At 38.3% G+C, this 42120-nt stretch carries 39 protein-coding genes, 1 tRNA gene and 1 pseudogene; 24 read left to right on the forward strand and 17 right to left on the reverse strand.

Annotated elements, in window-relative coordinates:
• Positions 1 to 32: 32 nt before the first annotated feature.
• The 7 genes from ADIARSV_RS09055 to ADIARSV_RS09075 form a co-directional block, all read right to left on the reverse strand.
• The gene (locus ADIARSV_RS09055; RefSeq protein ID WP_016195181.1) at positions 33 to 1712 is read right to left on the reverse strand and encodes a sodium/sugar symporter; all 1680 of its coding nucleotides are present in this window, start codon (positions 1710 to 1712) and stop codon (positions 33 to 35) included.
• Between the two features lie 214 nt (positions 1713 to 1926).
• A complete protein-coding gene (locus ADIARSV_RS09060; RefSeq protein ID WP_200864737.1) occupies positions 1927 to 4098 on the reverse strand; it encodes a glycoside hydrolase family 3 C-terminal domain-containing protein in 2172 nt (723 codons plus the stop codon).
• 141 nt (positions 4099 to 4239) lie between these two features.
• Positions 4240 to 5115: a glycoside hydrolase family 43 protein gene (locus ADIARSV_RS09065; protein ID WP_016195183.1), complete on the reverse strand. Its 876-nt coding sequence runs from the start codon at positions 5113 to 5115 to the stop codon at positions 4240 to 4242.
• A gap of 89 nt (positions 5116 to 5204) precedes the next feature.
• Positions 5205 to 5309 carry a hypothetical protein gene (locus ADIARSV_RS23175; protein WP_394331147.1) on the reverse strand — a complete coding sequence of 35 codons (105 nt, stop codon included), beginning with the start codon at positions 5307 to 5309 and terminating at the stop codon, positions 5205 to 5207.
• A 43-nt stretch (positions 5310 to 5352) separates the two neighbouring features.
• The gene (locus tag ADIARSV_RS21860; protein WP_160166652.1) at positions 5353 to 5505 is read right to left on the reverse strand and encodes a hypothetical protein; all 153 of its coding nucleotides are present in this window, start codon (positions 5503 to 5505) and stop codon (positions 5353 to 5355) included.
• Positions 5506 to 5519: 14 nt separating this feature from the next.
• Entirely contained in the window at positions 5520 to 5960 is a 441-nt protein-coding gene (locus ADIARSV_RS21470) for a sugar-binding domain-containing protein (RefSeq protein ID WP_016195184.1), read from the reverse strand.
• A 131-nt stretch (positions 5961 to 6091) separates the two neighbouring features.
• The gene (locus tag ADIARSV_RS09075; RefSeq protein ID WP_040299625.1) at positions 6092 to 6916 is read right to left on the reverse strand and encodes a glycogen/starch synthase; all 825 of its coding nucleotides are present in this window, start codon (positions 6914 to 6916) and stop codon (positions 6092 to 6094) included.
• 896 nt (positions 6917 to 7812) lie between these two features.
• Here ADIARSV_RS09075 and panC point away from each other — a divergent pair.
• Genes panC through ADIARSV_RS09100 form a run of 5 tightly spaced genes read left to right on the forward strand, consistent with a single transcriptional unit; the run spans position 7813 to position 12960 of the window.
• The gene (panC, locus tag ADIARSV_RS09080; RefSeq protein WP_016195187.1) at positions 7813 to 8649 is read left to right on the forward strand and encodes a pantoate--beta-alanine ligase; all 837 of its coding nucleotides are present in this window, start codon (positions 7813 to 7815) and stop codon (positions 8647 to 8649) included.
• Between the two features lie 55 nt (positions 8650 to 8704).
• Positions 8705 to 9055, forward strand: a complete 351-nt coding sequence (gene panD, locus ADIARSV_RS09085) for an aspartate 1-decarboxylase (RefSeq protein WP_016195188.1) — start codon at positions 8705 to 8707, stop codon at positions 9053 to 9055.
• A 25-nt stretch (positions 9056 to 9080) separates the two neighbouring features.
• Positions 9081 to 9578: a D-glycero-beta-D-manno-heptose 1-phosphate adenylyltransferase gene (gene rfaE2 / locus ADIARSV_RS09090; protein ID WP_016195189.1), complete on the forward strand. Its 498-nt coding sequence runs from the start codon at positions 9081 to 9083 to the stop codon at positions 9576 to 9578.
• 26 nt (positions 9579 to 9604) lie between these two features.
• Positions 9605 to 10849 (forward strand): peroxiredoxin family protein, encoded by a 1245-nt coding sequence (locus tag ADIARSV_RS09095; RefSeq protein ID WP_016195190.1) that lies wholly within the window; start codon positions 9605 to 9607, stop codon positions 10847 to 10849.
• Between the two features lie 2 nt (positions 10850 to 10851).
• On the forward strand, positions 10852 to 12960 hold the full coding sequence (locus ADIARSV_RS09100) for a M1 family aminopeptidase (RefSeq protein WP_016195191.1): 2109 nt from the start codon (positions 10852 to 10854) through the stop codon (positions 12958 to 12960).
• Between the two features lie 5 nt (positions 12961 to 12965).
• Here ADIARSV_RS09100 and ADIARSV_RS09105 read toward each other — a convergent pair whose 3' ends face one another.
• Complete coding sequence (locus ADIARSV_RS09105) at positions 12966 to 13304, reverse strand: phage holin family protein (RefSeq protein ID WP_016195192.1); 339 nt, start codon at positions 13302 to 13304, stop codon at positions 12966 to 12968.
• A 96-nt stretch (positions 13305 to 13400) separates the two neighbouring features.
• Here ADIARSV_RS09105 and recQ point away from each other — a divergent pair, with 96 nt between their 5' ends.
• The 7 genes from recQ (at position 13401) to ffh (ending at position 21080) form a co-directional block, all read left to right on the forward strand.
• On the forward strand, positions 13401 to 15215 hold the full coding sequence (recQ, locus tag ADIARSV_RS09110; RefSeq protein ID WP_016195193.1) for a DNA helicase RecQ: 1815 nt from the start codon (positions 13401 to 13403) through the stop codon (positions 15213 to 15215).
• Positions 15216 to 15306: 91 nt separating this feature from the next.
• Positions 15307 to 15942: an O-methyltransferase gene (locus tag ADIARSV_RS09115; protein WP_016195194.1), complete on the forward strand. Its 636-nt coding sequence runs from the start codon at positions 15307 to 15309 to the stop codon at positions 15940 to 15942.
• A 3-nt stretch (positions 15943 to 15945) separates the two neighbouring features.
• Positions 15946 to 16605 (forward strand): glucosaminidase domain and LysM peptidoglycan-binding domain-containing protein, encoded by a 660-nt coding sequence (locus tag ADIARSV_RS09120; protein ID WP_016195195.1) that lies wholly within the window; start codon positions 15946 to 15948, stop codon positions 16603 to 16605.
• Positions 16606 to 16613: 8 nt separating this feature from the next.
• Positions 16614 to 17477: a glucosaminidase domain-containing protein gene (locus ADIARSV_RS09125; RefSeq protein WP_016195196.1), complete on the forward strand. Its 864-nt coding sequence runs from the start codon at positions 16614 to 16616 to the stop codon at positions 17475 to 17477.
• A gap of 56 nt (positions 17478 to 17533) precedes the next feature.
• On the forward strand, positions 17534 to 18289 hold the full coding sequence (locus ADIARSV_RS09130) for a hypothetical protein (RefSeq protein ID WP_040299628.1): 756 nt from the start codon (positions 17534 to 17536) through the stop codon (positions 18287 to 18289).
• Between the two features lie 383 nt (positions 18290 to 18672).
• Positions 18673 to 19671, forward strand: a complete 999-nt coding sequence (locus ADIARSV_RS09140) for a DUF3078 domain-containing protein (protein ID WP_040299633.1) — start codon at positions 18673 to 18675, stop codon at positions 19669 to 19671.
• Positions 19672 to 19739: 68 nt separating this feature from the next.
• A complete protein-coding gene (gene ffh, locus ADIARSV_RS09145; protein ID WP_016195200.1) occupies positions 19740 to 21080 on the forward strand; it encodes a signal recognition particle protein in 1341 nt (446 codons plus the stop codon).
• A 45-nt stretch (positions 21081 to 21125) separates the two neighbouring features.
• Here ffh and ADIARSV_RS09150 read toward each other — a convergent pair whose 3' ends face one another.
• Both ADIARSV_RS09150 and ADIARSV_RS09155 read right to left on the reverse strand, forming a co-directional pair.
• Entirely contained in the window at positions 21126 to 22424 is a 1299-nt protein-coding gene (locus ADIARSV_RS09150; RefSeq protein WP_016195201.1) for a UDP-N-acetylmuramoyl-tripeptide--D-alanyl-D-alanine ligase, read from the reverse strand.
• Positions 22425 to 22538: 114 nt separating this feature from the next.
• On the reverse strand, positions 22539 to 23033 hold the full coding sequence (locus tag ADIARSV_RS09155; protein ID WP_016195202.1) for a hypothetical protein: 495 nt from the start codon (positions 23031 to 23033) through the stop codon (positions 22539 to 22541).
• 280 nt (positions 23034 to 23313) lie between these two features.
• Here ADIARSV_RS09155 and ADIARSV_RS21475 point away from each other — a divergent pair, with 280 nt between their 5' ends.
• Entirely contained in the window at positions 23314 to 23514 is a 201-nt protein-coding gene (locus ADIARSV_RS21475; protein WP_152439824.1) for a hypothetical protein, read from the forward strand.
• A gap of 135 nt (positions 23515 to 23649) precedes the next feature.
• Positions 23650 to 25404 (forward strand): glycoside hydrolase family 3 protein, encoded by a 1755-nt coding sequence (locus ADIARSV_RS09160; RefSeq protein WP_052016987.1) that lies wholly within the window; start codon positions 23650 to 23652, stop codon positions 25402 to 25404.
• Here ADIARSV_RS09160 and ADIARSV_RS09165 read toward each other — a convergent pair.
• Positions 25398 to 28229 carry a TonB-dependent receptor gene (locus tag ADIARSV_RS09165; protein ID WP_083936550.1) on the reverse strand — a complete coding sequence of 944 codons (2832 nt, stop codon included), beginning with the start codon at positions 28227 to 28229 and terminating at the stop codon, positions 25398 to 25400. The genes ADIARSV_RS09160 and ADIARSV_RS09165 overlap by 7 nt on opposite strands.
• A 72-nt stretch (positions 28230 to 28301) precedes the next feature.
• On the reverse strand, positions 28302 to 29555 hold the full coding sequence (gene pepT / locus ADIARSV_RS09170) for a peptidase T (RefSeq protein WP_016195206.1): 1254 nt from the start codon (positions 29553 to 29555) through the stop codon (positions 28302 to 28304).
• Positions 29556 to 29601: 46 nt separating this feature from the next.
• Between pepT and ADIARSV_RS09175 the strand changes: the two genes are divergently transcribed.
• Complete coding sequence (locus tag ADIARSV_RS09175) at positions 29602 to 30225, forward strand: rhomboid family intramembrane serine protease (protein WP_016195207.1); 624 nt, start codon at positions 29602 to 29604, stop codon at positions 30223 to 30225.
• Between the two features lie 12 nt (positions 30226 to 30237).
• On the opposite strand, the gene ADIARSV_RS09180 is transcribed toward ADIARSV_RS09175, so the two are convergent.
• From ADIARSV_RS09180 to ADIARSV_RS09190, 3 genes are all read right to left on the reverse strand, one after another.
• Positions 30238 to 31215, reverse strand: coding sequence for a hypothetical protein (locus ADIARSV_RS09180; RefSeq protein ID WP_040299635.1), 978 nt, complete (start codon positions 31213 to 31215; stop codon positions 30238 to 30240).
• Between the two features lie 16 nt (positions 31216 to 31231).
• Entirely contained in the window at positions 31232 to 33748 is a 2517-nt protein-coding gene (locus ADIARSV_RS09185) for a M1 family metallopeptidase (RefSeq protein ID WP_016195209.1), read from the reverse strand.
• Between the two features lie 85 nt (positions 33749 to 33833).
• Positions 33834 to 34325 (reverse strand): thioredoxin family protein, encoded by a 492-nt coding sequence (locus ADIARSV_RS09190; protein ID WP_040299637.1) that lies wholly within the window; start codon positions 34323 to 34325, stop codon positions 33834 to 33836.
• 401 nt (positions 34326 to 34726) lie between these two features.
• On the opposite strand from ADIARSV_RS09190, the gene ADIARSV_RS20535 reads away from it, so the two are divergent.
• Positions 34727 to 35200, forward strand: a complete 474-nt coding sequence (locus ADIARSV_RS20535) for a hypothetical protein (RefSeq protein ID WP_016195211.1) — start codon at positions 34727 to 34729, stop codon at positions 35198 to 35200.
• Between the two features lie 278 nt (positions 35201 to 35478).
• Positions 35479 to 36465, forward strand: a complete 987-nt coding sequence (locus ADIARSV_RS09200) for a pyruvate dehydrogenase complex E1 component subunit beta (RefSeq protein WP_016195213.1) — start codon at positions 35479 to 35481, stop codon at positions 36463 to 36465.
• 74 nt (positions 36466 to 36539) lie between these two features.
• On the opposite strand, the gene ADIARSV_RS09205 is transcribed toward ADIARSV_RS09200, so the two are convergent.
• Positions 36540 to 37016 (reverse strand): Lrp/AsnC ligand binding domain-containing protein, encoded by a 477-nt coding sequence (locus tag ADIARSV_RS09205; RefSeq protein WP_016195214.1) that lies wholly within the window; start codon positions 37014 to 37016, stop codon positions 36540 to 36542.
• Positions 37017 to 37160: 144 nt separating this feature from the next.
• Here ADIARSV_RS09205 and ADIARSV_RS21480 point away from each other — a divergent pair.
• Positions 37161 to 37268, forward strand: a tRNA-Asp gene (locus ADIARSV_RS21480).
• Here the strand turns inward: ADIARSV_RS21480 and ADIARSV_RS21865 are convergent.
• Complete coding sequence (locus tag ADIARSV_RS21865) at positions 37231 to 37371, reverse strand: hypothetical protein (protein WP_016195215.1); 141 nt, start codon at positions 37369 to 37371, stop codon at positions 37231 to 37233. The two genes, ADIARSV_RS21480 and ADIARSV_RS21865, sit on opposite strands and share 38 nt — an antisense overlap.
• Before the next feature lie 280 nt (positions 37372 to 37651).
• On the opposite strand from ADIARSV_RS21865, the gene ADIARSV_RS09210 reads away from it, so the two are divergent.
• The 6 genes and pseudogenes from ADIARSV_RS09210 to ADIARSV_RS09235 form a co-directional block, all read left to right on the forward strand.
• Positions 37652 to 39070: an NAD-dependent epimerase/dehydratase family protein gene (locus tag ADIARSV_RS09210; protein WP_016195216.1), complete on the forward strand. Its 1419-nt coding sequence runs from the start codon at positions 37652 to 37654 to the stop codon at positions 39068 to 39070.
• Between the two features lie 106 nt (positions 39071 to 39176).
• Positions 39177 to 39527 carry a M67 family metallopeptidase gene (locus tag ADIARSV_RS09215; protein ID WP_016195217.1) on the forward strand — a complete coding sequence of 117 codons (351 nt, stop codon included), beginning with the start codon at positions 39177 to 39179 and terminating at the stop codon, positions 39525 to 39527.
• 26 nt (positions 39528 to 39553) lie between these two features.
• On the forward strand, positions 39554 to 39835 hold the full coding sequence (locus ADIARSV_RS09220) for a MoaD/ThiS family protein (RefSeq protein ID WP_016195218.1): 282 nt from the start codon (positions 39554 to 39556) through the stop codon (positions 39833 to 39835).
• Between the two features lie 6 nt (positions 39836 to 39841).
• A complete protein-coding gene (moeB, locus tag ADIARSV_RS09225) occupies positions 39842 to 40999 on the forward strand; it encodes a molybdopterin-synthase adenylyltransferase MoeB (RefSeq protein WP_016195219.1) in 1158 nt (385 codons plus the stop codon).
• Between the two features lie 119 nt (positions 41000 to 41118).
• Positions 41119 to 41406 (forward strand): YciI family protein, encoded by a 288-nt coding sequence (locus ADIARSV_RS09230; RefSeq protein ID WP_016195220.1) that lies wholly within the window; start codon positions 41119 to 41121, stop codon positions 41404 to 41406.
• 347 nt (positions 41407 to 41753) lie between these two features.
• Positions 41754 to 42120: pseudogene (locus tag ADIARSV_RS09235) on the forward strand (hypothetical protein); the annotation flags it as partial.

Genomic DNA, 42120 nt, shown 5'->3' on the forward strand with positions numbered 1-42120 from the left:
GTACGTCTTCGTTATTATATAAATCTTTTACATTACCAGAAGACCGTGTAAAGAGCGACAAGTATACCAATCACTAATACTGATCCTGCAATAAAACCTGGATGTGGTTTAAACATAGAAGTGTCTATTTCAAGATTTACAGTCTTAACACCATTCCTACTTTCGTAAGTACTGATAAGGAACATGCCAACAAAACAGATTACGAATACAAAACCCATTCTATCAAGGAAAGGTATTTCAACCAATCCAGATATCGCACTCTTAGCAGCAAATCCGTAAGGAATAAGGAAGCTTAAATCTGTCCATTCAGGTAAGAATTTAAATACCAGGGAGAATAAGAAACCACCAACTGTTGCAAATAGAGCCGCATTTGAAGTAGCCTTTTTCCAAAAGAAACCTAATATAAACATGGCAAAGATACCTGGAGATACAAATCCTGTATATTCCTGAATATATTGAAATCCACCTTTTTTATCAATCCCTAAATGTGGAGCAATAATTACCCCTAATATCATTGATACCACTACAGTGAGCTTACCTACATTAACTAAGTTTTTTTCACTTGCTTCGATATTAAACACTTTTTTGTAAATATCTAAAGTAAAGATAGTCGCAATACTATTTGCTTTACCAGCTAACGAGGCTACAACTGCAGCTGTTAATGCCGCAAATGATAGACCTTTTAAGCCTGCCGGAAGAAGATTTAACATTACAGGATAGGCTCTATCCTGATTTAATTCTCCATTCATCAACATATCATGACCAAAGTTCCCTGAACCTTCCTTATAAAGAATATAAGCTGCAATACCTGGAAGAACCACAATAACCGGCATTAACAACTTAAGAAATGCGGCGAATAGAATACCATTACGGGCTGTCTTTAAATCAGCACCTAAAGCACGCTGAACGATATATTGATTACATCCCCAGTAATTTAAATTCACAATCCATAAACCACCTAGTAAAACAGTTAAGCCTGGAAGATCCAAGAAGTTACCATTATCCTTTTTCAGAATCATCTGGAAGTGTTCCGGCGCTCTCTCCATCATATGGCTAAAACCGCTTATGACCCCTGAATCACCATAGTGCTCAGCGACAAGGTTTAATGCCAGGTAAGTAGTAGCCAAACCTCCAAGAATCAAGAAAAACACTTGAATAACATCCGTATAACCAATTACTTTCATCCCTCCAAGGGTGATAATAATGGCAAAGAATGCAAGGAAGTACATACAAAAAGTCAGGCTGATTCCCGAAATAGCACTAACTGCGATCGCACCCAAATACAGGATAGATGTTAAGTTAACCACTACATACAATAACAACCAGAAGATTGCCATAACCATTGCCACTGTACCATTATATCGCTGGTGCAGGAACTGGGGCATAGTAAAAATCTTATTTTTTAAATACACCGGAATAAAGAACACCGCTACAATGATCAATGTAAGTGCGGCCATCCATTCATAGGCTGAGATAGCCAATCCGATTTGAAATCCTGATCCACTCATTCCGACAAACTGCTCTGCTGAAATGTTAGATGCAATTAAAGAGGCTCCGATGGCCCACCAGGTTAAAGATCCTTCCGCGAGGAAGTAATCCTTTGAGCCCATGGTAGCAGCTTTCTTTCGGTAATAGATCCACAATCCATAACCGGCTACTATCACAAAATAGATAAGAAAAACAATGTAATCCTTCGTGTCAAGCGTATTCATTTGGTTTATATATCTGTTATTAATAATTTACAATACTCCTTTTCTTAAAATGAAGGGAAGGATAACCTTGCCTTTCACGCTAATTACCAATAATTTAAACAATTTTAACTACACAGTTAGTGTATAGTAAACACTCATAAATTCCGAGCCTCAAAGTAGGAATATTTATCTAAATAATAGTAGGAAAATGAATTTTTATCCATTATTAAAACAATTACAACTTTATTCTATTTTTCGTCCTGATATCTGATGAAGAGCTTCCTATAAGGATGTCAAATTTACCAGGTTCTAAAACCCATTGATTTTGCTTGTCATCATAATAACTAAATGCACTTTTATCTAAATTGAATTCAATTTCTTTAGACTCTCCTGCGTTTAGAAAAACCTTATTAAATGCCTTCAACTCTTTTACAGGTCGTTTCAAAGAAGACTTTAAATCACGAACGTACAATTGAACTACTTCTGCCCCTTGTCTGGTGCCTGTATTCTGAACCGATATTTTCACACTGGCAGAGCCAGTTGAAGTCACCACAACAGGTTTACTATATTTAAAGGAAGTATAGGATAGGCCGTGACCGAAAGCGAACTGAGGTTCTACTTTATAGGTATCGAAATAGCGGTAACCCACAAATATATCTTCGTTATAATGCACATTTATGCTATCACCGGGGTATTCACCTAACTTGTGAGCTGGAGAATCTTCCAAATGTTTCGGAAAAGTCACTGTTAATTTGCCCGAAGGATTAACAACACCGAAAAGAATTTCTGCTAATGCTGTTCCTCCTTCCATCCCCGGATATCCTACTTGTAAAATACCTTTAGCCTCATTGACCCATGTATCAATATCAATAGGACCACCGCCATAAAGCACAACAATCGTGTTCGGATTTGCTTTTATAACCGCACGAATCAATTCATCCTGACCAAAGGGCATATTCATATCAGGTTTATCAAAACCTTCAGTATCGTAGGCATTATCACTCCAGACACTATAATCATAACCATGAGTCCAGCCACCCACAACAATAGCCACATCAGCCTTCTTAGCCGCATCAACTGCCTGTTGAATTAGCTTTGGATCTGCCTGCGCATTCCTGGCAATCGTATAGCCCTGTTCGTAAGTTATCCCTACACTATTTCCACAAAGATTTTGAAGTCCTTTTAAAGGAGTAATTTCATACTTGGTTCTAACCTGAGAACTTCCACCACCCATTCCATTAGTACGATTTCCATTAGCACCTATAACTGCTATTGTTTTAATAGTCTTTTTATCAAGTGGCAAAACATTACCCTTATTCTTCAACAGGATAATCCCTTCTTCTGCTATCTTGCGAGCAACATCGGCATGTTCTTTAGTAGCATAAGTTCCTGAAGGGCGCTTGTCGAACATATGAGTCTTATACATCACTCTTAGAATGCGCCGCACTTTATCATCTATTACCGATTCGGCAATTTCACCTCCGCGTACCATTCTAAGAGCAGCATCTGCGAAAAAGAATTTACTGTAATCCGGATTTGGTAACATTTCAAGATCCGTTCCCATTTCCAGGTCCGCTCCACCAAGCAAAGCTTCTTTAGTGCTATGAATCGCTCCCCAATCACTCATTACCAATCCCTGGAAACCCCATTCTCCCTTTAAGATCTTATTGATCAGGTAATCATTATAGGTGCAATATTCTCCTCTGAACCTGTTATAAGATCCCATCACCGTATTTACGCCACCTTCTACAACTGCAGCTTTAAAACCCGGCAAATAAATCTCTCTCAATGCCCGCTCACTCATTTCTACATTAATACCACTCCTGTTGATTTCCTGATTATTCCCCATATAATGCTTCAAACTCGCTGAAACACCCTGGTCCTGTACCCCTTTAATGTATCCAACCACCATTTTGGAGATCAGATAAGGATCTTCACTCATATATTCAAAGTTCCTTCCATTAAGTGGAGTCCTCATGATATTTATTCCCGGACCCAGAATAACATCCTTTCCCCGATAATTAGCCTCACTGCCCAATACAGAACCTGATGCATATCCCATTTCAGGATTCCAGGTTGAAGCCAAAGTTATACCAACCGGCAAATACGTAGATGAATCATCCCCCTTATTATCCAAAACCCAATCTCTTCCATGTTCGGGACGCACTCCATGAGGTCCATCAGATGTCATCAATTCTGGAATTCCTAAACGCGCCACACCAGTGGATGTAAAAGAAGAATTTCCATGAATCATACCTATCTTTTCTTCAAGAGTCATCTTCTTAATGAGACTTTCGATTTTAGATTCAGTAGCTGGGTCGGTTGTTTGTTGAGCCGAGACCGGAAGCAAATTAGTGCCCATATAAATGGCACAACAAAGAATGGATAATAGCAATTTAGATTTCATCGTGGTTAACTGTTAGCTTATTGTTCAAAATTAAACAGCATTATAATAATATTAGGTATTGATATGTTACTATTAGGGACTCATTATGTTAAGTAAGCTCATTTAAGTTTATTTACTTCCGCTTCATTAATAGTAAATATGCTATCCATGCCATATTTCATCAGGCATACTGATTTTTGTGGATACATCTGTCCAAGTTTTTAAATCTTTAGAGGTAATAGCACCGTATTTATGATCTCTGTACTTGTCAAAATAAACAATCCACTGATAATTTATTTTAAGAGTTGCGGGACCCTCTGCCCAATAATTTCCTGTAATAGGTTCACTAGCCTTGCTGTATGGTCCTGCCAGATGTTTGGAAAATGCCATTTTCAAGTTCTTTTTTACCGGCTCCTTTGTTTCATCTTTCATAAACATCACCCACTTTTTCCCTACCTTCACGATAGCAGCATCAATTACATTAAACCCGGGATCATATAGCAGTTTAGTATCCGTGAATATCTTGAAATCTTTGGTTGTCGTATAGTACCTCCGGTGATTATAGCTATTATCCGCAGTGCTTTGCGTTTCAGGAAACAATCCTTTTATCGTGGTAGCCCAATAAATCAGGTAGGTCTTCGACTTTGCATCATAGGTTATTTCTGGTGCCCAGGTATTTCTGGTGCCTTTTTCATGCTGCATAACAGGAATAAACTGCTGTTCAGACCAATTAATCAAATCATCAGAACTCACATAACCTATTCCTTTATCTTTGCAGCTCACGGTCCGCACCATATGAAACTTACCATCACCGCCACGTATTACACATGGATCTCGCATTAACTTGTCAGCACTCACTGTGGGTGTTAAAAAAGACTGATCATTTTTAAGCGCTTCCCATTGATATCCATCTCGACTATAAGCCAAATGAAGGCCATCTTCTCCATTCCCTTTAAAGTAATAGAAAAGATAAACGGGCTGAGCAAATGCAGAAATAGCTAAGAATAGAAATAAAACTGGCAGTATAACTGTCTTCATAATGGTTTAAAGTGGTCAAAAATAATGAGGCAAGTTATCAGATTATTCAGTAGAAAGAAAATCCTTTCTTATAAATCAATCAAATTGTCTTAATTCGCCTCAATTGTAATCGAATTTGCACTTAATCCTGCCGATGTTGCTTCCTCAATAATAGCCCCACTCGCATTCCTCGACTGAATGATAGCCAATGCCAAACCATTAAAGGCACTACGCCGACTTACTTTAAAGGATTCGTGACTAGTTGAACAGGACTAGCTGCCGACCATAGATGAGGGCTGTTAATGAGCACATTTGATCAACCCGATAGGAACTACCCCAAGCAAGAGCACTTGTATTAGAAACAACAGCCACCTGCTCTCCCTGATCATTGCAAATCTCAGTTTTGAGCATTACATTTAAGGTTTTTAGGACTTATTAGTGATTATAGTGTTAACAAGAGCATCTGCTTCCTTTGCCGAAACCAAAGGAGTAGATACAAAAATACCATACTGAGGAATATGAACCGGATTTACAGTCGTTAACCATACATTCCGATAAATTCCAAAGCCCGAATACCAGCCTGAGTTAGGTTGTTTCGAGTTATCCACTTTTACAGCAATCACATTGCTTCCCCCGTAATTAAGATACTTAGAAAGCTCATATAGAAAAGAAATATAGCCATTAGGACACTTTCCTAAATAATGTACCTGATGGACTGCCTGATGGGCACTGCGTCCTGGCGGGAAGCCATAACTGTTTGTTGAAAAGCCGCCCTCGTACTTAGGGCTCAGCCATTGGGAAATGGCTTGCTTTAGTAACCTGTCGGTTACAGTTGGGATGTCCAGTTTCCTTTGACATTCTAACATTCAGTCCTTCCGGTTTGTCATACAAACCTTACTATGACTTGCAGCCTATAGCTGATTGCCATGCCCGACAAACTAAAAAACCCGGTAAAGCATTTCAAAAGCTCTACCGGGTTTTTTTATTGTAGAATTAATTAAGCTAAAGAAGCTAATTCTTCATCTTGAATCTCTTCATAGAGATTAAAATAATTTTCATAATCAGCAGATGCTTCATATTCAATTACTGGTTTGTCAGTTGCCTTTACAAACTTAACAAGCTCAGGACTAATTGCTGCTCCACCAAAAACAACAGCATCAGAGTAAGAAATTGCACCTAAGTGTAATGACTCACAATCTAGATTTTTGAATGCCTCTAAGTGCGATGCATCCATACCATTCATAATTGCTTTTCTCGAAAAATCAGGGTTTAGCTTTTCCGTAAAACAATTGTCGTAAACTGAATAAACAATCTTCGAGTTTTTAAACGTAGGATCATCTTTGTAAGTAGTTCTCATGTAAACAGGAACTAAAGAAGTCATCCATCCATGGCAATGTACCACATCAGGCGCCCAACCTAGTTTTTTTACTGTTTCTAATGCTCCTTTACAAAAAAAGATAGTCCGTTCATCATTATCTTCATAGAACTTATTACTATTGTCTCTGAAAACATGCTTTCGCTGAAAATACTCTTCATTGTCTAAGAAATATACCTGCATGCGAGCTGAAGGTATTGATGCGACTTTAATGATCAACGGGTTATCGTTTTCATCGATGATGATGTTCATTCCTGAAAGACGGATGACTTCATGTAAGCGATTGCGACGTTCATTTATGCTACCAAAACGAGGCATTAAAATGCGGATTTCGAATCCTTTGTCTTGCATTGCTTGTGGAAGTTTCCGGGTAATTTCAGAAATTTTTGTTAACTCGAGGAAAGGCGACATCTCGTGAGTAATAAATAATAACTTCGTTTTTGCCATCTCCAAATGTTAAATAAATGAAAGAATTTGGGACTGCAAATATACACATATAATATGACATATCAATGAATTACGCAATAGGTATCGATATTATTTATCGATTTATTAGCTGTGTGGGTCCAATTATTATCAATTTCCAAGGTGTTTTATAGTTAAAATGAAAAATAAACCGGGCTATTTTATTTTGAGAATTGTATTCGTTTTTATATAATTGCTGCTATTTACCTAATTTTTAACTCCCAATTCGTAATCAATAGGTTTTCACAGTTTTAAAACTCATTTTAAAGGGAACCTAATAGATAAACTTCGCCCGTATTATCAAATATTTATTTACAAGTCAGCAAGCACAAATTAATTCTACATCCTTAGAGAAGAGAAGAAAATTATTTGCTAGATCAATTTTTTTTTTAAATGATGTTTTAAGTTTTAATACGTGAAAAGACCAGAACGATCAGGTACCTATTTCTAATGCTGCTTATCGCTTAACCGATATATATTCCCCTATTCCTGGCCTGTCATGATTATTAATTTATTCACACTTCCTACCCACCTCCCTCGCACCTTCTCCGCACCTTGTCCGCTCGAAATGCGAATCAACTGCGAAACAGGTCAAACCTAGATCCGTGTTAGTTACAACCACAATAAGATGTTCCATTTTGAATTAGAATAACCGAACAATGGATCATGATTATGTAATTTGATACGCAAGGCTTTTTGTGATGATAATCATTGCTCGCTATTCATTTTTCTTATAGCTTCGCTGAACCTATAAAAGCTGGCTTAATTAATTCAAGCGTATTTGGATTAAAAACGCCTGCCTTTTATAGAAGATAAAGTGTTACAACTGTTTAACATCTCTTATCATTCAGCATAATTGTCATTAAATACTATTACAATTGAAAATCTTTACATCAAAAGCAGAGTTATCTCATTTGCTAACGGAGTTAAAAAAGGAAAATAAGAAAATAGGTTTAGTTCCTACAATGGGCGCTCTTCATTCCGGTCATTTATCTTTGATCAAAACGGCCAAACAGCAGACAGATGTCGTAGTTTGCAGCATTTTTGTTAATCCTACTCAGTTTACAGATCAAAAAGATCTGGAAAAATATCCGCGTACAGTTTCTGCTGACATTGAAAAACTCACAGAGGCGGCTTGCGATTACTTATTCCTTCCAGAAGTAACTGAAATGTATGAAGAGCATGAAACCTGGCATTTGGACATAGGTTATCTGGAGAATATGCTGGAAGGAGCAATTCGTCCCGGACATTATCAGGGTGTGACACAAGTAGTTTTCAAGTTATTCCAAATTGTAAACCCTACGAAAGCATTTTTCGGCCAAAAGGATTATCAGCAAGTGCTTATCATTCGCAAAATGGTCGAAATTCTAAATCTGCCTGTTGAGTTAGTGATGTGTCCTATTGAAAGAAACAAAGAAGGACTTGCACTAAGCTCCAGGAATGTACATCTATCAGAAACAGAAAAAAGCAAGGCACTCTTGCTCAGCAAATCACTCTTTACGATACGGGACCTTTCGGCCCAGCATACTCCTGAGGAATTAAAAGCTATCGCCCTGAATATCCTGAAATCTGACGCTGATATTAAACTGGATTATTTCGAACTATTAGATAAAGACACCTTAACAACCCTAAATAATGACAGTAAAGGCATGGTAGCCTTAGTAGCGGCCACTATCGGAAAAACGCGGTTGATTGATAATATGATTTTTAATTAACAGGAGAAGGGATTTCAACTAGTAGACTTTCAATACCTTTTGCTAATTTTGCATCATGATTATTCAGGTTTTGAAGTCAAAGATACACCGGGTAAAAGTTACCCAGGCAGAATTGAATTACGTGGGAAGTATCACAATTGATGAAGACTTAATTGATGCAGCGAATATTATTCCTAATGAGAAGGTTCAAATTGTAAATAATAACAATGGCGCCCGTTTTGAAACCTACGTGATTAAAGGAGAGCGCGGCTCCGGCATAGTTTGTTTGAATGGTTCATGTGCACGCCTTGCTCAGGTAGGGGATATCGTCATTGTGATGTCTTTTGGTTCCCTGACAATGGAAGAGGGTAGAAAATATCAGCCTATTCTTGTTTTTCCGGACGATAACAACCGACTTATTAAATAAATATCAGGATACTGTTGAATAGCTTATGGATAAGTTAGAAATCATCGACAAAAAGATAGTTAGTTTACAACAACTTAGTCCATTGATTAATATGTGGAAATTTCTTGGTAAAAAAATCGTTTTTACCAATGGATGTTTCGACTTGTTACATCTTGGACATATTGATTATCTGGCAAAAGCAGCAGCATTAGGTAATAAGCTAATTATCGGATTAAATACAGATAGCTCTGTGTCCAGGATCAAAGGTCCTTCAAGACCTATTACCGATCAAAACTCAAGAGCAGCACTGCTTGCCTCCTTGTTTTTTGTTGATGCAGTGGTATTGTTCGATGAGTCCACTCCTGCAGACCTGATTTCGGCAATTACGCCTGATGTTTTGGTTAAAGGAGCAGATTATACAGTAGAACAGATAGTAGGAGCAGATATTGTGTTGGCTAATGGTGGAGAAGTGAAAACCATTCCCTTTTTAGATGGCTATTCCACTTCATCAATTGAGCGTAAAATACGTGAGCAAGAAAACTAATATATTTCATTTTTAACGATGTTATTATGCCTTTAAAGACTTTTCGCCTGTTTTATACCTTTATAATTACATCAACTGTCCTTTTTACGGCATGTGGTAAATCAGAAAATGGCTTATCTCAAGGAACCTGGAGAGCGACAATTAAAAATGAAGCAGGCACAGAGGTTCCTTTTAATTTCGAGGTATTAGATTCTGCAGGCAAGAAAGTCATTTATATATTAAATGCAAATGATCGGTTAAAGGTAGACGATATCACGGTAACTGCTGATTCGGCTATTATTAAACTCCCACTGTTTGACTCTGAATTCAGAGCAGCTTTTACATCAGATGGTCTGACTGGAAATTGGGTCAGGCATTTAGCAGATAAGTCTGTAAGCATGGAATTCAATGCGGAAAGAGACGTAAAATATCGCTTCTTTGAAGAGGATCCTGAAACGCCTGAACAAATAACAGGAAGATGGTCCAGTAATTTTATCAGCACAGACGGTAAAGACACTACGTTAGCAGTAGGAGAATTTACACAGCATAAGTCTAAAGTAACCGGTACATTTCTGACCACTACTGGCGATTACCGTTTTCTTGAAGGGTCTATTTCGCAAGGCAAGCTTTTTCTCTCTGCCTTTGATGGATCTAATTGTATGCTTTTCACAGGTACGATTGATGGTAAAAATATCGTGGATGGCAAATTGTATTCAGGGTTTTCTTCGGTTACAAACTGGTCGGCAGCGAAAGACGATCAAGCTATACTTCCAGATGCTTATTCCTTAACTACGCTTAAACCCGGCTTTTCTACCCTGGCTTTCAGCTTTCCTAATTTAGATGGGAAAATAGTGTCCCTGACTGATCCTGTGTATAAAAACAAGGTTGTTATTATTCAGTTTCTGGGAACGTGGTGCCCGAATTGTATGGATGAAACTGCTTTTATGACCGATTTTTATAAACAGTATAAAGACAGGGGAGTGGAAGTAATAGGTTTAGCATTTGAGCGTACAAGTGATCCTATAAAGTCGAAAAACAGTATTGAACGACTTCAGAAGCGCTTTGATATCACTTATCCGCTATTAATAACCGGATATTCAAATAAAGATGTTTTAAAAGGCATACCAGCTCTTCAGAATTTTAATGCATTCCCTACCACTATCATCATTGATAAAAAAGGAAAGGTAAATAAAATTCATACCGGATTTAGCGGTCCGGGTACAGGTAAGTATTACACCGACTTTATTAAAGAGTTCGAAACACATGTAAATCATTTACTTACCGTAAAGTAATTATGAAAGACCCTTATAAACTGCTCGGCCTTTTTGTGGCAGGGCTTTTTTTGATAACCTGTTCCAGCACTAAAAAGGTGGTAATGGACCCTTTGTCGGTATATGAAACCAGAGCGGGTGCTCATATTTACCAACCCGCTTATACGCAGGTCACAGATATCATCCATACAGGGCTTGACATCAAACTAGATTGGGATAGTGCTTTTGTAATCGGGAAGGCCACGATAGAAGCCAGACCCTATATCTATCCATCCGCTCAGATTATATTGAATGCAAAAGGGTTTAAAATTAACCAGGTCTATCTTCTGGATAATTATGATCAAAAACCATTAAAATATACATACGACGGTAAATTGCTAATAGTTGATCTGAATAAAACCTATACGCATGATGAGGAATACAAAATCATGATCGACTATGTGGCTATGCCCGAAAGGTTAATAGTAGGTAAGGATATTGCGTCATCAGGCGACAGAGGGTTTTACTTTATTAACCGCGATAGCAAGATTGCCAAGAAACCCCGTGAGTTCTGGACTCAGGGTGAAACCCAAAGTAACTCAGGTTGGTTTCCTACAATAGATGATCCGCAGGAAAAGATGACCCAGGAAATCAGTATCACCTTACCTAAAGATATGGTTTCGCTGTCCAATGGCTTGTTGGATTTCTCTGCTGACAATGGAGATGGCACGCATACAGACAATTGGCGGCAAGAACAAGCGCATTCTACCTACCTGACCATGCTTGCAGGTGGCGACTTTAAAATTGTTAAAGACACATGGAACGATAAAGAGGTCAATTATTACATGGAACCAGAATTTGCTGATAATGCCAGGCTAATTTTTGGTAAGACACCTGAAATGATTGGATTCTTTTCTAAAAAGCTGGGAGTTGAATTTCCATGGGATAAATATTCGCAGATTGTGGTACGTGATTTTCAGGGAGGTGCCATGGAAAATACCACTGCAACGACCTTTTTTGAAGGGATGAACATGACTGCAGGGTACCATCTGGATGAAGATCATGAAGATATTATTGCCCATGAGCTTTTCCATCATTGGTTTGGTGATTTTGTTACAGCGAAATCATGGTCAAATTTACCCTTAAATGAATCGTTTGCTACCTATGGGGAATACCTCTGGGAAGAACATGAATATGGCTTGGATGAGGCTGATTACAAAGGATGGGGGGATGCAAACTCGTATTTAAACGATACAAGGGCGAAAGAGAAAGATGTGATCCGGTTTAATTACTCCGATCGCGAGCAGATGTTTGATGTGGTAAGCTATCAAAAAGGCGGACGGATTCTTCATATGTTAAGGAAAACAGTTGGTGACGATGCTTTTTTTGAAAGCCTTAATTTGTATTTAAAAAAACATGCTTATCAGAATGCAGAGATTCATGATCTCCGTTTGGCTTTTGAAGAGGTTACGGGAAAGGATCTGAACTGGTTTTTTAATCAGTGGTTTTTAAACTCTGGCAACCCCGAACTGACTATAAACAGTAAATATGATGCGCTGACTAAAAAATCGATGGTGAGTATCAGTCAAACGCAATCATTAAACACCGCACCTTTATATCGGTTACCATTAGCCATTGATATTTATAGTAACGGAAAAGTGCGGAGGGAAGAGGTAATTGTAGATCAAGCGGATCAAACATTTTCATTCGACCAGGAGATTGAGCCTGAATTGATTAACGTAGATGCTGAAAAATATATTCTCTGCAGTAAAAAAGAGAATAAAAGTATTAAACAGTATGCATTTCAATATGCAAATGCTCCTTTATTTGCTGACAGGATGGAAGCCTTGCAGGGATTGATTAAACAGCCATCGCAGACTCTTTCCATTAGCACTGTGATTAAGGCTTTAGATGACAAACAATGGGCTATCAGAAGAATGGCTGTCCGGAGTTTGAGTTTACTTCCTGCCGAAGCACAGGCTACTGCTTATAATAAAGTAAAAAACATGGCATTAAAAGATGTTCGGTCTTATGTTCGGTCGACAGCTATAAATGCCCTAAAGGGTGTTTATAAGTCTAAAAACAATGCTGAAGTACTTAAAAAAGCAGCCAAAGACCAATCACCCAGTGTGATTCAGGCCCTGGCAGGATAGCTTTTTTAATTTCTGCTTAAGGATCCGAAAACCATTTTAATGATGGACAGCACGATAGCGAAGATTAAAGCCGCTAAAAAGCCTGTGGTATTGAAACCTTTCATGAAATGGTCGACTAATAAAACCATCAGTACGGTGATGATAAATGACATCAAACCCAAACTTAAAATATTAATAGGAAAAGTAAAAAGCCGGAGTATCGTACCGATGGTGGCATTGGCTAAAGCGATAAGAATACCTGCAATGATGGCACTTAAAAATCCATCAACGTGCACTCCAGGAACAAGAAAAGCAGCTACCGACACGGCTATGCCGGTAAGTAATAGTTCAATTATAAATCTCATTTAATTATCTTTTAAAATTACGAACAGTATTTAAGCTCATAAAGTTTAAACATACTTCAAATTGTGCATTGATTCGTATTATTCTTAATTTTATCCATGTCCTTATCTGCTCAGGAAATTTTACAAAAGTATTTTGGATACGATGAATTCCGTCCACAGCAGGAAGAAATTATCAATGAAGTCATATCTGGAAACGATGTATTGGTATTAATGCCTACAGGCGGAGGAAAATCAGTGTGTTTTCAGATTCCGGCATTGCTGAGGGATGGAGTTTGTATTGTGATCTCCCCTTTGATTTCGCTCATGAAAGATCAGGTAGATGCCTTAAAAACTAATGGCATAGCGGCTGCATTTTTAAATAGCACACAAAGCTTTGAGGAACAGCAAAAAATTCTGGAATCCTGTTATAAAAAGGAAATTGCACTATTATATGTATCGCCTGAGCGGCTTATTTCCGATATTTCGTCGATCACTTCGATGACTAACCCTTCGATGTTTGTTATTGATGAGGCGCATTGTATCTCCGCGTGGGGACATGATTTCAGACCGGAATACAGGCACATTGGCTTATTGCGGCAACGATTCAGTCACCTGCCTTTTATTGCGCTTACGGCAACTGCAGATAAGGTAACGCGAAAGGATATCATCAAACAGCTTCATTTAAAGGATCCGAAGATCTTTGTTTCCTCATTTGACAGGAAGAACCTGAGTCTGGATGTACGAATAGGGATTAAAACCAAGCAGAAACTGGAAGAGATAACCACTTTCATTAAACAAAACAACAGTCTGTGTGGAATTATATATTGTTTAAGCAGGACTACCTGTGAGGAGGTAGCTTATGAACTTAAAATAAAGGGCATCAACGCGGGTTATTACCATGCGGGGATGAATGCAAGGGAAAGGGAGCGCGTTCAGGAGAACTTCATAAACGACGATTTAATGGTAGTTTGTGCTACTATCGCTTTTGGGATGGGAATAGACAAGTCGAATGTCCGCTGGGTGATTCATTATAACCTACCCAAAAGTATGGAGAGCTACTACCAGGAGATTGGCCGTGCAGGCAGAGATGGCCTTCCGGCAGCAACTATCCTATATTATAATTATTCGGACCTCACGATGCTAAATAGATTTGCTGCTCAAAGTGGACAGGCGGATATTAACCTGGAGAAGCTAAAGCGCATTCAGCATTACGCAGAAGCAGATATTTGCAGGAGAAAGATCTTGCTTAGCTATTTTTCGGAGACCCTAGAGAAGAATTGTGGCAACTGCGATGTATGCCGCCATCCCAGGAAACACTTCGACGGCACACTACTCATTCAAAAAGCACTCTCGGCAATGGCTAGAATGAGAGAAAAAGAAGGAGCAACGATGGTTATCGATGTATTAAGGGGTTCGTTGCGAACGGACTTGAGAGAGGCCGGTTATGATAAATTGAAAACGCATGGTATTGGTTCGGATTTGTGCACGTCAGACTGGCAACGCTATTTGATGCAAATGCTAAATCTGGGCATTATTGAGATGGCTTACGACGAAAACTTCGCTCTTAAAAGTACTGCCTATGGTAAGGAGATCTTATTTGGCAAGAAAAAAGCGGAACTCATTGTACTTCCACCTTTAATTAAACCTGCAAAAACCAGTTTAACTACTCATGCTCGACCAGTAAATTACGAAGACGAATTATTAGAACAATTAAAAAAAGTAAGACGCAAGTTTTCACTGGAAGAAAAGGTTCCTGCCTATATTATTTTCAGTGACGCAACGCTGCATGAAATGGCGGATAAAAAACCACTCACAACAAGCGAAATGTTGTCGATAACTGGTGTCGGCGAGTATAAGTTTGATCGTTACGGTGAAGAATTCCTTGATTTAATTGGAAATTATATGGTTCGTAAAAAGCGGTCCTATAGATAGGAAAGCCGCATTATGTGTATCATTTGCCTGATAATCTTGGGCTTATCCGGAAATAATTTCCATAAAAAGATAATTACCTATATTTGCAGCCATGGAACTGCTAACTGATGACGTGCAGATCTATCTGGAACAACACTGCGAAGAAGAGTCAGAGTTGCTCAGATATATAAGTCGTGAAACGCATTTAAAGGTGCCAATGGCCCGAATGCTTTCAGGGCATTATCAGGGTCGTGTGCTAAGTTTTCTGAGTAAAATACAACATCCGGATCGAATTCTTGAGATAGGAACTTATACGGGTTACGCAACACTTTGTCTGGCTGAAGGACTAAGGGAAGATGGATTACTGCACACGATTGATGTGAATGAAGAACTTGAAGAACGAGTAAGGGAGTATTTCAATAGTTCACAATTAAGTAACAAAATAGTGTATCATATAGGTCAGGCAGTTGATGTAATTCCTACTTTAACTGATTCTTTTGATTTGGTGTTTATAGACGCTGACAAGAAGAATAATGGCACTTATTACGATATGGTGTTTGATAAGGTGACCAAGGGAGGCCTTATTATAGTCGATAATGTTTTGTGGCATGGGAAGATAGCCATGGGAGCAAAAGATAAAGACACTCAAAATATCAGTACATTTAATGACAAAGTAACTAACGATCATCGCGTTGAAAAATTAATTCTTCCTGTACGTGATGGTTTATTGATAATCCGTAAATTGTAATCTATGCTAAAAAAAATAATATATGCCAGCCTTATAGTTTTTCTTTCAGGGACAGCCGTAGCTCAAACTCCAGCAGAAAACTATATTGAAACGTATAAAAAAGTAGCTGTTACTACAATGAATCAGCATGGTATTCCAGCCAGTATTATTCTGGGCATCGCTATTCATGAATCGGCAAGTGGAACCAGCAGAATAGCAAAATACCTTAATAACCATTTTGGACTGAAAGGAAAAAGTGGACCTAAACCAATAAAATCTGCATATAAAGGGTATGACAACGTAGACGACTGTTACGTTGACTTCGTATCGTTTTTAAAGAATCAATTTACAGGCTTATTTACCCGATATGCATCTGATGATTACAGAGGCTGGGCAATGGGCATTCAACGTGGCGGATATGCGCACAGCCGTACCTGGGCGAGTCAGGTAACTGCCATCATTAAAAAATATAAACTTAACGAGCTGGATACCCCTTCTTCGAGTATCTTGCAAAGCAATGTTTCAACGCCTGCCGAATCAGAAGAAACTAGTACTTACAATGTAAGAAGAGGGGATACACTAATACGGATTGCCGAGCGTTTCAGAACTACTGTAAAAGAAATAAAAAACAAAAATGGCTTAACAAGCAGTATGCTTAATATTGGCCAGAGCTTACATTTGTAATATTCTGAATGAAAAAATATCTTCTGATTGCATTGATGGCCACAATGCTGGCTTCTTGTAGCAGCAAAAAACAACTTGTTGGTACTCATCGTACCTTTAAAAAGCCGGAAAAAATTATTACCAATAAGCCTGATAAAATAAAGTTCCCCAAACATGACGGTGTTCTTGTTGAAGATAAAATTGTGAAAGTGTATTCCACCAACGGTTATGTAGAACGGTTTAAAGATATTGCCATTGAAGAAATGATTAAAAATGGCATTCCGGCGAGTATCACACTTGCACAAGGGATGCTGGAGTCTGCAAGTGGCAATAGTCCCTTAGCACGCGAAGCAAATAATCATTTTGGCATTAAGTGCCATGCTGGATGGACAGGTAAGACGATCTTAAAAGATGATGACACTGCTGGTGAGTGTTTCCGCTATTATAATTCGGCAGAGGAATCGTATAAAGACCACAGTGAGTTTTTAAAGCGTAGCCACTATTCTTTTTTGTACGATTTGCAAAGGGACGATTATAAAGGCTGGGCAAAGGGACTTAAGAAAGCTGGATATGCGACTAACCCCCGGTACCCCGAATTATTAATTGACCTGATAGAAAGGTATGGACTTGACCGCTACGATAGGAGCGAGTCTATATACGATAAGGTTCAAAGAGAAGAGAAGGTAATGGCTCAGATTGCGGAGAAACCTGCGGAAACCCCTGCAGAAATCGTTAAACCAGCTGTCGCATTGAAAATTTATCAGGTAGTTCCGGGTGACACTTTATATGCAATAAGCAGAAAAGTAGGGTTATCGGTAGACGAGATTAAACTAGTTAATTCGTTGGGAGGAAATGATCTTAAACCAGGACAGCTTTTAGTTGTTTCAAAATAGGTTAAGAGTTGTTAAACTTTAGGCCTTTTATATCATTCTGGGTAGATTTACCATCGGTGAAAAGTCTAATATTCTTACTTTTATTACTTCATGTAACCTGCACTGCCTTTGCGCAAGAAAAAACAGTGCAAGGAATCGTATTTGATAGAGATTCTAAGCTCAGGATTACCCGTGTCTATCTGTATAATATGCGTACCCATACTGGGTTCTATAATAATACGAAAGGTGAATTTACCACTAAGGCCCTATTAGGTGACACGCTTGTGGCAGCTGTTCATGGTTATAATGTCGATACACTGGTTATTCCAAAGGCCAATGCTGTACTGTTCTATTTGAAACGAAATAGCATTCAGCTGCAGGAAGTCACGATAAATGACACTCTGCTCAGTCCGGATAAGCGTTTAAATCGCACTAAAAATGAATACAAGGACATTTATTTTAAAGGTGATCCACAAGATATTCTACAGATGGGAACAGAAAACAGACCTGGGGGTGCAGGATTGGGTATAGATGCCATTTTTAGTCTATTAAGCAGGGAAGGGAAAAATGCCCGTTATCTTCAGGAAATCATAGAACGGGATTACAAGGATAATATCATCAATTACAGGTATACTGCTACGCTAATAAATAGAGTGACCGGATTAACAGATGATAGGCTATTGGATTTCATGCAGCAATATCGTCCTTCATACAACTTCATTCTGAGAGCTGACGAGTATCAATTAATCAGCTTTATTAAAGAATCATTTCGGCGGTATCAATCAAATCCTACACTCAACCGGTTACCGCCACTTATTCCAGAGTATAAATAAATGCAGTTTCCTATAAGAAAAATATCCTTTTTACCGGCTTCAGGAATGGCTTTGTTCCCCTTTATACTGGTAAAGTATGACTCTTACAAAAAGGATCCGTATTTAATTAATCACGAAAGGATCCACATCTATCAACAGATTGAATTGCTGGTCTTATTTTTCTATTTATTTTATATTTTGCATTATTTGATTAATCTTGTGCGCTATCGCAATCATCACAAAGCGTATGCAAATATTGTATTTGAAAGGGAGGCATTTTCTATGGATCATGATATCTCCTATCTTGAAAAGCGTAAAATTTTCTCTTGGTTTAAGTTTTTGTAATGGTAGTTTTTTTAAATAGATGGCTTTGCTATTTCTTTTTTTCTTTAATTTGCCCTAATATGGTGAAAAGACTAATCTTTCTGCTGTGCTTGGCCTGTTCTTTACATGCATATTCTCAGGATAGTAAATCGGACACAACTGAGTTAAGCAAATTAAGACAATATCCTCAAAAAAAAAGTCTTCCTGTTAGGCGACCGTTTCTGCAGCTTCAACCAATACAAATTCCCCAATCAGAACTTAACCTGAAGGTGAACTACTGGCGGAATTGGGTATCTTTTGGAATCAACATGAATCAGGCTTCTTTTAGTGATAATTGGAGTGGTGGGGGCATTACTTCACTCGCTGTAGGAACGTCCTTCAATTATAAAACAGACTATACTAAAGGCGATAAAAGTTATGTTTCGGAAGTTATTTTGCAATATGGTAAGATAAAAAATAAAGGCCAGTTGCAACGGAAAACAAATGACCGCTTGTATTGGGATAACAAAGTGGCCTTAAAATTATCAAAAAGCTGGAATTTCTTTGGGTCTGTTAACTTTGAATCTCAATTTGACAGAGGATTCGCCTACTCAACGATAACTGAAGATGATGTCAAGAGAGAAAAGGCTACAACTATTTCCCGTTTTATGTCGCCAGGTTACTTAACGGAATCGTTGGGTTTGGAGTTTAGACCAAGTCGTTATTATTCCTTACGTATCGGTACTGGAACTGCCCGTCAGACCTTTGTTTTGGACAAGAATATTTATAAAAATATAGCTAAGAATTATGGTGTAGATACTGGTAAAGTAGTCAGAAACGAGCTTGCCTTTCAGCTGGTGAGTAACTTTGAAAAAGAAGTGATGCCTAATTTAGTAGTTAAAAGTGTGTATACGATGTTTGCCAACTACGAAAAACTCCGGAGTATTGACCAACGTCTTGACCTTACCATGATTGCTAAAGTAAATAGGTTAATCAATGTCACTGTAGCAGGAGTAGTATTGTATGATGATGATGCCAGTCGTAAAATCCAGGCAAGTCAATCGATCTCATTGGGAATTCTTTATAAGTTCCCATACTAACACCACCTAACTTTCATTTAAAAATATTACTTAACTTTGCAACAGCTGTTTAAAAGCGGATTATTAACATGTTTGAAAATTTACAGGATAAACTAGACAGAGCCTTTAAAGTACTTAAAGGTCAAGGTTCGATTACGGAAATTAACGTGGCGGAAACCATGAAGGAGATTCGAAAAGCCCTTCTTGATGCCGACGTAAACTATAAAACAGCCAAAACTTTTACAGATGACGTTAAAGTAAAAGCCTTAGGTCAAAACGTTTTAACGGCTGTATCGCCCGGACAGCTTCTTACCAAGATCATGAATGATGAGCTTGCAGGATTAATGGGTGGCACTGCAATAGAATTGAATTTAACCGCTAATCCTACAATCATACTGATTGCGGGATTAAATGGTGCTGGTAAAACCACATTTTCAGGTAAGCTGGCTAACTATCTAAAGACACAAAAAGGGAAAAAACCTTTGTTAGTGGCTGGAGACGTTTATCGTCCTGCTGCTATTACACAGCTTCAGGTTCTTGGAGAACAAATCGGAATCCCAGTTTATGCTAACCTTGAATCAAAAGATCCAGTTGCTATTGCTCTGGAAGGGATAGCCGAAGCGAAGCGAAATGGGAATACTGTTGTCATTCTGGATACTGCAGGTCGTCTTGCTATAGATGAGGCCATGATGAATGAAATTGCTGCTGTTAAAAGTAGTACCAAACCTCATGAGATTCTCTTCGTTGTAGATGCAATGACCGGACAGGATGCTGTGAATACCGCTAAAGCATTCAATGATCGCCTGGACTTTACTGGTGTCGTTTTAACCAAGCTAGATGGTGATACCCGGGGTGGAGCTGCCCTTTCTATAAAGTCTGTGGTCAATAAACCGATTAAGTTTATTGGTACTGGCGAAAAAATGGAAGCACTGGATGTATTTTATCCAGAAAGAATGGCCTCCAGAATACTCGGAATGGGTGACGTGGTATCCCTGGTTGAACGTGCTCAGATGCAGTTTGACGAAAAGGAGTCTGCTGAATTACAGAAAAAAATACGCAAGAATAAATTTGACTTTAACGACTTTATCGGACAGATCCAGCAAATCAAAAAGATGGGTAACATGAAAGACCTTATGGGAATGATTCCGGGGGTTGGTAAAGCGGTTAAAGACATGGATATTGACGACAATGCATTTAAGCCGATAGAAGCCATCATCCATTCTATGACCCCTTATGAACGCGAGAATCCTGATGCTATAAATCAGAGTCGACGTGGTCGTATTGCAAAAGGATCAGGAACAAACCTTCAGGAGGTGAATAAGCTGATTAAACAATTCGATGATATGCGAAAAGTCATGAAGCAGTTTAGTAATCCTGCAGCTATGACTAAAATGATGAAAGGCATGCCGAAAATGCCTTTCGGGAAATAAGATAAGGGGCTGTATCAGAATTTCAAATTCAGATACAGCCTTCATTTATAATAGCGGTACCAACTTTTCCATTTTCATTCCCCTGGATCCTTTGATAAGTATCATGGCCTCCTTGATAGGATTATCTGATAGTCCACTCATCGCACTGTCAATATCTGTATAAAACTCAGCCTGAATATCCGTTTTCAAAGCATCAAACTCCTTGCCTATGAATATCCGACGGTCAACTGGTATACTTAATGCATGATTTACAACTTGCTGATGCTCTTCCAGAGAATTAGCACCTAATTCAAACATATCTCCTAAAATAAGCACCTTTTTACTGGCATGAACCAGGTTGAGATTGTCTATTGCTACCCTCATGCTGCTTGGATTAGCATTGTAATAATCGCAGATCAGTGTATTTATAGCTGTTTTAATAATTTGCGAACGATTATTTCCTGGAGTATAAGAGGATATCCCCAAATCAATTTCATCTGCTGACACACTAAAATAAAGGCCAATAGCAACTGCAGCTAAAATATTCTCCAAATTATAACTCCCTGTGAGATTAGTTTTTAGCTGACGTCTCTCCTTAGCAGATACCCACTCTATAGTGAGTAAAGGGTCATTTGAGAGAATAAAACCCGAAACTTCATTATCCTCATTCTGCCCATATCGTACTGCCTGATCAATTCCCCGGCAAAGATACATCTCCTTTAATAGCGAATTATTACCGTCAACAAAAATCACACCCTTATTTGATTTAATAAAATCATATAATTCCCCCTTTGCCTCTTTAACTCCTTCAAATCCACCAAATCCATCCAAATGGGCCTTCCCTACATTTGTAATTATACCATGTGTAGGTTGGGCAATGGCACAAAGGCCTTTTATTTCCTTCTTATGATTGGCCCCCATTTCTACAATGGCTATTTCCACATCAGGCTTAATAGATAACAGCGTCAAAGGCACACCAATATGATTATTCAAATTACCAATGGTGCAGTATGTTTTATAATGTTGGGATAGCACGGCATTCAGCAACTCTTTAGTCGTTGTTTTGCCATTTGTTCCGGTGATACCTATAATTGGAATAGTTAGTTGAGCACGGTGATACGTGGCCAGTTCCTGAAGCGTCTTTAACGTATCCTGAACTAATATATACCGGTTATTTTTATAATACAGGCCATCATCAATTATTGCATACGATGCCCCAGCTTCTAATGCCTTGGCCGCATACTCGTTTCCATTAAAATTATCACCCTTAAGTGAAAAAAACAGACTTCCTGGTGTAATATTTCTCGTATCCGTACTAACTGTCCGGTTCTTCGTATAGAGAATGTATAATGCTTCAATATTCATGACAAACACTTTGATGCAATTATAAATTAAATAAAGAGAGGATTGCTGTTTGTTAAAAAAATGAAACAAAAAAAACCGGACTTAGCCGGTTTTCTAAATATGTTTAAGAATTTCTTATAAATACTTCAGGAAAGAAACATCTCCATCTGGAGTAATCTTAACTAATACATTTGCATTGCCTTTCTTAATGTTAGCAAAATAGATTGTATTATAGAATCTTTTGCCAGTAAGCATTTGTAAAGGTGAAGCCGCTTCGCCATCAAAGTCGTAACGTACAACTTCATTCACCTTATAATCATTATAAAGCTTTGTTAGTCTGCGTTGACCAACTGCAGGAATCTTATCAGCAGCTACATATTGTGTAGTTGCGATATACTCACCATTGCTGTCAAAAAATGCAGATAGTTTTTGACCGTCTAATGTAAAGACTGCCTTCTGGAAGTTATTTGTAACTCTCCATTTTACATCTTTAGCTGCCTGATATTTATTAAGGAAGTTATTTTCTGCAAAATAAGAAACGTTTGCTTCCTTACTTTCGTTTTTATCATCAGCAAATCCCTTTGTTGATAAAGCCAGAACTAAAAAGGCTAAGTAAAAAATCTTTTTCATAACGCTGTTTTTATTTTCACATCAAAAGTAACATATTATTGAATATATTTAAAATATATTTTACTTTTTATGATATTTTCACAATAAATAGCTTTATTTATTGAAATATTAAAAATATACCTATGCAAACGTACGTCATTTGAGGATTTCAAAATTGATGACAACTTTATTACATGTTATCGGTTTAAAATTCGATTTAATTGCTATTTCGGAAACCTATAACTACTTTCTTTGTTACAAGTTGAACAATTAACAGGTCACAAACACTTGAAAAACAGCTATGAAAACTAAAATCATCATGTTAATGCTTACGGCCGGACTAGGTCTGGCATCATGCTCTGCAAGCAGAGAATCTCAATCCAGCACGGACAGTTCAATGATAGATTCCACTTCAACTGGAACAATGACTGACAGCACAATGACTGATAGTTCTACAACTACCCCAGCGCCAACTACTGATAGCACAAATACTGGTATGTAGTTCTATTATCAGTCTGTTAGGTATCTCTAACAGACTGATAATCTGTCATTTTATTCTTTTATACACTCAATTGACCGAAAACCAAAGCAGGATTATTAATTTTGTATCAAACATTTTCTATTTATACTTTTGATTATGAGAGCCACCCGGCCCCTGTTGTTTTTTATACTCTTACTTTCTATTATTACCCATCTTTCCGCACAAACCAGAAACCCCTTCTATGAACCCATGTCAGGCAAAGACAGATGGGTAGATTCCGTTTTTAAGAAATTAAATAAGAAAGAAAAAATAGCTCAAATGTTTTTTATCAGGGCACATACTGATAAAGGAAAAGCTTACGAAGACTCTATACAAACTTTGATTCACAATTCAAGAGTAGGGGGACTGGTCTTTTTCCAGGGAGGCCCTATACGGCAGGCTGTATTAACGAATTCTTACCAATCGGTATCACTTGTCCCATTGCTTGTTGCGATGGATGCAGAGTGGGGAATATCAATGAGACTAGATAGCACAATACAATATCCCTATCAAATGACACTTGGCGCCATTCAGAACAATGACCTGATCTATCAAATGGGAAAGGAAATTGGAAAAGAATTTAAAATGCTAGGGATGCATTTAAACTTTGCACCAGTAGTAGACATCAACAATAATCCAGACAACCCTGTAATTGGATACCGTTCATTTGGTGATAACAAGTACAACGTTACAGCAAAAGGACTAGCCTATATGCGCGGGTTACAAGATCAAGGCATATTAGTGAGCATTAAACATTTTCCAGGTCATGGAGACACTAATGTGGATTCCCATCAAGCTTTACCCGTATTGAATTTCACAAAGGAAAGGCTTGATTCTCTGGAATTATATCCATTTCGGGAGCTTATCAAGCAAGGCGCTTCGGGTGTTATGATCGCACATATGAATATCCCTGCACTCGATCCTACTAAAAATTTACCCTCTACACTTTCGCAACCAATAGTTACCAGCTTACTTAAAGGGGAACTAGGCTTTAAAGGATTAGCGATTACTGATGCCATGGAAATGAAAGGTGTAGTCAAGTTTTTCCCTGACGGAGAAGCTGATGTAAGGGCAGTAATTGCAGGAAACGATATTATTGAATTGTCTGAAAATACAAAACGTGCCATCAAACTAGTAAAGAAGGCTATTAAAACAGGTAGGATCACTCGCGAAAGAATCAACCAAAGTGTTAAGAAGATCTTAGAGGCAAAATATTGGGCCGGTCTCAATAACTATCACCCAATAGATACAACCAACCTCCTGAGAGACTTAAATCTTGCTGAGGCCCTAAGTTTGAATCAACATCTTACAGATGCTTCCATTACTGTTTTGCATAGTGATAGTCTTTTAAAAGCACTCGACCCTAAAAAACGGACTGCAATCATTAGTCTGGGAGTAACTGAACTTACCAATTTCCAAAAGGATCTTAAATTAAAGATTCCTAATTCCATGCTCTTCCTGATGTCTAAAATTGGTTCTGCCACAGATATGAACGCAATGCTTAAGGAGGTTAAAAAGTACGATCAGGTTATTATGGCTATCCATGATTACCGCAAAAGGCCACAAAGCTCCCTGGATTACAACACTCCACTTAAAATATTCATAGCAGAACTTGCTCAATTAAACACCATTACCTGTGTCTTTGCAAATCCTTATACTATTGCAGGTATACCAGGTATAGAAAATAGCAAAAGTGTCCTTGTAACGTACCAAAATAATGATGAGGCACAACGTTCTGTAGTTAAGATTCTAACAGGACAAATGCCAGCAATGGGGAAACTTCCGGTAACTATTAATTCATTTTATAAGTTTGGAGATGGTTTGGACTATTTTCCTGAGCCCAAACCAGTCTTGGGAAAGACCTCTTATTGATCTCTTCCTTGTGGACCACCACCACCTCCACCACCATGATTAAATCCACCTTCTCTTCTTTCACCACCCCCGGGAGGCATATCACCGCGGTTGTTTTGTGTTCTTCCTGCAAATTTATTGAAGCGATAAGCGAAGGTTAACATGAAATAACGGGTCAATCGGTTTGTATTACTCACCGAATAACCATTATCACCCTGTGTAGAGCTAACAGTAGCCGCTTGATTCAATAAATCATAGCCCTGTAATCTCAGCCGTCCCTTTCTGTTAAATAACTGCTTTTCCAGGTAGCTGTTAATCACTAAAGGATTAGCATTGACATCTCTAAATCCCGAATTAATACTCTTGCTTCCGTCCAGACCAAGAATCCAGGTACTAAAAACATAAATTTTTGCATTCAAATCCAAAGAGAGCGTAGAGTTCTTGGAATCAATACTATTCGGAAGGGAATAATTTACAAATCCATAACGGTAAGAAGCTCCTGGCGTAATATCAATATTTTCATTAGGGTTAATCTGCAACCTGGCATTCTGAGAAAAGGTCCAGTTCTTACCAATGTTTTTTTCGTTATCCACATAAGAGACATCATTGGTATAATTCACGGTTCCTCCTATCTGAAGCCTGTATTTCGTATCCATAAACGGCTTAGACCATCTATAATATACATTGGAAGCATAATAACCATCTTCATTTAAAAAGCGTCTTTCCTGAATTAAATTATAAGTCGTATCCGTTCCGTTAATGATAGGCTCCCTGATTCTAACCGTATTATTAATAATCCGATCGCTGGTGATGTTTCCCCTTGCTCCTGCACTAAAGTAAGCTCCTGTTTGTGCATCCGTATTATTGTACTCAATATTAATATTCTGGTTCAGTGCTGACTTCAGATTAGGATTTCCAATTACCGGGCTTTGAGGATTACTTAAGTCAACCACTGGCTGAATCTGCTCAAAACTGGGCTCACTGCTCTCTCCTGAATAGTTAATCTTTAAAGATACCGTCCTGGCAAAATTATAAGAGAATCGTACAGTAGGAAACACGTTAAATCCTGTTTTCCCCGCACTTACATGATTAGTTTCCGAATAACCCTTTAATGTAGTAGGCTGAGCAGCCATACCAATAGAGAAATTATACAACTTATTCCGGTCATACCGATAGCTTAAGCCAAACCGATTCGTAGTAAATGAATAATTGAAAATATTACTTAACGAATCTGATCGGAAATACGCACCATTAACATCCGCCAAATCAGTAATCTTGCTATTATCATTTTCTGTACGGCTGTATCTATAAGAGAAATCCAATCGGGAATAAACCCCTAAAGGCTCACTATAAGTAACATTCAATTGATTACTTAAGCGTTCATTATCCGTATTAATCAACCGCCTGGAGCTAGAATCAGCATCCGCAACTATAATTCCTCCTGTATCATAAAAATTAAACTCATCACTGATATCCTGATCGTTTTTATTGTAGGACTTATTAAATGAATAGCTTAATGAAAGATTCCTTCCCTGTTTGCGGAAACGCTTATTATAAAGGATGTCAGCTCCATAAGCCGGAGAGCTTGCATCGTTACTCGATACCGTATTCTGGTCCTGTCTTACCAGCTCCTGTATTTGCTTAAAGCTGACACCATCGTTCTTATTTGTACTCAGATTTATAGATGGCGCTACTTTTAAATAATTTAAGGAGTCAATCTTATATTCCATATTAAGATTAATCCCTTGATTCAGGTTATCACTATTCGTATTGCTTTTTTGTGTAGTCGTAATCGCTTGACCACCAGTCGTAGTTTCTGTATACCGATCTGTTATAGCGTTATTATCAGATGACGATACCCTGTAACTACCAAACAACGTAATCTTTTTCGAAACATCTTTTCTATAGTCGAACCCACCGGCTTGTGCGTTGGTAATCCCACCCGTATTTCCATCTCTGCCACCACCACTACCACGATATCTTCCGCCTCTTTGATTTCCACCACCGGCAAAATCAAACAGATTGGCATTTGTATTATTTAAATTGAGCATCATGGAAAGTTGTTCATCATTATTCATGAACCTTCCCATACCCGATACAATATAACGGTTATCATTACCTCCACCGGCAACACCATTAGCAATCATCCCTTTATTCTTGCTGGGACTTATCGTGATATTTAATATTTTATCTGGATCACCATCCCTGATACCGCTGGCATTAGCCTGATCTCCATAGTCGTCAATGATCTGAATATTCTCAATAATGTCTGCCGGAAGATTCTGTGTGGCAGTTTTTAAATCACCATCAAAAAAATCTTTACCGTTAACCCTAACCCGCGTTACACTTTTACCCTGGGTAGTCACATTTCCATCTTTATCTACTTCAATTCCAGGCAGCTTCTTCAATACATCTTCTACAACCGAATTTTCCCGCACAGGAAAGTCTTTAGCACTGTATTCAATCGTATCTTCTTTTACCGTAATTGGAGTTACACCTGAAATGTTCACCGTATTCAACACATTACTCTCCACTTTTAAAACTATAGTAGAAAGCTTAAGCGGTGTTGTTGTCTCAGGAAACTGAAAATGTTGACTAAAACTCTTATATCCTAAGCTAGTAACACTTAAAACAAACTGGCTCGATTTAACATTCCTGAAAGAATACTTACCGTCAACATCGCTCCGGGTAAACAGTGTATCCTTGGGAGATGTCAGTTTAATAGAGGCGGCAATTACGCTCACTTTTGTCGAATCAAGCACTATACCGCTAACTACCCGGCCCCCTTGCGCATGTAAAAATGTCGTACAGAGACAAGTAAAAAATAAAAGGAAAAAATGTTTCATGAAATCTTATTGAGTAATTACCATTTGCTACCTTCTAAGACTTCATAAATACAAGGAGGTTTAAAAAGAAAATTAATTTTTTTCTTCCCAAACCAAGGCAATCTGCACAATGGTTTCAACCGCCTTTTGCATGTCCTGTACCGACACCCATTCCTGCTTTCCATGAAAGGCATGTTCGCCAGCAAAAATATTTGGACAAGGCAAGCCGATAAATGATAAACGAGAACCGTCTGTGCCTCCACGGATACTCTGAAGTTTCGGATTCACACCCGTCCGCTCTACCGCAATCTTCGCATATTCAATAAGTTCCGGATGTTTATCCAGCACCACTTTCATATTCCGATACTGCTCTTTCACTTCTAATTTATACGAAGACGAAGGATAACCTTCCATAACATCATCTGCAATCGCTTTTAAAATGTCTTCGTGGTTTTTAAGCTCAGCATCATCAAAATCACGCAATATAAACTCAATTGAAGCCTCTTCCACCGATCCCTGCATCGCTACCGGATGAATAAACCCTTCCATTCCTTCTGTACTTTCCGGCGAAAGCCTGTCTTTAGGCAAGAAAGAAACAATTTCGGCAGCAATTTTTATCGCACTTTCCATATTTCCCTTTGCAAAACCAGGATGAGAACTCACTCCCGAAATAGTTATCCTGGCATAATCTGCTGAAAACGTTTCATTCTCAATAGAACCACATGACTCGCCATCTACAGTATACCCATAATCGGCTCCTAATTTCTTAATATCAACCTTATCTACACCACGACCAATTTCTTCATCAGGTGTAAATAGAATCCGGATCTTTCCATGTTTCAATTCAGGATGAGCAATTAAAAAAGCAGCAGCATCCATTATTTCTGCTAACCCGGCTTTATTATCGGCCCCTAATAACGTATTTCCACTTGCCGTTACAATATCATTGCCAATCTGAAACTCCAGGTCAGGATGATCAACCTTCCTCATAACCTGATTAGGGTCCAGAGGTAATACCAAATCCTGTCCCTGATAATTTTGATGAATGACAGGAACAACATTCAGCCCACTGCAATCTGGAGAAGTATCCATGTGCGAGCAGAAACAAATTACCGGAACTTCTTTTGCTGTCGTAGCAGGAACAGTGGCATATACATACCCAAACTCATCCAATTCTGCATCTGTTATACCAATTTCCAGAAGTTCTTCTACTAATATTTCACCTAAATTCTTTTGCTTGTCTGTTGAAGGCTGTGTTAAAGAATTCGGATCTGACTGTGTATCGATTTTTACATATTTCAAAAAACGCTCAAGTGCTGTAAATGAATATGATTTAAAAATTTCCATTGATTCTGATTTTAAAACAAAAGTAAATATTTTGTACATTACGGGCATGATTCAAGCGATCTTTAGTCAGGCACCCGTTGCTGCCCTCATTTTTATATTAACGATTATAACAAGTATCTATACTTTCTCCAATCCAGAGATGTATGGAAAATTGATGCTTCATCCTTATAGTGTTACAAGGGGAAGTAGAGTCTATTCTATCATCACCAGTGGATTTATACATGCCGATTGGGGACACCTATTTTTCAATATGTTTTCTTTCTATTTCTTTGCCTTTACCCTTGAAGGTATTATTGGAAGCATGCAATTCGCTGTTTTATATATTGTTAGCCTGATACTAAGCGACCTCAGCACCATTATGCGCCATAAAGATGACTTCAGATACAACAGTCTTGGCGCCTCAGGAGCTATATCTGGCATCATTTTCAGCTATATCCTCTTTGATCCCAGTACCAAATTTTACATCATGTTCATTCCTATCGGAATCCCTGCCGTTATATTTGGTGTCCTGTACCTGCTTTATAGCGCTTATGCATCCAAACAATCCAGTGGCATTAATCACGATGCCCATTTCTACGGCGCACTTTCCGGACTGATTATCACGATCCTCTTTAATCCCGGAGTACTAAGTCACTTTTTCTCTGAAATCCAAAGAATGGTTGGTCACTGATCAACAAACAAATTACTCCAATCTTAACGGAACCGAAGGACTTTTGATAAATTTCCCCTGTTCATCTAAAATAAAGCTTAAAGGATTCTCTGGATCTTTGATAATTTCAAAGAGCACAAAACCCCAGGGTTTCCAGAAGTTTTCAAGTACTTGTCCGTATGTCTTCACCTGCCAGTTATCAAATAACGGCCTGCTGCTAATCCGCAGGGGCATACCATCAATATAATACATTTCACCCGTAGACAATATGGAATATTCAGGCAAACGATTAAATATATAAGCGGAATAAAAGAAACGGGCACAAATCTCTTCAAACTGGATCGGCTGTAAAGTATGATCAGAAACCATATGCAGCACAGCATCATGATAAATTGCATTTTCACCATTATCCTGTAAACAGGCAATCAGACCAAAGTCCTTCATTTTTAATGAAAAAACCAGGGTATTAATCTCGTCCCTGTAGCTGAAAGTTTCAGGAGGGTTATCTACTGGAAATACCAAAATCTTCCATGGAAGAACGCCCTCAAATTCCATCGGATTCAGGAGCGATTGCAACATGAGGTGCAGATTACCGAATTTCTGCATTAAACTCTGCGAAAAATTCAAAGCCTCACCAGTAGATCTTTGCTGCCTGATTCCCGCTCGTACCTCAAAGTGGATCATGCCATAAACCTGCTTGGCAATCCATTGAAATAAGCGAAGGTCATCTAATGCCTTAACGGCCTCATAACCTGTATTCAGAGCCACACTAACCTCTTGCTCTAATTTTTCTATCTCCTGATAAGCGAACTCAGAAACTGGAATCTTAATGTCTGGATAAGTCAATATATGCTCATCCAGCATTTTTAAAGCTTGATCTTTCAGATTAAATTTATTGACCATCCATTCGGGAAACAGTTGCATCTGTCGGTCTGCTTCCAAACCAGTCATAAAACAAACCTTTTCGCTAAAATCAAACCGTTCAAACGGTCGAAATAATGAAGTACTCATGGCCAAATATACACCTTTATGATCCTTTAAGTTCAGCCATTGCCTGAGTCAATGCAGCAAGCTGTTTTTGCAATTCAACCTTTACTTCCGGACTTGCCTGTTTGACCATTTCCGTCTTAATCTCCTTGAATGATTTAAATAGATTTAAAACATATTTATCGATATCATACTTCTTATTTTTTATCCCTACTTCTTTAAAATCGGCAACACGTTTATTTACTTCCTCACTATTATCAATCCTTGCCAGGATACTCAAATAAGGACTAATCATTTCTACCTTATCCTGCAATCCTGCTTTTTCATAAGAATCATTAAAAAAAGGAAGCTCTTTCTCAGTTCCACCGTATGTATAGGCAGCAAGAATAGCTTTGGTCAAATCACCTTTACTATCTTTTTGTAAGGTTTTTGCTATAGCAAATGCTTCTTTCGGATCAAGCATGATCACTCCAGCCAATGCAGCTCCCTGAACCGAGTACGATTCACTTTTCAATGCCGAATCAAATAAGGGCCTGTTGGTCACATCCCGCATAGAGGCAAGACTTTGTAAGGCAGCTGCCCGTACTAATGTTCTTGGATCAGAAACAGACAGCGTTTTTAAAACAGGTAATGCTGCCACCCGGACAAGGGAATCAGTCAGATCAATTGTATTGATTGCCAAAATGCGCAATCCATAATAAGGGTCTTTTAATGCAGTAAGCATCACTTTACGTGCATCCTCGTTTTTAGTCTGATTGGCACTGCAGCTATCAATTGCTTCCAACCGGTCTACATACAAAGGCGCATGAGCGTATTGAAATACATAGTCTGATAAAACCTTATGGTCCTCTTTTTTTGCCAATAGCACTTTATCGGCATCCACATTAACCAGATCCGGACGGACATCAACACCAAAACTTAGGGTATCCATTTTGTCCTTCATCAGGAAATCATGGCGTACTTTTTTCCCGCCTGCATAAACATCCACTGCCATAGGCAAAATAAATGCCGCACCATCCTGAAGTTGTGTTAAAAACACCTTTTGCGTTTTGCTAACCTCATCCCATTGATAGCTGATGTTCAATTCCGGATGACCACTTCCAAAATACCATTGATTAAAGAACCAGTTTAAATCCTTTCCACTAGCTTCTTCCAAAGCAAGTCGCAGTTGATGAGCTTCACCATTTTTAAAAGCATTTTGCTTCAGATAGGTGTTAAGACCCTTAAAAAAAGCCTCTTCACCTAAGTAATTGCGCAGCATATACAACACCCGGCCGCCCTTCTGGTAGCTTACCAGGTCAAACATATCTTCCTTATCGGCATAATGAAAGCGAACAAGATCTTTAGAAGCATCTTTAGGCGAACCCAAATATTCCTGCATATCCTTATAGTTCCCAGCATCCCCTTCATCCTTACCATATTTATATTCCCGCCATAGTACCTCACTAAAATTAGCAAACGACTCATTGACGGTCAGGTTACTCCAGCTTTCCGTAGTCACATAATCACCAAACCACTGATGAAACAGCTCATGGGAAATCACATCCTCTCCTTTATTCTCATCCAGCAGCTCTCTGTCAGTAGCCTGCACAAACTCTCCATGCAAAGTTGCCGTTGTATTTTCCATTGCCCCACTTACAAAATCACGCACCACAATCTGCGAATACTTATTCCATGGAAAATCAACACCCAACTTTTTAGAGAAAAACTCCATCATCTCAGGCGTATGTCCAAATATCTGTTTGGCATAAGGAGCAAAAGCCGGTTCCAGGTAATAATTAACCTCTTTATCTCTCCATTTATCTTTGAATATTTTAAAATCACCTACAGCCATCATAAACAAGTATGGCGAATGAGGCAAATCCATCTTCCATGTATCTGTACGTGTTCCATCTACATTCATTTTCCGGGAAACTAACTTTCCATTCGACAGCGTTTCATATTTAGAAAGCACGGTCATAGCTATTTCAGACGTTGTTTTCTGATTGGAATGATCTATTGTTGGAAACCAAACCGAAGAAGCTTCCGTTTCCCCCTGTGTCCAGATCTGCACTGGTTTATCTTTATCTTCGTTCGCCGGATTGATAAAATACAAGCCTTTCGCATCCGTGATCGCTGAACTTCCTATAGTCTTCAGATCATTGGGCTTGGAGACATAGTCAATAAACAGCGTATACTTTTCCGTTCTGCTATATATACGGCCCAGTTTAATATTCAACTGCAGGCTATCATAGGTGTATTTCAACGGCTTCAGCACATTGCCTTCCACCATTGAAACTTGTTTTATATCCATGCCTTTTGCATCAAGGCGCAAAGAATCTGTGGAATAAAAATAGGGTTTCAAGGTTAGCCATGCCTTTCCGTACAAATAACACTTTGCATAATCAAAGCGGACATCCAGTTTGGTATGTATCAGGGCATTGATCTTTACTGGAGTCTCCCTGTAAATCCGGACTAAAGAATCAGGTGATTTTTTTACCTGCGACTGAACATTCAAGCTAAGAGTAAATGTAACAGCAATCAGCAATGCAAATTGCTTCAATGGAAAATATTTCATAAACGAAAGAAAATGCTATAGGATAATATGTTAAAAAGCGATTAAAATCTCTGTAAGATGAATAAACAACGCTTTTTTCAGATAATTAGTTTTTTAAATACGATTTAGGATCAAGGGCAGCTGGCGACCAGTTGGTAAAGAACTCCAGTACCTTTTTGGGATCATGACCCTTGCCACTCTCCAGATACGCACTATTCTGCGTATGCAGCCGATTTCCTTTTCGATCCAGCACAACAAATACCGGAAATCCAAACCGCTGCGGATAGCCTAAAGAAGCAAGAACTGCTTTGTTCTCATTTTCCTTGCTATAGTTGACATGTACCACTACAAAACCAGCATTTTGAGCAGTCCTCAATGTATCATTCCTATTTACTAACTGATTAAACCGAATACACCATATACACCAGTTCCCTCCAATTTGAAGCAGCACATGTTTACCCTCTACAGCAGCTTTTGCTACTGCAACCTTAATATCCTTAGCCGCATCGGCTTGAGGATTATACAATTTCACATCTTGTGCATTCCCTGCGGTATGCAGTACAAGCATCATCGTAAACAATAGAAAGACTTTTTTCATTCAGACCTTATTTAGGATATATCCGCGTTAAAATAAGCCCCAAAGATAGGAGCCTTTCTTAACATAAAAGTCATATAAAACACTTAAAAATTTAAAGGCCTAATCAAACTAGGGCTTCTCTAATTTTAACTTCGCAATAATATATTCACTCACCTTTCTACCCTGCTCAACACCCATCTTCATAACCCTTCACTGAATCTAACGAAAAAGTAACTTTTCTTACCACAGTAAAAAATGCCTGAGTCGCTGCTAAGGTGAAATCATATATTTTACCCTTTTCTGGGGTTGCAATAGGACCAAATCCAAATCTTTAGGTAAATCCCCGAATTAACATTATTTAACTAAACACACATTAAACTATTCTTTACCGGATTCATCTATTCATTAAAACACACAAAGAAATGAAAAAGTCAATCATAACAGCTCTATTGTTCGCCGGATTTGCAACTGCAGGGTTCTCTCAAGAAAGAAACATTCAACGCGTAGACAGAAATGATAAACGCATGGAAAGTCCGGAACAACAGTCACGCCTGGCTACCGATAGGATGGACAAACAACTCTCACTTTCTGAAAATCAAAAAACTCAGATTTATAACCTGAACCTGGACCGGGCAAAAAAAATGAACAAAGCCCATGAAAAGGCTGAAAAACAACGGATGGAGCAGCACAAGAAAATGCAAGCCGAACATGCTTCAAGCGACAGGAAAATTAATAGTGTGCTAAGTCCGGCTCAACAAAGCAAATACGCTTCGTTAAAAAAAGAAAGAGCAGACAAGTTTAAAGGCCGTAAAGGCAACCACAATAATAGAAACAAAAACCGGACAAGTCGGAATGCATCTCCTAAAAACAGACCAGAATCAGATCACAAACTATAAGCTCTAATTTTAATAATTCCATAAAAATGGCTGGAGAAATCCGGTCATTTTTTGTTTTAGTCCTACTGGTAGAAAATAATCAGATCTAAAAAAGAAAATAATAGGTAACAATTTATATAAACATACGGCTACAATCGTCCCTTCATAGCCAAAAACGGTCGTTAGAACACATATCTATGTCATCTCCTGTATAAAGCACCAATATCCTAACCTTCAGCACTTGTTTCCCAAGCAATACTGCATTATATTTGCGTTCCAAAATATTGATTTAGCAAATAATGAGAGAAATACAGTTCAGAGAAGCGCTTCGTGAAGCATTGAACGAAGAGATGCGCAAAGACGAAAAGATTTTTTTAATGGGCGAAGAAGTTGCTGAGTATAACGGGGCTTATAAAGTAAGTCAGGGTATGCTTGCAGAATTCGGAGCTAAGCGGATAATCGATACTCCAATCGCGGAATTAGGGTTTACCGGTATTGCTACCGGCGCGGCCATGAATGGTTTGAAACCAATTGTTGAATACATGACCTTCAACTTTTCCCTGGTTGCCATAGATCAGATCATTAACGGTGCTGCCAAGATCCTCTCCATGAGTGCTGGCCAGTTTCCTATTCAAATCGTTTTTCGCGGACCAACAGGTAATGCAGGTCAGTTAGGCGCTCAGCACTCTCAGAATTTCGAGAACTGGTTTGCTAACGTACCTGGATTAAAAGTGGTTATCCCTTCTAACCCATACGATGCAAAAGGATTATTGAAACAAGCTATCATCGATCCAGATCCGGTAATTTTTATGGAATCTGAAGTGATGTATGGTGATAAAGGACCTGTTCCTGAAGAGGAGTATTATCTTGAAATAGGTAAAGCACATGTAGAAACTGAAGGTACCGATGTAACCATCGTATCTTTTGGAAAAATGCTTTCCCGCGTAGTTCATCCTGCTCTTGAAGAATTAACCAAAGAAGGTATCAGTGCAGAAGTAATTAACCTGCGTACTGTTCGCCCTATTGATTACGAAACCATTATCAATTCGGTGAAGAAAACAAACCGTCTGGTTATTGTTGAAGAAGCCTGGCCACTTGGTTCTATTGCTACAGAGATCGCATTTAAGGTTCAAAATGAAGCCTTTGATTACCTGGATGCTCCGGTAGTACGTGTTGTTTCGGCAGACGTTCCTCTACCTTATGCTCCAACTTTAATTAAAGAAGCATTACCTAATGCCGAACGCGTTGTTAAAGCGGTTAAAAGCGTTTTATACGTAAATAAATAAGTAAAAAAAGACCAATCTGTCATCAGGTTGGTCTTTTTTATTTATGGTGATTGATCAGTACTAAAAATTTAGTATTATAAATCCAAATTGATCTGTCTTTTAATGCTTTCTTCAAGTGATATAAAGGTCTCTGTACGTTGAATTCCCGGTACAGATTGAATATGATCGTTTAATACTAACCGAAGATGGTTGGTATCGCGACAAATAATTTTAGCGAACATGCTCCAGGCACCTGTAGTATAATGCAACTCCACAATTTCCTTTATATTCCGCAACTTTTCTACTGCATCTTTATAAGTTGATCCCTTTTCAAGGTAAATGCCTAGATAAGCACAAACATCATATCCGATTTTTTGTGCATCCACTAATAGGTTTGACCCTTTTATTATACCCAGATCCTGCATTTTTTTCATCCTCACATGAATGGTGCCACCCGAAACAATCAGCTTTTTCGCTATCTCTGTATAAGGGATTGTTGCATCTTCCATAAGGATTGACAGAATCTGCATATCCAGATTATCAATTTCTAAATTAAGGCTCTTCTTTTCCATAAATAATTTGAAAGATATTAATATATATACGAAGTAAATAAAAAATTTACAAAAATTAAAATAATTTGTTAAAATATTTGCAAAAATACCGAATAACCTGCTATATTTGTTTCAAGCAAATGCAAATAGCAAATGTTTAAATACTGTAAGGTGGTGAAATAGGCAGACACACCTCCTTGTCTCGGTGGTGGAGATCATGGGAATCCGGAAACGGTTAACCACTCCTTGGAGGTTCGATTCCTTCCCTTACAGCTCCTTTCAATAATTTAGGTTTATAATTGGTTAGTTTGAGCTTCCGCCCATCGGAAGCTTCATTTTTTTTAATACCTTCCAAACCGCGATTCTCTTCAATCATTTTTGTAAAAAGTTCAAAGGATAATCATTTCTCCTTATTTCACACTTTTATACAAAAGTAAGTAAATCCAATTCTCACCTCATTGATCTACGAAACAAATACTGTAAGTTTATGTTGAAAATTGAATTCTACTAACATTTAATTCTTAATAAAATTAACGTAGAATTTCAACATAGATTAATAAAATAATTAAAATTTGATATGCAGAGAATCATTATGACAACATCGAGAGTCGTTAATAAATTCCTTTAGCGGGGTAATTTAATAGTACATCATTTTTATGAATACTAAAAACATGTATACAAATTCTTCAATTTTTGAGAAAATATGGGAATTGTCTCCTAAACTGCACTTACCAGAATCATACTCAGAACTCCTGAATTTAACAAAACAGCTAATTGAACTATATAATGCTGATGGTCGACTGGATGAAAATCCATTTTTGCCTACTACAAAGAGAAAATTAAGCTTGCCTGTAGTTGAAATAAACGATTTGTTAAAATCAAGTACTTGCATTGTTACAGGAGGATTGGGATGCGTAGGCAGCTGCCTGGTAAACAAATTACTGGATTTCCAAATCAGCAAAATAATTGTTATAGATAAAAAACCTTTTAATGATAAAAAAAATACTAGTAATAACAGAGTAGAATATGCTCAGGGAGACATTTGTAATTCGGATGAATTAAATGAAATTTTTGCAACCTACAAACCTGAGTTCGTATTTCACACCGCAGCTCAGCGCGATCCTGGTTTTGCTGAAAATCATATTTTTGATGCTGTAAACATAAATGTTATAGGAAGCTGGAATGTGGCGAAAGCTTGCGAAAACACACCTTCAGTAAAACAATGTGTCTTTTCATCTACTGGCAAATCGAGCAGGTATTATACAGACGAAGTTTATTCTGCTACCAAGAAAATATGTGAATTAGTATTTGATACCTATGCCCGACGTAGTGCGGTACGCTATTCAATAGTTCGATTTACTCATATTCTGGATAATAGCCTGATGGATATTGAATTTCAAAACGCCAGAAATGAAGATCATCTTTCTATCCACAGCCCTGGAAAGTATGTAACGGCCCAGAACGTTCAGGAAGCAGCTGACCTGATGCTGAACGCCTTACTCCATTCCTCTCCCGGAAAAGCTAATTTTTTAATTGTACGAAACCTCGAATGGCCAGTTGAAAGTCTGGAAGTCGCCCTGTATTACATTAAAGAGGCCGGTAGCTTCATCCCCGTCATTTTTAGGGGAAACCCACCAGGATACTCCGAAAAATTCTTTAGAGGACAAATGGATTGGTCTCATCCCCAGGAATTAAATTTGCTGATTAATGTATATGAATGCAATGACAAATCATACAACGAAGAGGGTGATATTATCATCTCGCATGTTTGTCCTGTAGATGAAGAGATTCTTCTGGAGTCCCTCACTCGTATTAAAAATACCGAGGGAGAAAATTGCTCCAAAGTACGGTTACTTACTGAACTAAAGGTTCTTGTACGGGCCGCATTAACGAAAGTAGATAAAGGAGTAACTTTTAAAATTTTAGAATGGGGACTTAAACCTCAATATTTAAAAGCAGAGGGCACTACTATTGCTCATTATGGTCCCACTGTTTCTTTGTTGATTGAAAGTTTGGAAGATTCTGAATATTCTGAACTGATAAAAGATTTAATAGAAGAAAAAGATATTTCTTAACCCCGATTTGAAAATATACAGGTATGGCAAACTTTAACAAATTGATCATAGAAGCGGATCCCTGGTCAGTAATGATTGAAAGTGCTGTACGTACATTTCCGAATGAATGCTGTGGTTTTTTTTTGGCCTTCAGGGAGCACGGGAAGATGATGTAAAAGTTGCTTTGGAAGTTAAAAATGATGAGGGTTTAGAAAAGCATCGGTATTTTAAAATAAATCCGTACGACTATATGAAAGCAGAACAATACGCTGAAGAAAATAACCTAGCATTGCTGGGAATATATCATTCCCATCCCAATCAGCCGGCATTACCTTCTCCAGATGATAAGCAGTTTGCTTTGCCGAATATTTCCTATCTCATTATCTCCGTATCCGGAAAAGACATTTTAGAACCTAAATGCTGGCAGCTAGATGAAGAACAAATATTTCAAGAACAAATTATAGAAACGTTGATATAAAAATAAAATACTCTCAAAAAAAACATATGGCTACTGTTATCATTCCAACCCCCTTAAGGAAATTTACTGGCAATTCAGCTAAAATTAATGTTTCAGGAAACGATGTGTCTGAAATTATTGCCAATCTTGTACATCAATACCCCGATGTACAAAAACATCTTCTTGATCCAAGCGGCTCTGTTCGCTCGTTTATTAATGTTTTCGTAGATGAAGATGATATACGAAACCTACAGTACAACCATACACACGTAGAAACACGTTCAGTTATCAGTATTGTACCAGCCATAGCAGGCGGAAATTTAATTTGATCACCAATGACTCAGAATACACTATTCTCTAAAGAAGAGCTGGCGCGATACAATCGCCATATTATCATTCCTGGTTTTGGCATGGAAGCTCAGGAAAAATTAAAGAAATCAAGCGTACTGGTAGTGGGTGCGGGTGGTTTAGGCAGTCCTGTTCTCTTGTACCTCGCTGCAGCTGGCGTAGGCCATATCGGGATTGTGGATTGCGACGTGGTCGATGACAGTAACCTGCATCGGCAAGTCCTGTTTGGCATAGAGGAAGTCGGCATTCCGAAAACGGAAGCGGCAAAAAAACGACTGTTATCTCTAAACCCACATATTACTATTACTGTATATAATACGCAGCTGACCTCTCAGAATGCCATGGAAATTATAGGTGGTTACGATGTTGTTGCTGATGGCACTGACAATTTCCCTACCCGGTATCTAGTAAATGATGCCTGCGTGTTGCTTAATAAGCCAAATGTGTACGCTTCTATTTTCCAGTTTGAAGGGCAGGTTTCGGTGTTCAATCAGGTAAACGAACAAGGCGTACGAGGTCCCAATTACCGGGACTTGTTCCCAACTCCTCCCGATCCCGGAGCTGTGCCTAATTGTTCGGAAGCTGGCGTACTAGGTGTTTTGCCCGGAATTATTGGCAGCCTTCAGGCATTGGAAGTCATTAAGGTGATTACCAACGTAGGGGACAGTCTGAGTGGTCGTTTTTTTACATTTGATGCCCTTAGTTTTGAATCCAGAACTTTCAATATCAGCAAAAATCCGGCTAACCCTGTTAACGGAGAAAATCCGACCATCAAAGAATTGATTGACTATGAACAATTTTGCGGCGTTAAAGCTATTGAAAAGCCACTTAAAGAAGTAAGTCCTATAGATTTGCAGGATTGGCAGGAACAGGGCTTAGATTTTCAGATCATTGATGTGCGCGAAGCGGATGAGTATGATTATGTGAATATTGGAACGGAATTGATTCCGCTTTCTACCATAAGTGTTCTGGGAGGTACTATTGACAGGAATACGAGGGTAGTAGTGATGTGCAAATCAGGTATGCGCAGTGCCAAAGCCATCCGTATTCTGGAGGATAAGTATGGTTTCAATAATCTGTATAACCTCGAAGGAGGGATTATTAATTATATCAATGAGCTGGAATTAGATCTTCCTACTTATTAAAACGTCCTGTATTAATCTGACGAGCAATTAATATCGGTTGTAGATTTTGTATCTAATTGGAATGCGTATGTGTACCTTTATTCATTCCTTTATACAAATTGACATCTAATACAAATAGCATGTTTATTATAGATTTGATTTATAAAGTATCAGCCGAAGAGGTTGATACTTTCCTTGAAGCGCATAAAAAATATCTTCAGGAGAATTACGACAATGGAAACTTTAATGTCTCTGGTAGAAAGAATCCAAGAATCGGTGGGATAATTCTGGCTAAAGGTAACAACCGGGAGCTCATTGATCATCTGATCTCTTCTGATCCATTCAAAATAAATAATATTGCAGCATATCAGGTAACAGAGTTCATCCCTACCAAATTTGCTAAGGAGTTTTCTTTCTTTATCAGTTAGGATTATAATTCTTTATTTGGTTTTGGTATGACCAGCATGACCTTTAATCAAAATCATGCTGGTATCTAAGAATACTTAATGCTTACAAGAATCAGAGATAAGCCCGCGATAAGTCCGACATGGACGTCCATAAATGGGACTTATGCCTGGATGTACAGGGTTTGTTTTTGGCTTCATTAAGCAGATTTTAGGCTGATTTATACTATTTAATAAGCAAAAATTCAGAGTTAAGAAAAATCTGCTGTATTCTTACCCTTTTTTGTCTTTTTTAGGAAGTTATGCAAATACTTTGCTTTAAGATTTCTATAACGATTACCTTACGAGACTAATGTAATCAAATCGCTATTATGGCTTATGTAGATAAAAATGGAATGGTCCGCGGTACCGCAGGATCTGTTGTATACCGTACTTACGGCAAAAAGAACCTGATTCAAGGCAAACCTAAAGCATTTAAACAAACCCCGGAAAGTATTAAAACTTCGACAGAATTCGGGCTTTCCAGCTCTGCTGCTGCTATTATTCGCAGGGCATTTGATCCGGCCTATCTTTTTCGGGATGGGGCAGCGGTTAGTCGTAGTACCCGTTATGTGTACCATAGCATCCGAAACAGTGTTAGTGGTTCTGTAGGTAAAAGGGATTTGCATGATGCAGACCTTTCTTACCTGAACGGTATGGAATTTAATGCAGACAGTCCGCTGGCCGATGTGCTGCGTA

The organism is Arcticibacter svalbardensis MN12-7 (genome assembly GCF_000403135.1).
GTDB classification, from domain to species: domain Bacteria; phylum Bacteroidota; class Bacteroidia; order Sphingobacteriales; family Sphingobacteriaceae; genus Arcticibacter; species Arcticibacter svalbardensis.

Bases quoted from the DNA above. Each gene is read 5' to 3' on its own strand.
- ADIARSV_RS09055 (WP_016195181.1), bottom strand. From the start codon at position 1,712: ATGAATACGCTTGACACGAAGGATTACATTGTTTTTCTTATCTATTTT.
- ADIARSV_RS09060 (WP_200864737.1), bottom strand. From the start codon at position 4,098: ATGAAATCTAAATTGCTATTATCCATTCTTTGTTGTGCCATTTATATG.
- ADIARSV_RS09065 (WP_016195183.1), bottom strand. From the start codon at position 5,115: ATGAAGACAGTTATACTGCCAGTTTTATTTCTATTCTTAGCTATTTCT.
- ADIARSV_RS21860 (WP_160166652.1), bottom strand. From the start codon at position 5,505: ATGCTCAAAACTGAGATTTGCAATGATCAGGGAGAGCAGGTGGCTGTT.
- ADIARSV_RS21470 (WP_016195184.1), bottom strand. From the start codon at position 5,960: ATGTTAGAATGTCAAAGGAAACTGGACATCCCAACTGTAACCGACAGG.
- ADIARSV_RS09075 (WP_040299625.1), bottom strand. From the start codon at position 6,916: ATGGCAAAAACGAAGTTATTATTTATTACTCACGAGATGTCGCCTTTC.
- panD (WP_016195188.1), top strand. From the start codon at position 8,705: ATGATTATTCAGGTTTTGAAGTCAAAGATACACCGGGTAAAAGTTACC.
- rfaE2 (WP_016195189.1), top strand. From the start codon at position 9,081: ATGGATAAGTTAGAAATCATCGACAAAAAGATAGTTAGTTTACAACAA.
- ADIARSV_RS09095 (WP_016195190.1), top strand. From the start codon at position 9,605: ATGCCTTTAAAGACTTTTCGCCTGTTTTATACCTTTATAATTACATCA.
- ADIARSV_RS09100 (WP_016195191.1), top strand. From the start codon at position 10,852: ATGAAAGACCCTTATAAACTGCTCGGCCTTTTTGTGGCAGGGCTTTTT.
- ADIARSV_RS09105 (WP_016195192.1), bottom strand. From the start codon at position 13,304: ATGAGATTTATAATTGAACTATTACTTACCGGCATAGCCGTGTCGGTA.
- recQ (WP_016195193.1), top strand. From the start codon at position 13,401: ATGTCCTTATCTGCTCAGGAAATTTTACAAAAGTATTTTGGATACGAT.
- ADIARSV_RS09115 (WP_016195194.1), top strand. From the start codon at position 15,307: ATGGAACTGCTAACTGATGACGTGCAGATCTATCTGGAACAACACTGC.
- ADIARSV_RS09120 (WP_016195195.1), top strand. From the start codon at position 15,946: ATGCTAAAAAAAATAATATATGCCAGCCTTATAGTTTTTCTTTCAGGG.
- ADIARSV_RS09125 (WP_016195196.1), top strand. From the start codon at position 16,614: ATGAAAAAATATCTTCTGATTGCATTGATGGCCACAATGCTGGCTTCT.
- ADIARSV_RS09140 (WP_040299633.1), top strand. From the start codon at position 18,673: ATGGTGAAAAGACTAATCTTTCTGCTGTGCTTGGCCTGTTCTTTACAT.
- ffh (WP_016195200.1), top strand. From the start codon at position 19,740: ATGTTTGAAAATTTACAGGATAAACTAGACAGAGCCTTTAAAGTACTT.
- ADIARSV_RS09150 (WP_016195201.1), bottom strand. From the start codon at position 22,424: ATGAATATTGAAGCATTATACATTCTCTATACGAAGAACCGGACAGTT.
- ADIARSV_RS09155 (WP_016195202.1), bottom strand. From the start codon at position 23,033: ATGAAAAAGATTTTTTACTTAGCCTTTTTAGTTCTGGCTTTATCAACA.
- ADIARSV_RS21475 (WP_152439824.1), top strand. From the start codon at position 23,314: ATGAAAACTAAAATCATCATGTTAATGCTTACGGCCGGACTAGGTCTG.
- ADIARSV_RS09160 (WP_052016987.1), top strand. From the start codon at position 23,650: ATGAGAGCCACCCGGCCCCTGTTGTTTTTTATACTCTTACTTTCTATT.
- ADIARSV_RS09165 (WP_083936550.1), bottom strand. From the start codon at position 28,229: ATGAAACATTTTTTCCTTTTATTTTTTACTTGTCTCTGTACGACATTT.
- pepT (WP_016195206.1), bottom strand. From the start codon at position 29,555: ATGGAAATTTTTAAATCATATTCATTTACAGCACTTGAGCGTTTTTTG.
- ADIARSV_RS09175 (WP_016195207.1), top strand. From the start codon at position 29,602: ATGATTCAAGCGATCTTTAGTCAGGCACCCGTTGCTGCCCTCATTTTT.
- ADIARSV_RS09180 (WP_040299635.1), bottom strand. From the start codon at position 31,215: ATGAGTACTTCATTATTTCGACCGTTTGAACGGTTTGATTTTAGCGAA.
- ADIARSV_RS09185 (WP_016195209.1), bottom strand. From the start codon at position 33,748: ATGAAATATTTTCCATTGAAGCAATTTGCATTGCTGATTGCTGTTACA.
- ADIARSV_RS09190 (WP_040299637.1), bottom strand. From the start codon at position 34,325: ATGAAAAAAGTCTTTCTATTGTTTACGATGATGCTTGTACTGCATACC.
- ADIARSV_RS20535 (WP_016195211.1), top strand. From the start codon at position 34,727: ATGAAAAAGTCAATCATAACAGCTCTATTGTTCGCCGGATTTGCAACT.
- ADIARSV_RS09200 (WP_016195213.1), top strand. From the start codon at position 35,479: ATGAGAGAAATACAGTTCAGAGAAGCGCTTCGTGAAGCATTGAACGAA.
- ADIARSV_RS09205 (WP_016195214.1), bottom strand. From the start codon at position 37,016: ATGGAAAAGAAGAGCCTTAATTTAGAAATTGATAATCTGGATATGCAG.
- ADIARSV_RS21865 (WP_016195215.1), bottom strand. From the start codon at position 37,371: ATGATTGAAGAGAATCGCGGTTTGGAAGGTATTAAAAAAAATGAAGCT.
- ADIARSV_RS09210 (WP_016195216.1), top strand. From the start codon at position 37,652: ATGAATACTAAAAACATGTATACAAATTCTTCAATTTTTGAGAAAATA.
- ADIARSV_RS09215 (WP_016195217.1), top strand. From the start codon at position 39,177: ATGCTGTGGTTTTTTTTTGGCCTTCAGGGAGCACGGGAAGATGATGTA.
- ADIARSV_RS09220 (WP_016195218.1), top strand. From the start codon at position 39,554: ATGGCTACTGTTATCATTCCAACCCCCTTAAGGAAATTTACTGGCAAT.
- moeB (WP_016195219.1), top strand. From the start codon at position 39,842: ATGACTCAGAATACACTATTCTCTAAAGAAGAGCTGGCGCGATACAAT.
- ADIARSV_RS09230 (WP_016195220.1), top strand. From the start codon at position 41,119: ATGTTTATTATAGATTTGATTTATAAAGTATCAGCCGAAGAGGTTGAT.